General features: G+C 72.2%; 59 protein-coding genes, 1 tRNA gene and 1 pseudogene (1 of these 61 running past the window's edge). 40 read left to right on the top strand and 21 right to left on the bottom strand.

All coding sequences use genetic code 11. The features are described from left to right. From ABT369_RS42970 to ABT369_RS42960, 3 genes are all read right to left on the bottom strand, one after another. On the bottom strand, positions 1-43 hold the beginning of the coding sequence (locus ABT369_RS42970) for a hypothetical protein (RefSeq protein ID WP_350621641.1). The gene continues 416 nt to the left of window position 1, outside the view; 43 of the gene's 459 nt are visible here — the first part of the coding sequence; the start codon lies at positions 41-43; the stop codon falls past the left edge of the window. After that, on the bottom strand, positions 40-1368 hold the full coding sequence (locus tag ABT369_RS42965; protein ID WP_350621638.1) for an ankyrin repeat domain-containing protein: 1329 nt from the start codon (positions 1366-1368) through the stop codon (positions 40-42). Before ABT369_RS42965 ends, ABT369_RS42970 begins: the two co-directional genes overlap by 4 nt. 26 nt (positions 1369-1394) lie before the next feature. After that, a tRNA-Cys gene (locus ABT369_RS42960) sits at positions 1395-1468 on the bottom strand. Positions 1469-1711: 243 nt separating this feature from the next. Between ABT369_RS42960 and ABT369_RS42955 the strand changes: the two genes are divergently transcribed. Together ABT369_RS42955 and ABT369_RS42950 are read left to right on the top strand one after the other, a co-directional pair. Continuing rightward, positions 1712-2434, top strand: a complete 723-nt coding sequence (locus ABT369_RS42955) for an alpha/beta hydrolase (RefSeq protein WP_350621636.1) — start codon at positions 1712-1714, stop codon at positions 2432-2434. After that, the gene (locus ABT369_RS42950) at positions 2431-3363 is read left to right on the top strand and encodes an RNA polymerase subunit sigma-70 (protein WP_350621634.1); all 933 of its coding nucleotides are present in this window, start codon (positions 2431-2433) and stop codon (positions 3361-3363) included. The genes ABT369_RS42955 and ABT369_RS42950 overlap by 4 nt, the downstream gene beginning before the upstream one ends. Here the strand turns inward: ABT369_RS42950 and ABT369_RS42945 are convergent. After that, the gene (locus tag ABT369_RS42945; protein ID WP_350621633.1) at positions 3329-3817 is read right to left on the bottom strand and encodes an Lrp/AsnC family transcriptional regulator; all 489 of its coding nucleotides are present in this window, start codon (positions 3815-3817) and stop codon (positions 3329-3331) included. The two genes, ABT369_RS42950 and ABT369_RS42945, sit on opposite strands and share 35 nt — an antisense overlap. A 99-nt stretch (positions 3818-3916) precedes the next feature. On the opposite strand from ABT369_RS42945, the gene ABT369_RS42940 reads away from it, so the two are divergent. Next, positions 3917-4537 (top strand): YitT family protein, encoded by a 621-nt coding sequence (locus ABT369_RS42940; protein WP_350621632.1) that lies wholly within the window; start codon positions 3917-3919, stop codon positions 4535-4537. On the opposite strand, the gene ABT369_RS42935 is transcribed toward ABT369_RS42940, so the two are convergent. Next, positions 4522-5220, bottom strand: coding sequence for a hypothetical protein (locus ABT369_RS42935; RefSeq protein WP_350621630.1), 699 nt, complete (start codon positions 5218-5220; stop codon positions 4522-4524). The genes ABT369_RS42940 and ABT369_RS42935 overlap by 16 nt on opposite strands. Positions 5221-5286: 66 nt before the next feature. Here ABT369_RS42935 and ABT369_RS42930 point away from each other — a divergent pair, with 66 nt between their 5' ends. Further along, entirely contained in the window at positions 5287-5505 is a 219-nt protein-coding gene (locus ABT369_RS42930; RefSeq protein ID WP_350621628.1) for a hypothetical protein, read from the top strand. Positions 5506-5860: 355 nt separating this feature from the next. Here ABT369_RS42930 and ABT369_RS42925 read toward each other — a convergent pair whose 3' ends face one another. Together ABT369_RS42925 and ABT369_RS42920 are read right to left on the bottom strand one after the other, a co-directional pair. Continuing rightward, positions 5861-7606 carry a hypothetical protein gene (locus ABT369_RS42925; RefSeq protein WP_350621626.1) on the bottom strand — a complete coding sequence of 582 codons (1746 nt, stop codon included), beginning with the start codon at positions 7604-7606 and terminating at the stop codon, positions 5861-5863. A gap of 212 nt (positions 7607-7818) precedes the next feature. Continuing rightward, positions 7819-8223, bottom strand: coding sequence for a hypothetical protein (locus ABT369_RS42920; protein ID WP_350621624.1), 405 nt, complete (start codon positions 8221-8223; stop codon positions 7819-7821). 220 nt (positions 8224-8443) lie between these two features. Between ABT369_RS42920 and ABT369_RS42915 the strand changes: the two genes are divergently transcribed. Further along, complete coding sequence (locus tag ABT369_RS42915) at positions 8444-8794, top strand: PadR family transcriptional regulator (RefSeq protein ID WP_350621621.1); 351 nt, start codon at positions 8444-8446, stop codon at positions 8792-8794. Then, on the top strand, positions 8791-9861 hold the full coding sequence (locus ABT369_RS42910; RefSeq protein ID WP_350621618.1) for a hypothetical protein: 1071 nt from the start codon (positions 8791-8793) through the stop codon (positions 9859-9861). Before ABT369_RS42915 ends, ABT369_RS42910 begins: the two co-directional genes overlap by 4 nt. Positions 9862-9928: 67 nt before the next feature. Here the strand turns inward: ABT369_RS42910 and ABT369_RS42905 are convergent, their stop codons facing one another. The 6 genes from ABT369_RS42905 to ABT369_RS42880 all read right to left on the bottom strand — a co-directional run bounded on the left by ABT369_RS42905 (position 9929) and on the right by ABT369_RS42880 (position 15188). Then, positions 9929-10864 (bottom strand): NmrA/HSCARG family protein, encoded by a 936-nt coding sequence (locus ABT369_RS42905; RefSeq protein WP_350621616.1) that lies wholly within the window; start codon positions 10862-10864, stop codon positions 9929-9931. A gap of 23 nt (positions 10865-10887) precedes the next feature. After that, on the bottom strand, positions 10888-11823 hold the full coding sequence (locus tag ABT369_RS42900) for an NADP-dependent oxidoreductase (protein ID WP_350621614.1): 936 nt from the start codon (positions 11821-11823) through the stop codon (positions 10888-10890). A gap of 331 nt (positions 11824-12154) precedes the next feature. Continuing rightward, the gene (locus ABT369_RS42895; protein WP_350621612.1) at positions 12155-12667 is read right to left on the bottom strand and encodes a MarR family winged helix-turn-helix transcriptional regulator; all 513 of its coding nucleotides are present in this window, start codon (positions 12665-12667) and stop codon (positions 12155-12157) included. 164 nt (positions 12668-12831) lie between these two features. Further along, complete coding sequence (locus tag ABT369_RS42890) at positions 12832-13569, bottom strand: hypothetical protein (protein WP_350621610.1); 738 nt, start codon at positions 13567-13569, stop codon at positions 12832-12834. A gap of 36 nt (positions 13570-13605) precedes the next feature. Continuing rightward, positions 13606-14739 carry an FAD-dependent monooxygenase gene (locus ABT369_RS42885; protein ID WP_350621608.1) on the bottom strand — a complete coding sequence of 378 codons (1134 nt, stop codon included), beginning with the start codon at positions 14737-14739 and terminating at the stop codon, positions 13606-13608. Next, a complete protein-coding gene (locus ABT369_RS42880; RefSeq protein WP_350621606.1) occupies positions 14736-15188 on the bottom strand; it encodes a GbsR/MarR family transcriptional regulator in 453 nt (150 codons plus the stop codon). The genes ABT369_RS42885 and ABT369_RS42880 overlap by 4 nt, the downstream gene beginning before the upstream one ends. Before the next feature lie 55 nt (positions 15189-15243). Between ABT369_RS42880 and ABT369_RS42875 the strand changes: the two genes are divergently transcribed. The 12 genes from ABT369_RS42875 (at position 15244) to ABT369_RS42820 (ending at position 27965) form a co-directional block, all read left to right on the top strand. Next, positions 15244-16506 (top strand): alpha/beta hydrolase, encoded by a 1263-nt coding sequence (locus ABT369_RS42875; protein ID WP_350621604.1) that lies wholly within the window; start codon positions 15244-15246, stop codon positions 16504-16506. A gap of 19 nt (positions 16507-16525) precedes the next feature. Further along, entirely contained in the window at positions 16526-17170 is a 645-nt protein-coding gene (locus ABT369_RS42870) for a TetR/AcrR family transcriptional regulator (protein WP_350621693.1), read from the top strand. 221 nt (positions 17171-17391) lie between these two features. Further along, positions 17392-19335 (top strand): methyl-accepting chemotaxis protein, encoded by a 1944-nt coding sequence (locus ABT369_RS42865; RefSeq protein ID WP_350621601.1) that lies wholly within the window; start codon positions 17392-17394, stop codon positions 19333-19335. Positions 19336-19346: 11 nt separating this feature from the next. Continuing rightward, a complete protein-coding gene (locus tag ABT369_RS42860) occupies positions 19347-20918 on the top strand; it encodes a chemotaxis protein CheW (protein WP_350621599.1) in 1572 nt (523 codons plus the stop codon). Positions 20919-20928: 10 nt separating this feature from the next. Next, the gene (gene cheB / locus ABT369_RS42855) at positions 20929-21996 is read left to right on the top strand and encodes a chemotaxis-specific protein-glutamate methyltransferase CheB (protein ID WP_350621597.1); all 1068 of its coding nucleotides are present in this window, start codon (positions 20929-20931) and stop codon (positions 21994-21996) included. Positions 21997-22017: 21 nt separating this feature from the next. After that, positions 22018-22629: a HEAT repeat domain-containing protein gene (locus ABT369_RS42850; protein WP_350621595.1), complete on the top strand. Its 612-nt coding sequence runs from the start codon at positions 22018-22020 to the stop codon at positions 22627-22629. Beyond that, the gene (locus ABT369_RS42845) at positions 22626-23501 is read left to right on the top strand and encodes a CheR family methyltransferase (protein WP_350621593.1); all 876 of its coding nucleotides are present in this window, start codon (positions 22626-22628) and stop codon (positions 23499-23501) included. The genes ABT369_RS42850 and ABT369_RS42845 overlap by 4 nt, the downstream gene beginning before the upstream one ends. After that, complete coding sequence (locus tag ABT369_RS42840; protein WP_350621591.1) at positions 23498-23899, top strand: response regulator; 402 nt, start codon at positions 23498-23500, stop codon at positions 23897-23899. The genes ABT369_RS42845 and ABT369_RS42840 overlap by 4 nt, the downstream gene beginning before the upstream one ends. Continuing rightward, a complete protein-coding gene (locus tag ABT369_RS42835; RefSeq protein ID WP_350621589.1) occupies positions 23896-26244 on the top strand; it encodes a chemotaxis protein CheA in 2349 nt (782 codons plus the stop codon). The genes ABT369_RS42840 and ABT369_RS42835 overlap by 4 nt, the downstream gene beginning before the upstream one ends. Next, the gene (locus ABT369_RS42830) at positions 26225-26515 is read left to right on the top strand and encodes a hypothetical protein (RefSeq protein ID WP_502891892.1); all 291 of its coding nucleotides are present in this window, start codon (positions 26225-26227) and stop codon (positions 26513-26515) included. Before ABT369_RS42835 ends, ABT369_RS42830 begins: the two co-directional genes overlap by 20 nt. Then, entirely contained in the window at positions 26493-26864 is a 372-nt protein-coding gene (locus ABT369_RS42825) for a response regulator (RefSeq protein ID WP_350621587.1), read from the top strand. Before ABT369_RS42830 ends, ABT369_RS42825 begins: the two co-directional genes overlap by 23 nt. A gap of 36 nt (positions 26865-26900) precedes the next feature. Next, positions 26901-27965: a methyl-accepting chemotaxis protein gene (locus ABT369_RS42820; protein WP_350621585.1), complete on the top strand. Its 1065-nt coding sequence runs from the start codon at positions 26901-26903 to the stop codon at positions 27963-27965. Positions 27966-27972: 7 nt separating this feature from the next. On the opposite strand, the gene ABT369_RS42815 is transcribed toward ABT369_RS42820, so the two are convergent. The 3 genes from ABT369_RS42815 to ABT369_RS42805 are packed head-to-tail and all read right to left on the bottom strand — an operon-like array spanning position 27973 to position 29034. Continuing rightward, complete coding sequence (locus tag ABT369_RS42815; RefSeq protein ID WP_350621582.1) at positions 27973-28245, bottom strand: YciI family protein; 273 nt, start codon at positions 28243-28245, stop codon at positions 27973-27975. Continuing rightward, positions 28242-28715: an SRPBCC family protein gene (locus tag ABT369_RS42810; RefSeq protein WP_350621579.1), complete on the bottom strand. Its 474-nt coding sequence runs from the start codon at positions 28713-28715 to the stop codon at positions 28242-28244. The genes ABT369_RS42815 and ABT369_RS42810 overlap by 4 nt, the downstream gene beginning before the upstream one ends. Before the next feature lies 1 nt (position 28716). Continuing rightward, entirely contained in the window at positions 28717-29034 is a 318-nt protein-coding gene (locus ABT369_RS42805; protein WP_350621576.1) for an ArsR/SmtB family transcription factor, read from the bottom strand. Positions 29035-29348: 314 nt separating this feature from the next. Between ABT369_RS42805 and ABT369_RS42800 the strand changes: the two genes are divergently transcribed. Both ABT369_RS42800 and ABT369_RS42795 read left to right on the top strand, forming a co-directional pair. Further along, entirely contained in the window at positions 29349-30158 is an 810-nt protein-coding gene (locus ABT369_RS42800) for a hypothetical protein (RefSeq protein ID WP_350621574.1), read from the top strand. A gap of 39 nt (positions 30159-30197) precedes the next feature. Then, positions 30198-31568: a hypothetical protein gene (locus ABT369_RS42795; RefSeq protein WP_350621572.1), complete on the top strand. Its 1371-nt coding sequence runs from the start codon at positions 30198-30200 to the stop codon at positions 31566-31568. A gap of 59 nt (positions 31569-31627) precedes the next feature. Here the strand turns inward: ABT369_RS42795 and ABT369_RS42790 are convergent, their stop codons facing one another. After that, on the bottom strand, positions 31628-32002 hold the full coding sequence (locus tag ABT369_RS42790; protein WP_350621570.1) for a hypothetical protein: 375 nt from the start codon (positions 32000-32002) through the stop codon (positions 31628-31630). Positions 32003-32118: 116 nt separating this feature from the next. Between ABT369_RS42790 and ABT369_RS42785 the strand changes: the two genes are divergently transcribed. Together ABT369_RS42785 and ABT369_RS42780 are read left to right on the top strand one after the other, a co-directional pair. Continuing rightward, on the top strand, positions 32119-32880 hold the full coding sequence (locus tag ABT369_RS42785) for a polysaccharide deacetylase family protein (RefSeq protein ID WP_350621568.1): 762 nt from the start codon (positions 32119-32121) through the stop codon (positions 32878-32880). Further along, positions 32877-34109: a YncE family protein gene (locus tag ABT369_RS42780; RefSeq protein ID WP_350621565.1), complete on the top strand. Its 1233-nt coding sequence runs from the start codon at positions 32877-32879 to the stop codon at positions 34107-34109. Before ABT369_RS42785 ends, ABT369_RS42780 begins: the two co-directional genes overlap by 4 nt. Positions 34110-34136: 27 nt before the next feature. On the opposite strand, the gene ABT369_RS42775 is transcribed toward ABT369_RS42780, so the two are convergent. Further along, positions 34137-34985 (bottom strand): MmyB family transcriptional regulator, encoded by an 849-nt coding sequence (locus tag ABT369_RS42775; RefSeq protein WP_350621563.1) that lies wholly within the window; start codon positions 34983-34985, stop codon positions 34137-34139. A 101-nt stretch (positions 34986-35086) separates the two neighbouring features. Between ABT369_RS42775 and ABT369_RS42770 the strand changes: the two genes are divergently transcribed. Then, positions 35087-35830 (top strand): SDR family oxidoreductase, encoded by a 744-nt coding sequence (locus ABT369_RS42770; protein WP_350621562.1) that lies wholly within the window; start codon positions 35087-35089, stop codon positions 35828-35830. Between the two features lie 18 nt (positions 35831-35848). Next, positions 35849-36061, top strand: coding sequence for a tautomerase family protein (locus ABT369_RS42765; protein WP_350621560.1), 213 nt, complete (start codon positions 35849-35851; stop codon positions 36059-36061). A 200-nt stretch (positions 36062-36261) separates the two neighbouring features. On the opposite strand, the gene ABT369_RS42760 is transcribed toward ABT369_RS42765, so the two are convergent. Next, positions 36262-37089: a DeoR/GlpR family DNA-binding transcription regulator gene (locus ABT369_RS42760; protein ID WP_350621558.1), complete on the bottom strand. Its 828-nt coding sequence runs from the start codon at positions 37087-37089 to the stop codon at positions 36262-36264. Positions 37090-37385: 296 nt separating this feature from the next. Between ABT369_RS42760 and ABT369_RS42755 the strand changes: the two genes are divergently transcribed. The 12 genes from ABT369_RS42755 (at position 37386) to ABT369_RS42700 (ending at position 49950) form a co-directional block, all read left to right on the top strand. After that, positions 37386-38675, top strand: coding sequence for an ABC transporter substrate-binding protein (locus ABT369_RS42755; protein ID WP_350621555.1), 1290 nt, complete (start codon positions 37386-37388; stop codon positions 38673-38675). Positions 38676-38739: 64 nt separating this feature from the next. Further along, entirely contained in the window at positions 38740-39672 is a 933-nt protein-coding gene (locus ABT369_RS42750; RefSeq protein WP_350621554.1) for a carbohydrate ABC transporter permease, read from the top strand. Positions 39673-39677: 5 nt separating this feature from the next. Beyond that, positions 39678-40523 carry a carbohydrate ABC transporter permease gene (locus tag ABT369_RS42745; protein WP_350621552.1) on the top strand — a complete coding sequence of 282 codons (846 nt, stop codon included), beginning with the start codon at positions 39678-39680 and terminating at the stop codon, positions 40521-40523. Between the two features lie 33 nt (positions 40524-40556). Further along, positions 40557-41420 carry a ketose-bisphosphate aldolase gene (locus tag ABT369_RS42740; protein WP_350621550.1) on the top strand — a complete coding sequence of 288 codons (864 nt, stop codon included), beginning with the start codon at positions 40557-40559 and terminating at the stop codon, positions 41418-41420. A 1-nt stretch (position 41421) separates the two neighbouring features. Further along, positions 41422-42618 (top strand): ADP-dependent glucokinase/phosphofructokinase, encoded by a 1197-nt coding sequence (locus ABT369_RS42735; protein ID WP_350621548.1) that lies wholly within the window; start codon positions 41422-41424, stop codon positions 42616-42618. Continuing rightward, complete coding sequence (locus ABT369_RS42730; RefSeq protein WP_350621546.1) at positions 42615-43565, top strand: class I mannose-6-phosphate isomerase; 951 nt, start codon at positions 42615-42617, stop codon at positions 43563-43565. The genes ABT369_RS42735 and ABT369_RS42730 overlap by 4 nt, the downstream gene beginning before the upstream one ends. A 278-nt stretch (positions 43566-43843) precedes the next feature. After that, positions 43844-45022 (top strand): PQQ-binding-like beta-propeller repeat protein, encoded by a 1179-nt coding sequence (locus tag ABT369_RS42725; RefSeq protein ID WP_350621544.1) that lies wholly within the window; start codon positions 43844-43846, stop codon positions 45020-45022. Between the two features lie 131 nt (positions 45023-45153). Continuing rightward, entirely contained in the window at positions 45154-46326 is a 1173-nt protein-coding gene (gene nhaA / locus ABT369_RS42720; protein WP_350621542.1) for a Na+/H+ antiporter NhaA, read from the top strand. A gap of 131 nt (positions 46327-46457) precedes the next feature. Beyond that, entirely contained in the window at positions 46458-47330 is an 873-nt protein-coding gene (locus ABT369_RS42715) for a diacylglycerol/lipid kinase family protein (protein WP_350621540.1), read from the top strand. Further along, positions 47327-48130 (top strand): metallophosphoesterase family protein, encoded by an 804-nt coding sequence (locus ABT369_RS42710; protein WP_350621538.1) that lies wholly within the window; start codon positions 47327-47329, stop codon positions 48128-48130. Before ABT369_RS42715 ends, ABT369_RS42710 begins: the two co-directional genes overlap by 4 nt. A 78-nt stretch (positions 48131-48208) precedes the next feature. Next, positions 48209-48655 (top strand): CBS domain-containing protein, encoded by a 447-nt coding sequence (locus ABT369_RS42705; RefSeq protein ID WP_350621536.1) that lies wholly within the window; start codon positions 48209-48211, stop codon positions 48653-48655. Further along, positions 48652-49950 (top strand): ArsB/NhaD family transporter, encoded by a 1299-nt coding sequence (locus ABT369_RS42700; RefSeq protein WP_350621534.1) that lies wholly within the window; start codon positions 48652-48654, stop codon positions 49948-49950. The genes ABT369_RS42705 and ABT369_RS42700 overlap by 4 nt, the downstream gene beginning before the upstream one ends. On the opposite strand, the gene ABT369_RS42695 is transcribed toward ABT369_RS42700, so the two are convergent. Further along, positions 49932-50882 carry an alpha/beta fold hydrolase gene (locus ABT369_RS42695; RefSeq protein ID WP_350621531.1) on the bottom strand — a complete coding sequence of 317 codons (951 nt, stop codon included), beginning with the start codon at positions 50880-50882 and terminating at the stop codon, positions 49932-49934. The two genes, ABT369_RS42700 and ABT369_RS42695, sit on opposite strands and share 19 nt — an antisense overlap. 199 nt (positions 50883-51081) lie before the next feature. On the opposite strand from ABT369_RS42695, the gene ABT369_RS42690 reads away from it, so the two are divergent. After that, positions 51082-52317 carry a cation:proton antiporter gene (locus ABT369_RS42690; protein ID WP_350621529.1) on the top strand — a complete coding sequence of 412 codons (1236 nt, stop codon included), beginning with the start codon at positions 51082-51084 and terminating at the stop codon, positions 52315-52317. On the opposite strand, the gene ABT369_RS42685 is transcribed toward ABT369_RS42690, so the two are convergent. After that, entirely contained in the window at positions 52301-52675 is a 375-nt protein-coding gene (locus ABT369_RS42685; protein ID WP_350621527.1) for a VOC family protein, read from the bottom strand. The two genes, ABT369_RS42690 and ABT369_RS42685, sit on opposite strands and share 17 nt — an antisense overlap. A 118-nt stretch (positions 52676-52793) precedes the next feature. On the opposite strand from ABT369_RS42685, the gene ABT369_RS42680 reads away from it, so the two are divergent. The 3 genes and pseudogenes from ABT369_RS42680 (at position 52794) to ABT369_RS42670 (ending at position 53782) form a co-directional block, all read left to right on the top strand. After that, the gene (locus ABT369_RS42680; RefSeq protein ID WP_350621524.1) at positions 52794-53282 is read left to right on the top strand and encodes a DivIVA domain-containing protein; all 489 of its coding nucleotides are present in this window, start codon (positions 52794-52796) and stop codon (positions 53280-53282) included. 12 nt (positions 53283-53294) lie between these two features. Continuing rightward, positions 53295-53639: pseudogene (locus ABT369_RS42675) on the top strand (ADP-ribosylglycohydrolase family protein); the annotation flags it as partial. Then, positions 53606-53782, top strand: coding sequence for an ADP-ribosylglycohydrolase family protein (locus tag ABT369_RS42670; protein ID WP_350621522.1), 177 nt, complete (start codon positions 53606-53608; stop codon positions 53780-53782). The pseudogene ABT369_RS42675 and the gene ABT369_RS42670, both read left to right, overlap by 34 nt. The last annotated feature ends 192 nt before the right edge of the window (positions 53783-53974 follow it).

Here is a 53974-nt window from a genome sequence, read left to right as displayed (position 1 = left end):
CCACGGCCTCGCCGATGCGCACGAGCACCGGGTCGGTGATCATGGGGCACCTCCATCTGCGAGCCGGGGTATCGCGCCGGCCTCGTTCAGGGCCAGCACGAGGTCGTACGGCGCCTCGTGGGCCAGCACCTCGCACATCGGGGTGTAGCCGCCCCGGTTCACGGCGTTGACGTCGAGGCCCGCGGCGAGCAGGCGCGGAAGCAGCTCGGCGTGCTCGAACTGGTGAATGCGGTGCAGCAGGGTCCGGCCGTGCTCGTCGCGCAGGTGCGGGTCCAGGCCGGCGTCGAGCAGCGCGAGCACCACCCGGCTGCCGCCGTGCTCCATGCGCCGCCACAGGTCGCGCCGGTACTCCCGCAGCCGCCGCGGCAGCCCCGCCCCACCGCCGAGCCAGGCGGACTCGGCCCGGAAGCAGTCACGCATCTCGCCGCCGAAGGCCCGCAGCGCGTGCTCCCGCCGCCGCTCGTCGTCGGTGTGATCGAGCAGCTCCAGCCGCCCGCCCCGCACGGCGATCCGGTGCCAGTCCGCCCCGCACCGCACCCGGACGTGCTCGTCCGCGGCGAACCCGTCGGGCACCACGGACGCGAGCGGGACGAGATCGTCGACGGGCGGGCGCAACAGCGGCGGATGCAGGCAGAACCCCGTCGGGTCAGGGCCCTGCCGGCCCCAGGTGACCCGGGGCCCGCCGTCGGCCAGCTCGAGCCGCAGGTGCCACTCCGGGATGGCGGAGTCGCGGCCGCCCAGGTCGCGCCACAGCGGCCACGACCGGTGCCCGAACTGCCCGGCGACGCGCCGCAGCTCCCGCGCCGCGAGCCCCGGATCGATGCGCAGCAGCAGGTCCAGCCCGGACCGCGACCAGTAGGACTCCTCCACCCTGTCCAGCGCCCACCCGGCCGCGGCCCACGCCTCCAGCGTCCAGACGCCGTCGTCCGCCGCAGCCGTGACGGCCCGCAGCTCCTCGGCCCGGCGGGCGTCCCACAGGTACGGCGGCAGCGGCACGACCCGCCCCTCGCCCAGCGCCCCGGCGCGCACCGCGTCCAGGGCGAGCCGCTGGGAGCCCGTCGTCCACGGCGAGGTCCGCAGCTCGAGCACCATCGTGTCGGCGGTGACCGGCCCGTCGGGCGCGAGGACGTACCGCGCCCCGCCGATCAGCGCCCCCGACCCGGCCCGCGACCGCGGCAGGTGCCGGCGCAGCAGGTCGGGCGCGAACCCGGCGAGCAGATCGGCGACCGGCCCGGCGTCCGCGAACCCGACCGTGACCCGCGCCGCCGCGCAGGCGGCCCGCCAGTCGCCGCGCTCCCGTGCCGCCGTGCACTCGGCGATCATCCACGCGGGCACGGTGTACTGCCGGACTCGGCGCGAGTCGCCCACAGCACCCCCATGCGGCTCAAAGGCGGCGAAGCCGACCGGATTCGAACCGGCGTCCTCCTGATGTGCTGTCACAGCGCGACGACCTCTGCGCTACGGCTCCGCCGGGCCGGATCTTACGGCAGACCGATTCCTTTCGCGGCCCAGCCGGTCAGTACCGGCATGGACGACATCTACTCGCTCAACGCCTTCTACCGCCGCAGCAACGCCCTCTCCCAGGCCGACCCGCCGCTGACCGTCGAGCAGCACCGGGTCGTCGACTCGCACTGGGGGGACGTCACGGCCGAGCCCGGCGGCGTCGACTACCTCGAGCGCGAGCTCGGCGGCGTGCCCGTGCTCTGGGCCGGTGCCGAAGGACAGCGCCGACCGGGTGCTGCTGTGCCTGCACGGCGGCGGATACGTCGGCGGCTCCGTGCACACGCACCGCAAGCTCTACGCCCACCTGGCCAAGGCGGCCGGCGCCCGGGCCGTGCTGCCGTCCTACTCGCACACGCCGGAGCGTCAGTACCCGACCCAGCTCGACGAGGTCACCGCCGTCTACCGGGCGCTGCTGGCGCAGACGCGGCCGGAGCACCTCGCGGTCACCGGGGACTCGGCCGGCGGCGGGCTGACGGTCTCGCTCATGCTGCGGGCCCGGGCCGAGGGGTTGCCGCTCGCCGCCGCGCTCGTGCCGATCTCGCCGTGGACGGACCTGACCCAGAGCGGCGCCTCCGTCGTCGCGAACCGGGGCACGGACCTGCTCTTCGGCGACCCGTACCCGATGTCGATCGACGGGCTCGTGGCGATGCTCCTGCCCGAGGGGGTCGACCCCGCCGATCCGCTCGTCAGCCCGCTCTTCGCGGACCTGACCGGGCTGCCGCCGATGTACGTGCAGGCCGGGGGCGCCGAGATGCTGCTCGACGACGCCGTACGACTGCAGGCGGCGGCTCGCCGGCACGGGGTCGAGGCCGCGCTCGACGTGACGCCCGGCGAGCAGCACACGTTCCAGATGGGGGCGGGGCACGCCGCGGCGGCGGATGCGGCGATCGCTCGCGCGGCCGCGTGGCTGCGGGAGAAGCTGGCACGGTGACGGACGAGCGGGAGGAGTTCGCGGCGCGGGCCGAGCCGCTGCGTCGCGAGCTGCTCGCACACTGTTACCGGCTCGTCGGCTCGCCGGACGAGGCCGAGGATCTCGTGCAGGAGACGATGCTGCGCGCCTGGCGGGCGTACCCGCGGTTCGAGGAACGGGCGTCGATGCGCGTGTGGCTGTACCGCATCGCCACCAACGTCTGCCTGAACGCCCTGGAGCACCGCGGCCGCCGCCCGCTGCCCTCCGGCCTCGGGGCGCCCGCGGACGACCCGCACGCGCCGCCCGGCGGGGCCGACCTCGAGGTGCCGTGGCTGCGCCCGATCGCCGACGCGCTCGTCACGCCCGAGTCGGCGGACCCGGCCGAGGTCGCCGCGACCCGGGACAGCCTGCGGCTCGCGCTCATCGCCGGGCTGCAGTACCTGCCGCCGCGGCAGCGGGCCGTGCTCATCCTGCGCGAGGTGCTCGGGTTCCCGGCGGCCGAGGTCGCGCAGATGCTCGGCTCGTCCGTCGCCGGGGTCAAGAGCCTGCTGCAGCGGGCCCGGGCCCGGCTCGAGGACGTCGCGCCCTCGCCGGACGGCGGCGATCTCGCCGAGCCGGGCGAGCCGGCGGCGCGGGCGCTGCTGGAGCAGTACATCGCCGCCTTCGAACGCAGCGACGTGACGATCCTGGAGCGGGCGCTGCGCACGGACGCGTCGCTGGAGCTCGTGCCGTCGCGAACCTGGTTTGCGGGCAAGGCGACCTGCGTGCCCTACCTGCGGCTGGTCATGGGCTCGGCGGGGGAGTGGCGGATGGCGCCGGTGTGGATGAACGGGCAGCCGGGGGTGCACGTGTGGTACCGCGGCGAGCCGTTCGGCGCCGCGGTGCTGACCGTGACCGCGACCGGCATCCGGCGGATCACCGTGTTCGGCTTCCCGGATCTGATCCCGTGACCGCGTGCTCCTCCAGCAGGGCCCGCATGCGCAGCGGCATCTCCTCGTTGAGCGAGATGACGGTGCTCGTGCGCACGATGTCGGGCACGGCGAACAGCGCGTCCACGATCCGGTGCAGGTCCTGGGTGTCGCGCGCCACGATCTTCAGCAGCAGGTCGGCGTCGCCGGTGGTGGCGTGGGCCTCGATGACCTCCGGCAGGTCGAGCAGGGCGTCGATGGCGCGGCGCCCCTGGGGCTGGCTGAGCGAGACGGACACGAACGCGGTCAGGCCGCGGCCGAGCGCCGCCGGGTCGACGCGCCGGCTGAAGTCGCGCAGGGCGCCGCCCGCCCGCATCCGCTGGAGCCGCGCGTGCAGTGTGTTGCGGGCGATGCCGAGCCGCTGCGCGAGGGCGAGGCTGGTGGCGTCGGGGTCGTCGTCGAGCGCGAGCAGGATCTGGGCATCGAGACTGTCCACTTGCGCATTATGGCACTGCATTTGACGGTACTGATGCAATCTGCGCAGTCCGAATGACCTCTGTTGCGCAGAGCGGCAGCGTCGAGTCAACCTGGCCGCATGAGCACCATCGCCGCGGCCCCCGCCGCCGTCCGCCACACCCTCGTCGACGACGTCGCGGGCATCGTCACCGGCGCGTTCCTGGCGTCAGTCGGCCTGTTCCTGCTCGACGCGGGCGGCGCCGTCACCGGCGGCACGGCCGGCCTCGCACTCCTGGCCGGGCGGCTCACCGGCTGGTCGTTCGCGATCCTGTACGTCGCCGCGACCGCCCCGTTCGTCGTCCTCGCCGTCGCGCGCAAGGGCTGGTGGTTCGCGGTGCGCTCGGCGATCGCGGTCGGGCTGCTCGCGGTGTTCTCGCTGGCGCACCCGCACGTACTGACGGTCGCGCGCATCGACCCGGTGTACGCGGTGCTCGCCGGCAACCTGGCCGTGGGCGTCGGCCTGCTGGTGCTGTTCCGCCACCACGCGAGCCTGGGCGGCTTCAACGTCGTTGCGCTGGTGTGCCAGGATCGCCTGGGCTGGCGGGCCGGCTACGTGCAGCTGGTCCTCGACGCCGCGACGATCCTGCTCGGCCTCCTGGTCGCCCCGGCGCACACGGTCCTGCTGTCCGCGGCCGGCGCCGTGGTGCTCAACCTCGTGATCGCCCTGAACCACCGCCCGGGCCGCTACACGGGCGCCTGAATCCAGTCCCCGGGCAGCTTGTCGCGCACCTCGTCCAGCGCCTCCGGCGTCCGCGCGCGGACCCACAGCCAGGCCGCGTCGTCGACGCGGAGCAGCGTATCCTGCGTGGCGTACCAGCGGGTCGGCGCCCCGTCCGGCTCTGCCCACAATGGATAGTCGGGCAGCGGCAGGCGCCGGAACCACCGATCCAGCGGCTCATCCTCGAGCTGCCGATTGTCGGCGATGTCCCCGTCGAGGATCCACTCCGACATCGCCATCTCGACGGCGGCGAGCGAGACCCGGTCGAGGTAGTTCCGCCAGCCCCCGCCCGGCACTTTGAGCACGACGGGCGGGTCGGGCTCGGCCAGCGCGCCCTTCTCGATGCCCCACCGCGTCACGTGCTGGTTCTCGACACGGAACTCGAGGACCTGGCCGGTGGGGTCGAACTGCAGCTGCCACGGTGCGAGGAGCCGGTCCTGGACGTCGGTGAGGTCGCGGCGCCGGCCGAACAGCGTGTAGAGATCGCACAGCGCCTTCGGCAACGACAACCCGAGCCGCTGCTCGGCCGCCCGCAGATCGTCCTCGGCGAAGCCGTCACCGGCGCCGATCGGCTCCGCGTAGCCCTCGGCGAACCGGCGGATGAACCGCCAGGCACCGTCGGCGTCGCGCACCCCGGCCGCGAGGTCCGCATGCAGGTCCAGCACGTCAACACCCTAGCCGAGCGGCGTGCGCGCACCCGCCGTCCGGCTTCGGTGGCGTACCATCCGACCATGGCCCGGCGACCGTTGCTCACCGCAGTGGCATACGTCGCCGCGACCATGGTTGTGTTGTTGCTCGGTCTGGCATTGGTGAGCGTCCAGCACTCCACGCTCTTGCAGGGCGAGGGAAAGTCCGTGGCGCTCCTCGCCGGCGCGGCACTGCTGCTACTCGGAGCGGGACGGCTGATCTTCAGAGCTTTCCGGGGCCTGACCCGACACCGCGGCCGCTGACGACGACGTATCGACAACGCGGCCGGGCTGGACAATCCGCCGCCACCAGGGGCGCTCATCCGATGCGCGGAGTTGTGCGCCGCCCGAGTCCAGGCCAGGGGCTGGGATGTCCTTCCATCCCGCGATCTGGCACGCCTCGCCACCGGGCAGGGTCGCCCATACCTCGGTGTCGGCGGGGCGCCAAATGACGACCTCGCCGGGGCCGTGGATCAATTCGGCTCGCATGGAGTCGAGGCCACGAAAGGACAGGACGACCTGACTGGTTGTGGGCAGTTCGTAAAGGGTTGGCGGTCGCCGGACGACGACACACCACGAGCTGGAATTGCATCAGTGCAGTGTGCACCGGTCGTGGGCCTCATCCGGCGATTCGTTCCCGGGCCGTGATGGTCGCGGCGAGCAACATCTCGTCCGCGCGCATCTCGGTGTCCTCGTCGCCGATGTTGAACCCCGCACGGCGCCGCGCGGCGATGAACCGGTCCAGCCGGTCGAGTACCGGCCGCGCATGCGACCCCATCGCGGCGAACACCTGGAGCACCTTGGGCCCGTGCAGGTCGTCGGACAGGTAGGTCGGCAGGACCGCCAGCAGTTCGTCGGCGACCGCGGGACCTTCGTGCAGCCACAGCGCGCCCGCCGACTCGACCTGCTCGAATCCGGGAACCCTGAACAGGCTCCGCAGTTGCCGGTGCTGCCGGACGGTGAGCCCGCCGTGCTCCGCGAGCCAGGTCAGCAGCTGCGATGCGAGCCGGTCGCGGCGGAGTTCCTCCGGCCGCTCGGCGAGGTACCGCTCGGCCTCGGCCCGGTGCGGCGCGATCCTGAACAGGGCGGACATCGCGCCCCGGGTCCGGTACTCCCGCAGCTGCGGGACCGCGGCCGCGGCGGCCGGGCCGATCTGTCCCAGGACGCAGAACGCCAGGTCCGGCGTGTCGTTCTCGGCCCCTTCCAGCCTGGCGATGAGTTCGGGCACGGCCGCAGCCGCAGCCGGCCCGAACGCGGCCAGCACCCGCATCGGCAGCTCAGGCGCGCACGAATCCGGAACCGCGGCCAGCATCTGGCGAGCGGCGGCCACCGGCGCCTCCGGGTCGGCGGCCGCCCGAGCAACCGCCCGGAACGCCTCCACCAGCCGGGGCTCGTGGCTGTCCGCGAGCATCAGCCGTACCAGGTGCGGCACCGCACGGTGGTCGCCGACGCAGCCGAGCGCGGCGGCGGCCATCGCGCCGGCCTCGGGGTCGTCCATCATCGCCGCGAGGCCGTCGGCGCCGAGCCGGGACGCGGTGAGCGAGGACGCTACCGCGCGTAGGGCTGCCGACCGTACCTCGGAAGGCTCTTCCCCGAGGAGGCCGGTCAGCATCGACGCCAACCGGCTCGGCGCCGCGCGCCACGCACGCATCGCCGCGACCGCCATCTGCACGCCATCGAGTCTTCGCGGCTGACGTTCGGCCGGGTCCGTCAGCCGCTCCGCCCAGCCGCAGCAGTCCTGCTCCCGGTCCACGCCGGTCAGCGCGCGGGCCCAGAGCTCACCCGCATCGGCGGAGGCTTCCAGGTCGGCGAGGATCGCGGCGTCCAGTGCCGGCCAGGCCGACGGGTCGTCGCTGCTGTACGTGGCGATGCCCGCGAGCAGCCGGATGGCGGGCTCCGGGTCGGACCGCAGGCGATCGAGCATCGCCCGGTGGTCCGGGGCCGGGCGCCAGGATATGGCGTGCATGAGGGCGATCCGGACGACCGGATCGGACGAGGCGGTCAACGCCGCCACGGCTCGATCGGTGCTGCCGGTGCGGACCAGCAACGCCGCTGCGGTACGGCGTAACGGCAGGTCTTCGTCGCGCAGAGCCGACTCGGCGGCATCTGCCATCAGGGGCCAGCCGCCCGGATGCAGCCAATACAGCTCGGCCAGCAACTCGAACACCGTCCGGCGTACCGGTACGCGACCGTCGTTCGCCAAGGCCAGCAGCCGATGGGTCGTCGGCCCGTCCCGGTCGGCCTTGATCGTGTCGAAGACCCAGGACCGCGCGTGGTCACCCGGGACCAGGAGCTCGCCCGAGACGATGCCCGCTTTCAACCATCCCCAGTCGTCCAGCGACGCCGCTGGGACGAGGCGGCTCACGCTGCGAGGCGCTGGGCGCCCTTTCCGTACGTCATGCGCTTGATCCTGCCACATGTCTGAGCGTGCACACCGCTTGCCTGCGGCGGTGCTGGGGCGGGTTCAGGTGCGCAATGCCAGGCCAGCCGCACGACCTTCACAAGCCTGCGACCGATCAGCGCGTCCATCCGCGACCCTTCCTGTCGAGGGGCACCGCATCGGCCAGTTTCGGGCCGTCAGCAGATCCGCAGCAGAAGGACGCGGTCGCCGTTGAGGCGCTCGATATGGTCGTGGAGGAGCTGCAACGACTCCAGGCCGGCTTGACTCGTCCAGCCGGCGGTCTCCTCGTCGTCGACCCCGTCGTCGAGTTCCTCCATCAGGCACGCGGCGAGGTCGTCGATGTTGTGCCGGGCTGGATCAACCGCCGGGCGGTCCTCGGGTGTCAGCAAGGTGTACTCGCCGACGGTGCCAAAGGTGATGCCCTGTTCCTCCAGGTACATGAGTGTGAAGAACATGCAGTAGCCGGACCAGTCGTAGTCGTCACCGACCCGGAGCGCGTGCTCAGCAATGACGTTGTCGCCGGTCTCAAGGTCCGGAAGGTGTCGCCGATCGATCGTGTACAGCAGCAAGATCGCGGACATGCCGAGACGCTACTCCTTCCGGGGCCCCGTCAAGAACCTGGTCACTCGTTGTCGCGGAGGATGCGTGCATGGATGAAAGCGGTACCGAACCGTCTCCGGTGTGGTTCAGTGCGACGCTGCTCCCGCGGGTAGGAGGGGGAAACGGGTAGGAGGGGGAAATCGGTGCACGCCGGCGGTGGGGATGTTTCGCCATACCTTCGCAGCCGATATATTGGTCGGCGTGGAAACCCCACTGCGTGAACCCACGTTCCTGATCCTCACCGCCCTCGCCGGCGAGCCGATGCACGGCTACGGCCTGATCGCCAAGGTGGCCCAGCTCTCCGAGGGACGTATCTCGCTGCGGCCCGGCACGCTGTACGGCGCGCTGGACCGGCTGGTCGACGCGGGCCTGGTCGGCGCCGATCACGAGGAGATCGTCGACGGCCGGCTGCGCCGCTACTACCGGCTCACCGAGCCGGGCGGTGAGCTGCTGGCCGCCGAGACCGAACGCATGCGCCGCAACGTCAAGGCGGCAACCATCCGGCTACGCGCCGCCAAGGCCGCGCCCCGCCCGAGCCGAGGATTCGCATGAGCCTGCCGGAAAGCCAGCCGGACCGCCCGGAAGGGCATGACCAGGGACGCCCGGCGATGACCGATCTCGAACGGCGCTATGCGCGCTGGACGGCGCTGTTCTATCCGGCCGACTATCGGCGGACGCGTGGCTCGGAGCTGGTGGACACGTACCTGTCCCTGGCCGCGCCCGACCGTAGGCGACCCTCGCCGGCGGACATCGCGGACCTCGCGGCCGGTGGGCTGCGCCAGCGCCTGCGGACCGCGCCCGGCCTCGGGCCCGGCTTCCGGCTCGCCGGCCTGCTCGCACTGACGACCACGAGCGCGCTCGCGAGCGGGTGGGCGATCTTCGAGGCGCTGGCACCCACAGTGTTCCGGTCTCGGTATGCCGGGCCTTTCATGTCCCTCGGGGTAGCGGCGTGGGCGGTCTGGTTGCTGACGGCCGTCGTGTACGTCGTCGCTCCCGGCCGGTGGTTTCGTCGCCTGGCGGTCCTCGCCGTGCTGGTCACCGCCGGTGTCGTGCCGGCCGCGATGCTGACCGGAATACCCCGCCCACCGCTGATCGTGCTATTGCCCCAGCTCGTCCTCGGTATCGTCGCGGTGGGCGCCGCCACACGGCACCGCCGGCGGGTTCGGCTGACACCGCTCGCCGCCGCAGCATTGACCATGCCGGTCACCGTTGCCGCGGAACTGCGCCTGAACTTCTACGGCGACTACTATCTGCCCGCCGCTACAGCATTGCCGGCCGCCGGGGCGACGCTGCTGATCGGCGCGACGCTGCTCGCGCTCGGCCTGGCCGCCCGGCACGACTCCCGCGGCCTCTGGGCGCTGCTGATCCTGCTCACGCCGATCGGCATGCTCGCACTGAACCCGCTCGGTGCGATGTTCGACGACGCCGGCCCCGGGCGGCCCCTGATCCCGGAGTGGTCAGCCGTGGCTGCCGCCGCGGTCCTGGTCGCCGCGGCGGGACCGGCACTGCTGACCCTGGCCATCGCCGCAACGGGTCGACGCTCGGCAAGTGGCCGATCGCTGCCCGCCGCGGGGGCTCATTGCCCAACCTGCGGCGCCCCGTCAAACTCCGCCGTTTGACCTCGACAGCCACAACGCGGGCGCGCACCGCCCGGACGAGCTTCGGGCGGTGCGCGGCGGGAGCCCGTCAGGCCGCGAGTTCCGCGCGGTGTGCGGTCAGGAAGTCGGTCAGGCTGAGCGGGTCCGGGTTGAACGCGCGCGCGGCCTCCAGGTCGCGGCGGCCGAGGTAGGACTCGGGGAACTCGGTGTAGTACTGGAACATGTTGCCCAGCTCGTCCGCCCCCGGGAAGCCGAAGTTCCGGAACTGCTCGTGCGTGGGCGGGCGGTAGGCCACCGGCTCGCCGAGCACCGTGCTCAGCGCCGCGGCCATCTGCTCGCCGGTCAGGTACTCGCCGACCACCGGTACCGTGGCGCCGATCGTCGCTGACGGCTGTTGCAGCACCCGGCGGGCCACGCGGCCGATGTCCTCCGAGGCGACGCCCGCGATGGGTGTGTCGCCGAGCGGCAGGTGCAGGGCCAGCGTGCCGTCAGGGTCGCGTTGTGGCTGCGCGAGCAGGTTGTCCCAGTAGAAGGACATCAGCAGATACGTGGTGGGGAGGCCGGACTTGGCGAACAGGGCGTCCGCGGCTCCGCCCTTCACGTCGAAGTGGGGCACCCGGTAGCCGTCGCCGAGGTACGGCATCCGGTTGTCGTCGGCCGCGATCGCCTCCCGCGTGTCCTCGAGCGTCGACCACAGGACGTGCCGCAGGCCGGCGGCCTGGGCCGCGCTGATGAGGGTCTCCACTTCGGTGAGTTCCCGGGCGGGGGAGCGGTGCTCCCAGAACGGCGTGACCATGAACGCGCCGTAGGCTCCGTCGAAGGCCTGGCGCAGGCTGCCCTCGTCGGTGAGGGTCGCCTCGACCACCTGGGCGCCGAGCCCGGTCAGCGCCTGGGCCTTGGCCGACGCGGCGTTGCGGGTCACGGCCCGTACGCCGAATTCGCCGCCGGCCAGCAGCGCCCGCGCGACCGCGCCGCCCTGCGTGCCGGTCGCGCCGAGCACGGTGATCACCTTGTCGTGAGACATGTCGGATGCTCCTGTCGTGGGGTTCAGGCGGTGGCGAGGATGACGGTCTTGCCGGGCAGCGCGCCCGTGGCGGCCTGGGCGTGCACGGCCGGCAGGTCGGCCAGCGGGACCCGCTGGGCGACGTCGATGCGCAGCTCGCCGGAGTCGACCAGTGCGACGAGCCGCGACAGCTGGGCGGCGTCGCTGCGGACGAACAGGTCGATGCCGCGCACACCGCGCTGCTCGTCGGTGGGCGCGGGCATCCACACCGTGGTGTTGACCAGCACGCCGCCCGCGCGGATCAGGTTGAGCAGGGCGGCCAGCTGCGCCGGCTCGATGGGGGCCAGGTTGAGTGCCACGTCGACCGCGGGCGTCGCGGCCGGCGCCGCGGTGGTGTAGTCGATGACCTCGTCGGCGCCGGCCGCCTTGACCCGGTTGACGGCGCTCGGGCCGGCGATGGCGATCACGTAGGCACCGGCGTTCTTGGCCAGCTGCACGGCGTAGCCGCCGACCGCCCCGCCCGCGCCGTTGATCAGCACGCGCTGGCCCGCGGTGAGCTTCGCGTGGTCGAACAGCGCCTGCCACGCGGTGAGGCCCACGGTCGGCAGCGCCGCGGCGTCGGCCAGCGGAGCGCTCGTGGGGGCCGGCGCGAGAATCTCGGCCGGGGCCACGACGTACTCCGCGGCCGCGCCGTCGGCCGCCATCGGCAGGAAGCCGACGACCCGGTCACCGACCTGGACGGCGTCGACGCCCTCGCCCAGCGCGGCGACCGTGCCGGACACGTCGATGCCCGGCGTGTGCGGCAGCGTCACCGGGATCGGCCCCTGCATGAAACCGCCGCGAATGTTGCCGTCGACGCCGTTGAACGACGTCGCGGCGACCCGGATCAGCACCTGGCCGGCGCCGGGCTCGGGCCGCTCGACGTCCTCGTACCGCAGGACGCCGGGGTCGCCGTACTCGTGGAAACGCACTGCCTTCATCGCAGGTCCTCGCTTCTTCCGTACCCTTGTGCTTCGTATTCGAAGCACTTTTTGACCCTAACACGCTTCAGATTCGAAGCAACTAGCTCAAGGTGTGAGCCGGCCGACAGCCGTCACAGGTCGTCCACGGCCGCGAAGATGAGGATCATCCGCTGCCCCTCGGGGTCCACCAGAAGCTCGTCAACCCGGGCGAACTGGGGGAGGTCGCCGAACAGGGCCAGTCGCCGGACGTGACTGCCACAGCACTTCGCCGTACCGGGAAACAGGATCGCGGGACAGTCCGATAGGCAGAAAGTCGGCCAGCAGCGCGCGGTCCAACGCGCGCTCCGCCTCAGCCGTTCCGGTTGCGGCCGGCTCGCGGCTTGGCGGACCGCGGCGGGGTCGCGCGCATGTGGTCGCGGACGCGGCCGAGCACGGCACTGAGCGCGGCCAGGTCGTCGCCCGTCATCGGCTCGAACAGCAGTTGGTGGACCCGCTCGACGTGCCCCGGCAGCACGCGGGCGATCAGGTCCCGGCCGGCGTCGGTGACGGTCGCGATGACACTGCGCTCGTCGTCCGGCGAGGGCGCCCGGGTGAGCAGGCCGCGCTTGTCCAGCAGCCCGGCCTGATAGGTGAGACCGCTGCGGCTGTACACGACACCGTCGGCCAGGTCCGTCATCCGCAGCTTGCCCTCGGGCGCGTCCACCAGGCGGGCCAGGATCTGGAACTGCACGTAGCTGAGGTCCCCGTCGGCGCGCAGGTGCTCGTCCACCGCATACTGCAGCAGGCTGCTGACCTCCATCAGCGCGAAGTACGCACCGAGCTGCTCCGAGTTCAGGCCGGGCGCCGGGGTCGGGTCACTCACGCCATGATCCTACTTGCTTTGAATTCAAAGTGTGCTCATGGTCTCCGTGTGGGCGGCTCGCTGACATCCGTGAAGCAGGTGGGGGGCGGTGGCCGTGGCGTTCGCGTCCAAGGTGCCCGTATCGCCCTTGCCGTAGGGGCCGGCCACCCGCGCATCGGCATCGCTCAGGCGACCACGGCCACCCCCGACTGAGACTCCCCGAACTCCCAGCCCGCCACCAGCTTGCGCCGGCCGTCGAGGGCCTCGGTGCCCGCCGGCCACTCGTCCGCGCCGAGGTAGCGGGCGCCCGCGGCCCGCGCCGAGGACGGCTCCAGACAGTGCAGGCGCAGGTGGTCGCGCAGCTGGGGCGGCTCGACCGCGGCCAGCGCCGTCTCCCAGCCCTCCTCGACCCGGCGCGAGCCGCCCGAGCCGAACGAGGCCAGCGCCGGCAGGCGGTGCGTGAACGTCGCCATGCGCATGGCGTCGTGCAGGGTGCCGTCCGTGGCCAGGCGCAGCAGTGCCGAGATGCGATAGTTCAGCCGCTTCGCCGACGGGTCCGTCAGGTCGAGGTCGTGGCGGGCGAGCAGCGCGCCCAGGTCGGCGCCGCGCACGAGCATGTCGGCATCGGCCGCCCGCACGTCGGCGAGGAACGCCGCCGGCAGCACGTCGTCGGCCCACTCGACCGCGAACAGCGAATCGGCCAGGTCGAACTCCCAGGCGAGGTCCTGATGGTCCTCGTCGAGGAAGCAGCCGTCGACGTCCGGTAACGCGACCGGGGCGGACGACGCGAGGGCGGCCGGGGTGAGCCAGGGCGCCGGGAGCAGGAACTCGTCGAGGGTGTCACCGCCGTAGTACGCGTCGTAGGAGCCGGCGGGGAAGTCGGACCGCCCGAGCAGGGCGGCGAACGCAAACGTCAGGTCCACACGATGCAGTCTGCACCAGGGGTACGACAAAAACGCTCACCGCGTCAGGCGGGGCGGCCGCCAGCGCCAGGTCTTGTTGGCGTCGGGGGCGATGCTCCTGCTCCACAGTCCGGCGGGAGTCAGCCGGATCATCGCCGTGAGCGGGCCGTGGAAGCGGCGCGAGGTGTTGACCCGGCCGTCGACGGCGGCGCTGCGCGCGGTCGCCTGGCTGCGGGGCCGGCGCTCGGTGTCGTAGCGGCGCAGGGCGGCCTCGACGGTCGGCTCCTGCGCGAGCGCCGCGGCGAGCACGACGGCATCCTCGATGCTCTGCCCGGCCCCCTGGCCGCGGTCGGGGCTCATCGCGTGCGCGGCGTCGCCGAGCAGGGCCACGCGGCCGTTGACGAAGGCCGGCAGCGGGGCGAGCTCGCGGATGTCGATGTGGATGACGGCGTCCGGTGGCGTCGCCGCGATGAGCGCCGGGATCGGGTCGTGCCACTGCCGCACCCGCCGGGCCACCTCGGCGTGCTCGTTCTCGAAGCGGATGCCCGGGGCGTCGGAGGTGGTCACGTACGCCCAGTACGCGCGCCCGCGCGAGAGCGGGTGGATCAGGAAGTACCCCCCATTGCCGAGCGTCACGCTGCCCGGCTGATCGGCCACGGGCGCCACGCCCAGCCACGCGGTGCGCCCGAGGAACCGTGGCGCGGGCGCGTCCGGCCACAACAGCCGCCTCGTCGCGCTGCCGATGCCGTCCGCCGCGACGACCAGGTCGGCCCGCAGTTCCCCGCCGGCGAACGTCACCGTCCCGTCCGCGCGCACGCCGGTGACCTCGGCGCCGGTGTGCACCCAGTCCGGCGGCACCGCGTCGAGCAGCACGCGGTGCAGGTCGGCCCGGTGGAACGCGAGCAGCGCGGGCGCGTCCCCGGCCCGGGCGCGCTGCAGGAAACGGCCGTCGGGGGTGCGCAGGTTGCCGGTCGCCCGGGACGGTACGCCGGCCTCGCGGGCCCGTTCGCCGACGCCGAGCTCGTCCAGGGCGGCCAGCGCGTTCGGCGCCTGGGACATCCCGGCCCCGATCTCGCCGAGCTCGCCCGCGCGCTCCAGCACCGTGGCGTGCCAGCCGATCCGGTGCAGCGCGACGGCGGCGGCGAGCCCGCCGATGCCGGCCCCGATGACCACCGCGTGTCCAGTACTCATGGCTTCTCCTCGAGGGGCGGAGCGTTCTCGAATACGTGCGCCATCCAGTCGAAGGTGGCGTGGGCCTGCCGAATCCGGCCCGCGCGGTCGCCGTCGGGGCCGACGAGGTCGAGCCCCTGGCGCGTGATGTCGAGGAAGGTCGCGATCCCGGCGACCTGCCGGCGCACGACGGTCTGCCAGGCGTCGTCGGCCATGCGGTAGTACATGGTCCGATCGCCGGGCCGGGTGCGCCAGCTGAGGAAGCCCATGCCGGTGAGCAGCCGCAGGTTCATGGTCAGGGAGGCGCGGCTGGCCCCGATGGCCTCGCTGATCTGCGCGGCCGACTGCTCCGGCGGGTCGCAGATCATGAGCCATCCGAGCATCCGCCCGGCGATCGGCGAGACCCCGTCGCGCGCGAGGTACATCGCGATCTGATCCACCCAGGCGAGCGCCCGCTCGTCGTCGTTCACAAATTTCAGTATAAGCTGAAACTGGTGTACCGCAGTCCCGCGATAGGCTCGCCTCGTGTCGATTGCCCAGCGGCTGCTGGAACTGCTTCAGGCCGGCCGCTACGCCGAGATCCGCGACCTGTTCGCCCCGAATCTGCGCCCGATGGTGACCGAGGATTCGCTCCGCGCCGCCTGGGAGGCCGAGCTCGACCGCCACGGCCCGCTGACCGGCGCCGGCGAGCCCCTCACCGAGGCGGCCCTCGTCAAGCTGCCGGTCCTCTTCGCCCACGGTGCGGCGACGGTACTGCTCTCAGTCACCGAATCCGGCTGGCTCACCGGCCTGCAGATCGCCGCGGCGGAGGCCGCCCAGCCGACGCTGCCCTGGCAGCCGCCCGCCTACGCCGACCCGGACGCGCTCGCCGAGCACGACGTGACCGTGGGCTCCGGCCCGCTGGCCGTGCCCGGCACTCTGACGCTGCCGGCCGGGCCGGGCCCGCACCCCGCGATCGTCATGCTCGCCGGCTCCGGCCCCAACGACCGCGACGAGACCATCGGGCGCAACAAGCCCTTCAAGGACCTCGCGTGGGGCCTGGCCGCGCGGGGCATTGCGACCCTGCGTTTCGACAAGGTCACCCACGCCCACGGCGCGAGCGTGAAGGGCCTCGCGGACTTCACCGTCGACGACGAGTACAAGCCGCATGCCCTGGCCGCCGTCGGGCTGCTCCGGCAGCATCCCGCGGTCGACGCCGGCCGGGTCTTCGTCCTCGGCCACAGCCTCGGCGGCACGATCGCCCCGCGGATCGCCGCGGCGGAGCCGGCCGTGGCCGGGCTCGTCCTGCTGGCCGGCGGGGCGCAGCCGCTGCACTGGTCCGCGGTCCGCCAGTTCCGCCATCTGGCGTCGCTGAACCCGGCGACGAGCGCGTCGTACGACCAGATCATCGAGGCCGTGACCCGCCAGGCGCACGCGGTGGACAGCCCGGACCTGTCGGCGGCAACGCCCATCGAGGACCTGCCGTTCGGCGTCCCCGCGGCGTACTGGCTCGACCTGCGCGCCTACGACCCGGCAACGGCCGCGGCCGGCGTCGACCGGCCGATCCTGATCCTGCAGGGCGCTCGCGACTACCAGGTCACCGTGGCCGACGACCTCGCCCGCTGGCAGGCCGCCCTGGCCGGGCGCCCCGATGTCACCGTGCACGTCTACGACGCCGACAACCATTTCTTCTTCCCGGGCGAGGGCCCGTCGACCCCGGCCGAGTACGAGCCGGTCCAGCACCTCGACCCCGCCGTCGTGGCCGACATCGCCGCCTGGGTGCTCGACGGGCGGGGTGCCACGAACTAAGTTCGTTGCCGTGAGCCGCATGTCCCAGGACCCGGAGGGGCGCCGGGCCGCGCGCAAGGCGCCCATCACGCTGGACCGGATCGTCGACGCGGCGCTGCACGTCGTCGCGCACGACGGCTACGACGCGCTGACCGTGCGCAGCATCTCCGCGGTGCTCGGGACCGGGCCCGCCTCGCTGTACGCCCACGTCGTGAACAAGGCCGACATCGACGAGCTGATCATCGGCCGGCTCTGCTCCGAGATCGTCCTGCCCGAGCCCGACCCGGCGGCCTGGCGCGAGCAGATCGCCGGCGTGTGCGCGCAGATCCGCGACCAGTACCTGCGCTACCCCGGCATCTCCCGCGCCGCGCTCGCGATGGGCCCCACCAACGTCGAGACGCTCCGGGTCAACGAGGGCATGCTGGCCATCCTGCTCGCCGGCGGCGTCGAGCCCCGCGCGGCGGCCTGGGCCATCGACGCCCTGTCCCTCTACGTGAGCGCCTACGGCCTCGAGAGGTCCCAGCGCCGCGGGTCCGGCGGCGACGAGCTCGCGCACCGGCTCACCGAGCTGCCCGCCGACGCCTTTCCGCGGATCCGGCACCACGCGGAGGAGTTCACCGCGGACACCGGCCACGAGCGCTTCGACTTCGCGCTCGCCCTGATGCTGGACAACCTCGGCGGCTGAGGATCGCGCCGCGCCGCCGGCGACCGGTCCGGTGACGTTGGCTCAAGCGACCGCGACCGGCGGCGACGAGCGCGTCGGGCATCCGTGTTGTCCGATAAACGCACAAGCATGATCACCCACCGTGCGAAGCTGATCACGGAGCCGCCCGAACACCGGTGACGCGGCCCGAATCACGTGATGTCGGCGTCCCGCCGGACGCCGTGGGGGATCGAGGACCGACCATGCCGTTGACCACCAGCGCGCCGAACGGTCGCGCTACCGACGTCACCCGCCGCCCGAACGTCATGAAGGGCGGCCAGAGCACACGAGGCGGGCAGCGCCCCGCCGACAACGAGGCCAGCCGCCGCCAGGCACGATCCGTGGCCAAGCAGCAGCAGGCGGCCGAGCGCATCGCCTCGGCCACCGCCGAGATCTCGGCCCAGAACGCCGAGGCGTCCGAGGCCTCGCGCCAGCTGAGCGACGCCATGCAGCAGATCTCCGCGGGTGCCGAGCAGGCCTCGGGCGCCACCCAGGAGAGCCTGGCCGTCATGACGCAGGTCGAGGAGCGCGTCGGCCAGCAGCAGACCGTCACCCGGCGCATCGCCGACCTCAGCCAGGCGCTGCAGAACCTGCTGGTCGAGACCCGGATGGGGATCAGCGGCCTGCTGAGCAACGTGGACCGTGCCTCGTCGCGGCAGACGGCCTCGGTGGCGACCATCTCCGAACTGGAGAAGCAGGCCGACGAGATCGGCGAGATCGTCAAGACCGTCGCGCACATCGCCGACCAGACCAACCTGCTGGCCCTCAACGCGGCGATCGAGGCCGCCCGGGCCCGTCAGCACGGCAAGGGCTTCGCGGTCGTCGCCGACGAGGTCCGCACGCTCGCCGAGACCAGCGAGCGCAGCGCGCGGCAGATCCGCGACCTCATCGACGAGGTTCGCACGAGCGTGACCAGCATCGCCTCGGGTGTGCAGCAGTCCGCCGAGACGGCTCGCAGCGAGGTGGAGAAGGGCAAGGAGATCACGCAGCAGCTCGAGACCATCCGCGACGGCATGGTCTCGATCATGACCGGGGCGACGGAGATGGCCGCCGCGGCGGTGCAGGCCCAGCGCGCCACGCTCGAGGCCAAGACCCGCTCGGAGGAGATCGCCGCCGCGGCCGAACAGCAGTCCGCGGCCTGCGAGGAGTCGCTGCAGACCGTGGCCCAGCAGAGCCAGGCGCTCCAGCAGAGCGAGCAGGCGGCCGAGGTGCTCGCCGAGGTCGCCGAGGGGCTGCGGACCAGCACCGACATCAGCAAGAGCGCCGAGGAGGTCGCCTCCGCCGCCGAGGAGCTCTCCGCCGCGGTCGAGGAGATCAACCGCGCCGCCGGGCAGATCAGCACCGCGATCAACGAGATCAACACGGGCGCCCGGACCGCCGCCGAGAAGGGTTCGCAGACCGCCGAGGCGATCACCCAGATCGAGGTGGGCGCCCAGCTGTCGGCGACGCGGGGCGCCGCCGCGGTGGAGAAGGCCGAGACCATGCTCACCCAGCTGGCCGACAACAAGGTGTCGGTCGACTCGATGATCGAGGCGATCGAGCAGGCGGCCCGGGGCGGGATGGAGAACGTGCGCAAGGTCGGCGAGCTCGAGCAGATCTCCCGGCGCATCGACAAGATCGTCGACGCGATCGCGAACGTCTCGATCCAGACCAACATGCTCGCGGTGAACGGCTCGGTCGAGTCGGCGCGGGCCGGCGAGTTCGGCAAGGGCTTCGCGGTCGTGTCCACCGACATCCGCAACCTGGCCCGCGACTCGGCCGAGAACGCCGACCGGATCAAGGATCTCGTGAAGGCGGTGCAGGACCGCATCGTGGAGGTACGAGCCGATCTGGACGAAACCAGCCGGCAGGCGCTGGCCGAGGTGGAGGCGGCCCGGGCCACCACCGCCCGGCTGGTGGAGATCGAGCGGGACATGAACGAGGTGCGGGCCGGCAACGCCGACGTGCGTGACTCGGCCGAGCAGATCTCCACGGCGCTCGGCCAGGTCAAGACCGGGCTCGACCAGATCTCCTCGGCCGCCAACCAGGCCGAGCAGCTGGCGACGCAGGCCTCCACCGCCGCCCGCGAACAGGCCCAGGGCGCCGAAGAGCTCGCGGCCGCGGTGGAGGAGATCGCCGCGCTCGCCGACGAGCTGCAGAACGCCTGAGCCGGTGTGCCGTGGACGACACGACGCTCATGCGTGAACAGGATCCGGCCGACGCGGCCGTGGACGGCGACAGTGCGGACTTCGTCACCTTCGACATGTCCGGGGAGCGCTACGCGTTCCCGATGAGCCGGGTACAGGAGATCATCCGGATGCCCGGGGTGGTCAAGGTGCCGCTCGGCCCGCCCAGCCTGGAGGGGCTGGCCAACCTGCGCGGCCGGGTGCTGCCGGTGGTCAGCCTGCGGCGCTGCTGCGAGCTGGAACAGACCGAGCACGACGAGACCACCCGCGTGGTCGTCGTCGACAGCGGCGTGCCGCTGGGCTTCGTCGTGGACCGCGTCGCTAGCGTGATCAGCGTCGACCCGGACGCGGTCGAGCCGGCCGAGTCGGTGCAGGCGACGGTCAGCTCCGAGGTGCTCGTCGGCGTCATCAAGGGCGACGACGGCACGATGACCTCGATCCTCGACGTGGACGAGCTCATCCGGGCGCAGTTCTCCCGGATCGTCACCGCGGGCGGCGGGGTCGACGCGATGGCCGCCGCCGGGCCGGCGGGCGGCGAGACCGTCGCCGAGGACGACGCCGACGACACCCTCGAGCTCGTCAGCTTCGCGGTCGAGGGGCAGGAGTACGCGCTGCCGATCGACCAGGTACAGGAGATCGTGCAGGCGCCCGAGGCCGTCAGCCACGTGCCCAACGCGGCCTCCCGCGTGCTGGGTGTCATGGATCTGCGCGGGCGGCTGCTGCCGGTGGTCAGCATGCGCCGGGTCTTCGGCCTGCCCGTCGCCGACCTGCAGCCGCAGAACCGCATCGTCGTGGTGTCGCTGGACGGCGGCGTCGTCGGCGTCGTGATGGACACCGTGCGGCAGGTGCTGCGCGTGCCCTACGAGCTCGTCGCGCCGCTGCCCCCGGTCGTCGCCGCGCGCGGCCGGGCCACCGAGGTCGAGTCGGTCTGCCGGCTGGAGGGCGGCAAGCGGCTGGTGTCGGTGCTGAGCGTCGAGCGGATGTTCGACTCGCCGGAGATTCGCCGGGAGCTGCGCGAACAGCTCGACGGCGAGCCGGCCGCGGAGGAGACCGAGGAGCGGGAGATGGCCGATGACGGACGCGGCGACGAGGAGCTGTTCGTCGTCTTCCGGCTCGACGAGGAGGAGTACGCCGTCGACGTCGACGCGGTGCAGGAGATCATCCGTGTACCGGAGACGCTGATCCGGGTACCGAAGACCTTCAGCTTCGTCGAAGGACTGGTGAACCTGCGCGGCACGGTGCTGCCGGTGGTGGACCTGCGCACCCGGCTCGGCGTGCCGAAGGCGCCCCGCGACGAGCGGCAGCGCATCATCGTGCTGATCCTCGGCGGCGTGCGCACGGGCTTCATCGTCGACTCGGTCGCCGAGGTGGCCCGCGTCAGCCGGGCCGCCCTGGAGCCGGCGCCCGAGCTCTCCGACGAGCAGGCCAAGGTCGTCTCGCGGGTGGCGAACCTGCACCAGCAGCAGCGGATGCTGCTGCTCGTCCAGGTCGACCAGCTGCTCGGGGCGCAGGACCGGGCGGCGCTCGGCGATGTCATCGCCGAGCGGGACCTGGCCGCCGTCTGAGGACCGTACCGTGGCCGCCAAGACCGTGCTGGTCGTCGACGACTCGGCACTGATGCGCAAGATGCTCAAGCAGATGCTCCTCGACGCCGGCGGCTTCGAGGTGCACACTGCCCGCAACGGGGTCGACGCGCTCGAACAGATCGAGCGCGTCGAGCCCGACGTGGTGACGCTCGACATCAACATGCCGGAGATGGACGGGCTCACCTGCCTGTCCGAGATCATGCGCCATCGGCCCTGCCCGGTGGTCATGGTGTCGTCGCTGACCGAGCACAACGCGCTGGTCACGCTCGAGGCGCTGGAGCTCGGCGCGGTGGATTACGTGCCCAAGCCGGGCGGCACCGTCTCGCTCAACCTCGGCGACGTGCAGCAGGAGCTCGTCGGCAAGATCACGGCGGCGGCGAGCGCGCGGCCCAGCCGGGCGCACCAGCTCGGCCGGCGACTGCAGGCCCAGCGGGAGCGCACCGCCACCGCCACCGCGCCACCGCCACCGGGGGCGCGGACGGCGCGGGCCGAGCTCATCGTCATCGGCTCGTCGACGGGCGGCCCGGCGCTGCTGTCGGAGTTGCTGCCACAGCTGCCCGCGACCCTCCCGGCCGCCGTCGTCGTCGCCCAGCACATTCCGGCGAGCTTCACCGCGCCGCTGGCCCGCCGCCTCGACGAGGTCTGCCAGTTGCGCGTGCACGAGGTCGACCGGATCATCCCGGTCCGGCCCGGCAACATCTACATCGGCCGCGGCAACGCCGACGTGCTGGTGGCCCGGCGCACCGACGGCCTCGTGGTGAAGTCGGTGCCCGAGAGCTCCGACTACCGCTGGCATCCCAGCGTCGACCGGCTGGTCGCCTCCGCCCGGCGCAGCTGCGACCCGGCCCGCCTGATCTGTGCCCTGCTCACCGGCATGGGCGACGACGGCGCGGCCGAGATGGCCGCCGTCAAGCAGGCCGGCGGCCGAACCATCGCCGAGGCCGAGGACACGGCCGTCGTCTGGGGCATGCCGGGCGAGCTGGCGCACCGGGGCGGGGCCACCGAGACCCTGCCTGCGCACGCCATCGTCGAGCGCATCGTCGCCTGGGCCGGCTGAACACCCGGAGGGGGACCAACCATGGGACTGGTACGACGCCAGGCCGCCGACGCACCGCCTCCGGCCGAGGAGGGCACGGCGCGGCAGCGCCTCGAGGACGCCGATCCGGAGCGCCGCCGCCGCGCCGCGCTCGACCTGGAGGGCGACGCCGAGGCGGTGCCGGCGCTGCTGGCCCGGGTCCCGGCCGAGCCCGACCCCGCGGTCCGCGACGCCGTGCTGACAACCCTCGCCGCGCTCGACCACGCCGACGTCGCGGCCGGGCTGGCCCCGCACCTGCGCAGCGACGACGCGGCCCTGCGCACCGCGGTCGCCGGCGCGCTGGCCGCGATGCCGGCCTCGGTGCCGGCGCTGCTGCCCACGCTGCTGGCCGACCCGGATCACGACGTGCGCATCATGACCGCGATGATCCTGGCCGACCTGCCGCACCCGGGCGCCGCCGAGTGGCTCGCCGAGATTGTCGCGGCCGACCGCCACCCCAACGTCGTGGCCGCCGCGATCGACGCCCTGCTGCCGATGGCCGGCCCCGAGCACGCCGACGTGCTGCGCGCGGCCCGGGACCGGTTCCCGGACGATCCGTTCCTACGCTTCACCGTCGACGCCGCGCTGCCCGACCTGCAAGAGGCCGGCACATGACCAGCACGGCCACGGAGCCGTTCCGGCTCAGCGACGCCGAGTTCGAGCGCTTCCGGGAGTACTTCTACAAGCGCACCGGCATCCAGTTCACGCCGGGCAAGCGGTACTTCGTGGACAAGCGGATCGAGGCCTGCGTGCGCGCCTCCGGCCACGGCACCTTCGGCGCCTGGTTCGGCGCGCTGCGCGTGGGCGACCGGCCGCAGCTGCTGCAGGAGCTGACCAATCAGCTCACCGTCAACGAGACCTACTTCCTGCGCGAGGACTACCAGTTCGACGCGCTGCTCGACCCGGTGCTGCCGCGGGTGCTGGCCGAGCACACCCGGGCGGGCCGGCCGAGCGGTCCGGTGAAGATCCTGTCGCTGCCGTGCTCGACCGGCGAGGAGCCGTACTCCATCGCCATCCGCCTGCTGGAGGAGTGGCCGCAGATCGACCGTGTCGACGTGGAGATCCACGCCGCGGACATCGACAGCGACGTGCTCGACCGCGCCCGGCACGGCAGCTACGGCGCCCGATCGCTGCAGCGGGTGCCCAAGCCCTGGCTCGAGCGGCACTTCCACGCCGCCGGGGCCGGGCGCTACCAGATCGACGAGGGAATCCGCGGCGCGGTGACGTTCCACCGGGTGAACGTGTGCGAGACCCCGGCGATGCGCAAGTTCATGGACTTCGACGTGGTGTTCTGCCGCAACGTGCTCATCTACTTCGACGAGCTGTCCAGCCGCCGGGCGGCCGAGAACCTCTTCGGGGTGATGCGCCCGGGCGGGTACCTCTTCCTGGGCCACGCGGAGTCGATGAGCCGCATCTCGCCGATCTTCGTCCCCGAGCGACTGCCGCAGGGCATCGCCTACCAGCGACCGACTGGAGCCCGCCCATGACCGAGACCGAGGGGGCCCGCGTGCTGGTGGTCGACGACGCCGCCACGGTCCGGATGTACCACAGCCGGCTTTTGCTCGATGCCGGCTTCCGCGTCGAGCAGGCCGCCAACGGGCTCGAGGCCGTGGAGGCAGCGCTGGTCGACCCGTTCGACCTGTTCTTCGTCGACGTCAACATGCCCCGGATGGACGGCTACGCCTGCGTCGAGGCGCTGCGGGGCGGCACCGTCACCACCTCCGCGCCGATCGTCATGATCAGCACCGAGGACCGGCCCGGCGACGCCGAGCGCGCCTACCGCGCCGGGGCGAACCTCTACCTGGTCAAGCCGGTCGACGCCGAACGGCTGGTGCGGGTCGCCACCATGCTCGCCGGTGCGCCGGCCGAGGCGGGCGAGCGATGAACCCACTGCTCGCCCAGTTCCTCGCCGAGGCCGACGACCTGCTCAACCAGGTCGGTGAGGGCCTGCTGCAGCTGGAGCTGGACCCGGGCGACGCCCAGCGCATCAACGAGGTGTTCCGGGCCGCCCACACCCTCAAGGGCTCCTCCGGCCTGTTCGAGTTCCCCGAGCTGACCGCCCTCACGCACGCCGCCGAGGACCTGCTCGACGCGGTCCGCGCCGGCCGCGTGGCGCTGGACTCCGCGCTGACCGACGACCTGCTCGCCGCGTTCGACCTGATCCGCGGCTGGCTGACCCACGTCACCGTCGCCGAGCAACTGCCCGGCACCGCCCGCGACGACGCCGCGGTGCTCATCGTGCGGCTGCGCGCGCCGATCGGCGGCCCCGCCGGGCCCGCCGCCGGGCCGGCCCGGGCCGCCACGGTCGCCGCCCACGCGCCCGAGTGGGTGGCCGAGCTCGGGGCGCCGGTCGTCGCGGAGCTCACCGAGTGGCTGCAGACCACGTCCGCGGCCCTGCGCTTCGTGCGCTACGAGCCCGACGAGGGCTGCTTCTTCCGCGGCGAGGACCCGCTGCTGTTCGTGCGGCAGATCCCGGCCCTGGCCCACATGGCGGTGGTACGCCCCGACGCCTGGCCGGTCCCGGACGAGTACGACGAGTACGCGTGCCGGCTCGGCTTCGTCCTGGCCACCCGCGCCTCGGTCGCCGAGCTCGAGTACGTGCTGCACTACGTCGCCGAGCAGGTCGAGATCGTCGAGCTGGACGCGGCGGCGCTGCGCACGCCGGCCCCACCGCCGGGGGAGCCCGCGACCGCCGGGCCGGCCGGACCGCTCGCCGGCGAGCACCCCGAGACCGCCGCCGACGCCCTGGGCGTGCTCGAGGCCGCGCTGACCGCCCTCGTGCCCGCCGACGGCCCCTCGCCGGCCGGCGCCCACCTGCGGTCGATCGCCCGGGTGGTCGCCGGTGCGGCCCAGGCCCTCGGCGCCGCCGTCGACCTCGACGACGCCGGCGCCCCCGAGCTCGCCGCCATCGTGCGCGGGCTCGTCGACCGGCTCCGGCCGACGGCCGCGCCGGGCGGTGGCGACGAGCGCCCCGTCCCGGCCGAGCGGCGCGTGGGGGAGCCGGACCGGCGCGCGGCCGAGCAAGAGGCCGGCCCCGTCGGCTCCCGGGTGCTCAAAGTCGACCAGGCGAAGGTCGACCGGCTCATGGAGCTCGTCGGCGAGCTCAACGTGGCCAAGAACGGTCTGACGTACCTCGCCGAGTCGGCCGAGGAGGAGTTCGGCAGCCGGGCTCTCGGCCGGCGGATCAAGGACCAGTACGCCGGACTGCACCGCATCGCCGAGGAGCTGCAGGCGGCCGTCATGGACGTCCGGATGCTCCCGTTGTCGGTGTCCTTCTCCCGGTTCCCGCGGCTCGTGCGCGACCTCGGCCGGCGCCTCGGCAAGCGCATCGAGCTCGTCACCGAGGGCGAGGACACGATGGCCGACAAGGACGTCATCGAGGCCCTGGGCGACCCGTTGGTACACCTGGTGCGCAACAGCCTCGACCACGGCATCGAGCCGCCCGACGAGCGCACGCTCGCGGGCAAGCCGCCCCAGGCCTGCATCACGCTGTCCGCCGTCGCCGACGGAGACGCCGTCGTGGTGGAGGTCGCCGACGACGGCCGCGGCATCGACCCCGCGCGCATCCGGCAGAAGGCGTACGAGCGCGGGCTCATCGGCGAGGAGCAGCTGGACGTCATGCCGGACGGCGACGCCGTGAACCTGATCTTCCAGCCGGGCTTCTCCACCGCCGACGAGGTCTCCGACCTGTCCGGCCGCGGGGTCGGGATGGACGCTGTGCGCGCCAGCGTCGAGCGGCTCGGCGGGACGGTGACGATGCGCTCGCAGCCGGGGTCGGGCACCGTCACCCGGCTGCGGCTGCCCCTGTCGATGGCCGTCACCCAGGTCATGGTGATCAGCGTCGCCGGGCAGCGCTTCGGGGTGCCGGTCGACCTCGTCGTGGAGACCGTCCGGGTGCCGGCCGCCGACGTCGGCCGGGTGCTGCACCAGGACGTGGTCGTACTGCGCGACGAGGTCGTGCCGGTCGTGGACCTCGCCGACGCCCTCGGCCTGCCCTGGGAGCACGAGCCCGAGGGCGACCGGGGGGTGCTCGTCGTCAACGTCGGCGGCGACAGGGCCGGCCTGCTCGTCGAGCGCTTCCACCGCGAGGTCGACGTCATCCTCAAGCCGATGGAGGGGCTGCTCGGCGGCGCCGCGCACTTCGTCGGGACCGCGCTGCTCGGCGACGGGCTGGTGCTGCTGGTACTGAACCTCAAGGAGGTGCTCAGCCTTGGTGCTCGAGTTGCATGAGCGCACCGCCGTGCTCAGCGCGGCGGTGACGGTCGAGGAGGTGGAGGAGTTCGTCTCCTGGCTGCGGCGCACGCCCCGGGCCCGGGTCAACCTGCGCAACTGCAACCATCTGCATACCGCGGCTTTTCAGGCGATCCTCGCGTTCCGGCCGAAGATAAGCGCGACACCGGTGGACACGTTCCTCGCTACCCAGCTCCTGCCGGTGCTGAGCCCGCACAAATCCTTCGCCGCCACCGAGGAGACCCACGATGACGACCGTGATGCTGGTTGACGACTCCGCCACCATGCTGATGAGCCTCAAGACCATCCTGACCAAGGCCGGCTACCAGGTCGAGACCGCCGGCCACGGCCGCGAGGCGCTGGACAAGCTCAACACCGGCCTGCGCCCCAACCTCATCATCAGCGATGTCAACATGCCGCACATGGACGGCATCTCCTTCACCCGTGAGGCGCGCAAGGCGGCCGGCCTGCGCTTCACGCCGATCCTCATGCTCACCACCGAGTCGGAGCAGGCCAAGCGGGCCGAGGCGAAGACCGCCGGGGCCACCGGCTGGCTGGTCAAGCCGGTCGCCCCGGACCAGCTGCTCGGGGTCATCAAGCAGGTCGTGCCCGGCTCATGACCGGGCCGGAATGACGTCCGCCAAGGGAGTGCTCACGTGACATCGCTGCGGGACCGGCTCATCGCCAGGCGCCCCGCCGACGACCGCGCCGGCGACCACGAAGTCCGGCACGTCGCCGGCACCGCGCTGGCGCCGCTGTCGGCGTACTGCGACGTGATCAACGCCCACCTCGACGACGTCGTCGGCCACACCGCCGAGGCCGCCGAGTCGATCGTCGCGCAGCTGGTGCGCGTCGACGATCTGGCCGAGCAGACGGCCGGCAAGGTCGGCGGCCTGGCCGAGGCGCTGGAACTGACCCGGCGCCAGGTCGGCGAGGCCGGTGAGGCCAACGCCCGGCTGGTCGACCGGCTCGTGCGGTACTTCATCGAGCGCGACCGCCAGGTGCGCCAGCTCGTCGAGCAGATGCGCGACCTGCGCAGCCACGTCGTGGCCATCGAGGAGGTCGCGCGGGCCACGAACATCCTCGCCCTCAACGCCATGATCGAGGCGGTGCGCGCCGGCGAGGCCGGTCAGGGCTTCGCCGTCGTCGCCGACGAGGTCCGCAAGCTGGCCGAGCGCTCCGCGGGGGCGGCCGGCGGCATCGGGGTGAGCCTCTCCGACCTCACCGCCCGGCTCGACGCGGTGCTGGAGGACGACAGCGGCTTCGACCGGGTCGCCGACGCGCCGGCCGAGAACACCGGAGCGACGAGCGCCATCGCCCGCCGCCTGGCCGAGATCGCCGCGGCGCAGCGGGGCGTCGCCGCCATGATGGAGCAGGCCCTCAACGACACCGTGCAGGCCGCCGACCAGGTCCGCTACAGCTCCGACGCGCTGACCGCCGAGACCACCGGCGCCGTGGGCCACGTGCAGTTCCAGGACATCAGCCGCCAGATGATCGAGCACGTGGTCGGGGCCGTGGCCGACGTGCGGCGGGCCGCCGACGACGTGCACCGGTACCTCAACGACGAACTGCCCGCGCAGGAGGTGCTCGGCCACGTCGTCGACGTCGACGACCTGCGGCACCGGCACGTCATGGCCCAGCAGCGCTCGACGCACGGCGCCGCGGTGGGCGGCGTCGCACACGACGCGGCGGCGGCACCCGCCGCGATCGAGCTGTTCTGAGCCGCCGTTACGGCGTCAGGATCTCGTGCCAGTCGCGGATCTCGTAGGCGGCGACCACACCGTGCACCACGAACGGGTCGCCGGCCACGAACTCCTCGGCGCTCTCGCGCGTGCGGAAGACGGCCATCGAGCCCTGGGCCTGCGGGTCGCCGAACGTGCCGACCATGAGCAGGTCGCCGCGCGCGTGGAAGGCGTCGAGGCGCTGCTTGTGCGCCGGGAAGTGCGCGGGCGCCGTGGCGGCCACGTCCGGCGCCGAGGTGTAGAGCACGACGTACTTCACGCCGCCACCCCCAGCCGCGCCGCGTAGGCATCCAGCGTGCCGGTCCAGGCGCCCGGCTCCTCGAACGTCGCGCGCATCGCGGCCGCGTCGGCGCCGTAGGCCTCGAGGCCGCGGTGCTCGAGCCGGACCCGGGTCTGCCGTTCGGCCTCGGCCACGAACAAGACCTCGATCGTCGTCACGAGGTCGTCGTGGTACTTCCAGTCGGCCCCGATCTGCCAGGTCACCTCGAACCGGCCGGGCGGCTCCCACGCCGTGACGACGCCGGTCGACGTCTGCGAGCCGTCCTGGTGTCTCGTGTACCAGCGGCCGCCGACCCGCGGCTCGATGACGACCTCCTCGATCGGCGCCGACCCGATGTGGTGCCGGGCCGGCCACCAGGAGGTCATGTCCGCCGTGAACACCTCGAACGCCCGCTGGGCGCTGACGCCGACGACGATCTCGCGCCGGATGGGCTGGACGGTCCGCAGCATGTCAGTGCTCCTCCTCCTCCTCGATGGCGAGCCGGTCGCCGAACGCCTGCAGGGCCCGCACCCACACGCCGTCCAGATGCGCCCGCAGCAGCGCGAGGCCCTCGGGGTCGGCCTGGTACAGCCGTCGCGTGCCCTCCTGCCGGTCGAGCACGAGCCCGACGTCCTTGAGCACCCTGAGGTGCTGGGACACCGCGGGGCGGCTGATCGGCAGCGCGTCCGCGAGCTGCCCGACCGGCATCGGCCCGTGCGAGAGCCGGTCGAGGATCGACTGGCGCATCGGGTCGCCGAGCGCGGTGAGCATCGCCGTTATGTTCGTCATGGCGAACGGTAAGCTACCACTTACCAAGTCGGCCCGTCAAACCCCGTTGCGTCCGGGCGCCCGGCCGGGGCACGATGTGCCTGCACACCCGGTGCGCAGGCAACCGTTACTTCCGCTGCTAACGGGGAGACGCGGGCTCGAATCCCGCCACCGCCCTCGGGCGGCGTCGACCAGCGGCCCAGGTCACCTAGGCCGAAAGGCCAGTCACGGCTGCCGCTTCGACCTCGGGGGTGCACCCGGCGGTGCGGTGTAGCGTGACACCGTTACCCTCGCCGGGGGGCGACAGGGAGCCGCCCGCCTGGAGGAATACGAACATGAATGCCAGCCGTCGGGTGCTGCTCGCGGTTCTCGTGTCCAGCTCGCTCGCGTTCACCGCGGCCTGCAGCGACGACAAGGCCGACAAGAGCGACAAGGGCGGCACTCCCGCGGCGAGCGCCAACGCGGCGGCCGAGAACGCGAAGGACCCGCGCACCGCGCTGACCGACGCGTTCAACAAGCTCGCGGGCGGCCCGGCTGGCTACACGACGTCGATCCAGACCCCCGGCAACGCGGGCAGCAAGCTGACCGGCTCGACCGACCCGTCGAAGAAGTCCCACACCGCGAAGATGACGGTGACGTCGGCCGAGCTGCAGACCAACGCCGAGGTCATCATCGTCGGCACCGACGTCTACGTGAAGATCAGCCGCCAGGTGCCGAACGTCGACCCGAAGAAGTGGATGCACGTCGACGGGGCGAAGACCTCGCTGGCCAAGCTCGGCCTGGGCAACCCGGAGGACCCGGCCAACGTGAAGGGCTTCGCCGACGCGATCGTGTCGGCCGAGCGGACCGGGACGGACGCGTACAAGGGCACGTTCGACCTGACCAAGCACCCGCTCCCGACGCTGACGAGCGAGATGGTCAAGCAGATGGGCGACGCCGCGAAGTCCGTGCCCTTCGAGGCGACCGTCAAGGACGGCTACCTGGCCACGCTGTCGTTCAAGACCCCGGCCGTGGGCCGCCAGGTGCCGCCCGTGACGTCGTCGACGACCTTCAGCGACTTCGGCAAGGCCGTGAAGATCGCCAAGCCGGCCGCGAACGAGACCCAGGCCGCCCCGGCGTCGTTCCTGTCGCAGTTCGCCGGATAGCGGGCGCACGCCCCGCCGCGCTGCGGTTGACTGGCAACCGTGGCGACGTTGCGCACGGTCGAGTTCTGGCCGCAGACGGGTTTCGTGGACGCGCCGTGGACCGAGGACCCTGACGAGGACGCCTTCGTGCGCAGCGCCCGCACGATCGGCGAGCTCTACAGCGAGGGCATCCGACCGGGCGGGGTCCGGGCGCGCCACCCGCAGCTGCGGCTGCACTGCTTCCCGCACGAACCCGGCCGTGGCGAGGTGCTGGTGACCGTGTTCACCGAGCCGATGGACGGTTTCGAGATGGCCGGCGTGACCCTGCCCGACGGGGTGGCGGCGTTGTCGAGCACGGCCCGGGCCGCCCTCGTGCTCGACGTCATGCACGCGGCGGCGCTGCGCATGGCGGAGGCACGCGGCTGGGACCCGGCGGCGTTCGCGGCCGCCCGGGCGCACGTCGTGGCGCACGACCTGCGATTCCGGTGGACCGGGACGGCGAAGACCGCTCCCGGGCGCCGGTACACCGCCCGGCCCGTCGGCACCATTACCGACGACGGGCTCGGCCGGGTCGTCGTGGAGATCCGGCGAGTCCCGGACGGCACCCTGGTCGGCACCTCCGCCGAGATCGTGACGCCCGGATCGGAGCGCACCTTCCGGCAGGTCGCGCGCACCCTGCGCTGGCGGGACGGCGGCACCGTCGAGATCAACCCCGGCGAGCGGTGGCACTCGACCACGGTCGAGGAGCCGCCCGCGCTGACCGTCCGCGCCGAGGGCGCCAACTCGCCGGAGTCGGTGCCGCGGATCAGCGTCATCGGCGGGTACTCCGACGATGCCGTACCCGAGACGTACTCGACGGCCCTGTACCTGCTCACCGACGAGCTGCGCGGGCCGCAGTGGACGGCGTGGTGGTCCGCCGCGCCGGACGATGTCCTCGAGATCTCCTACGACCTGATCGCGCAAGGCGCCGCCGGTGTGACCGCCCGCCGCGGCGGCAACAAGCTCCGGATCCGCCTCGACCGGCCGCTCGCGGACATCCTGGCCGCCACCGACCGGGTCGCCCTGGCCCGCGCCGACGTCGAGGCGGTCCTCGCCACGGCCCGGCGCCGCGCCGGACTCGGCCCCTACCCGGAGCTGCCCGACCCGGCCCGGGTGGCCGCCGGGACGACGGAGCGGATCGAGGCCCGCGACGCCCTGATCCGGCGGATGCACGACCTGCTGGACCGCCTGGCCGACCGGCTACCGGCCGCGCTGCTCGCGAGCCTGCGCTCCGAGCTCGACGACGGCCGGACCGGGGACGTGATGTCCGGGCTGCGGAGCTGGCTGGCGCATCTCGGCGTGCCTGTCACCGAGGCGGAACGAGCGGAGTTCGAGGCCCTCGCGGCCACCCGGCAACAGCCGATCGACATGACGTACACGGGAACCACGTGAGATGTATCGGGTCTAGCTTCGCCACCAGCGAAGGCTCGGCGGCTGACCGCCGGGCCGGCTCACCGAGTCGGCGACCCGGTGCGGCCGGCGTCGAGCGCGATGCCGTAGTTCTGGCCCTTCTTGCGCACGATCCAGGTGCCGGAGACCTCGCCGAGCCGCACCGTCACCAGCGGCAGCATCGCCGTGAGATCGGAGATGAACATCGGGTAGTGGTGCCCGTGCTCGTCCCGCCAGATCAGGTACTTCGCGGACCGCCCGGTCCGCATCGAGTCCACGGTCAGCGTCGCGCGGAACGGGTCGTTCGGGCGCATGGTGTACGGCACGCTGTACTCGCCGTCGAGGTATGAGTAGCCGAACCGCTCGTCGACGTAGAACAGGAGGTTCCCGCGCTCGTCGTACGGCACCTCGGTGATGGAGCTCTTGCTTGCCGGCACGGCGGGGAAGCCTACCCGGGCCCCGCCGCCGGGCATTCGGCTGGTTCTCAGGTTCCGCCGGGCACCATGTGGCCGGTCGTCCGAAGACGACGTCACGTGGCGAAAGGACCATCCGCATGGATCGGCGGACCCTCCTGCTCGCGGCCGGCGCCGCGGCCCTGAGCGGCTGCGGCGGCCCCGACCCCGGCCCGGCGGCGGCGCCGGCCCCGGGGCCCAGCGGCCGGGGGAGCGCGAGCGGCCCGGCCCCGAGCGCCGCCGGCCGCCCGTCGCCGAAGGCCCTGCCCGCCGAGGTCGGCAGCGGGCCCCGGGACGTGCCCGCGGTCGCGCTGACGTTTCACGGGCAGGGGGAGCCGGGGGTGGTCGGCGGGCTGCTCGACGCGCTGGCCGCCGAGCACGTCAAGGTCACCGTCCTGGCCGTCGGGGCCTGGGTGCACCAGCAGCCCGCGCTGGCCCGCCGGGTGCTCGCCGACGGCCACGAGCTCGGCAACCACACCCTGAACCACGCGGACATCAAGGCGATGAGCGACGACCGGGCGTACGCCGAAATCTCCGGCTGCGCGGAGGCCCTGCGCGAGGTCAGCGGCTCGATCGGGCGCTGGTTCCGGCCCTCGCAGACGCAGCACAGCACCCCGCGGATCCAGGCCCAGGCCGAGCGGGCGGGATACGCCACCTGCCTGTCGTACGACGTCGACTCCCTCGACTACACGGACCCCGGCGCGGACAAGGTCGTGCGGGCCACCCTCGACAACGTGCGCAACGGCTCGATCGTCAGCCTGCACTTCGGGCACGCGGGCACGGTCACCGCGATCCCGAAGCTCCTTGCCGGCCTGCGCGAACGCGGCCTGCGCCCGGTCACGGCCACGGAGCTGCTCGCATGACCGCCCGTCTCGTCACCGGTCGCATCATCGCCGTTTCGGTACTGCTCGGAGCCCTCGTCGCCGCCTGCTCCTCGACCAACAGCCAGGACGAGCACCCGGCCGGCCCGGGCGACGACAACGCCCCCGCCAACATGGCCGGCATGCCGGGCATGAGCGGCGGCCCGCAGCCCAGCGGCAGCGCCGCCACCAGCCCGGGCCCCGGCCTGCCGGGCATGCCGCCGCTGCTCGACCCGCACGACGTCTACGCCGCCGACCGCCCCAACGCGTTCGCCGAGCGGGTCCGCAACGACCCAGCCCGCATCTACGTGCCCAACCTCGGCAGCAACACCGTGTCGATCATCGACCCGGCGACGTTCAAGGTCACCCAGACCGTCAAGGTCGGCGGCGGCCCGCAGCACGTGGTCCCGTCGTGGGACCTGCGCACCCTGTGGGTCAACGACAACACCGGCAACTCGCTCGTGCCGATCGACCCGGCGACGGGCACGTTCGGCAAGGCGATCCCGGTCGACGACCCGTACAACCTGTACTTCACCCCGGACGGCAAGTACGCGATGGTCATGTCCGAGGCGCGGCACAAGATCGTGTTCCGCGACCCGCACACGATGGCGATCGTGCGCGAGCTGACCGTGAACTGCTCGGGCGTGAACCACGCCGACTTCTCGCCGGACGGCCGCTACTTCATCGCCACGTGCGAGTTCTCCGGCGACCTGATCAAGGTCGACGTCGCCAAGCAGGAGGTCATCGGCCAGCTGCACCTGCCCGGCGACCACGCCATGCCGCAGGACGTCAAGATCTCGCCGGACGGCGGCACCTGGTATGTCGCCGACATGCACACCTCCGGCGTGTGGGTCCTCGACGGCGACCAGTTCAAGGTGCGCACCTTCCTGGCCACCGGGGCCGGCGCGCACGGGCTGTACGTGAGCCGCGACTCGAAGTACCTCTACATCGCCAACCGCGGCGAGGGCTCCGTCTCGCTGCTGGACTTCGCGACCGGCACGCTGGCCGCGAAGTGGAAGATCCCGGGCGGGGGCAGCCCCGACATGGGCGGCGTGTCGGCCGACGGCACCGTGCTGTGGCTGTCGGGCCGGTACAACGGCGAGGTCTACGCGATGTCCACCACCGACGGCCACCTGCTGGCGCGGATCAAGGTCGGCACCCAGCCGCACGGCCTGTGCATCTGGCCCCAGCCCGGCCGCTACTCCCTGGGCCACACCGGCATCCTGCGCTGAACCCGTCCGTCCGGCGGACCGCTGAGGTCAGACGTGCGGGAGCAGGTCCTGGTGGCCGACGACGCCGAGGAGCTCGAGCTGCTCGGCGGCGTCGGTGCCGACCGCCGGGGCGAACCACAGCAGGCGCTGGCGGCCGTCCTCGGAGAACAGGTTCAGGCAGTTGACCTCGATGGTGCCGAGCGTGGCGTGGACGATCCGCTTGCGCTCGTCGCGGCGCACCGCGACCTCCCGCTGCTGCCACCGGTCGGCGAACTCGGGCGAGCGGTCCAGCAGCGCGGCCACCAGGTCCTGGGCCTCCCGGTCGCGGCTGTCCCGCCGGGCCACGGCCGCGCGCAGGTCGGCGGTGAACGAGCGGGACTGGTAGTCGTGGTCCTGCTGCGGGTACAACTCCCGGGAAACCGGATCCGTGAACCACCGGAACACGAAGCTGCGGCTCGGGCCCTCGAAGTGCAGCTGATCGCCCAGCAGCGCCGTCGCGAGGCGGTTCTGCACGAGGGTGACGTGCAGGTCCGTGATGACCTGCGCGGGCGTGGTGGTGAGCCGGTCGAGCAGGTCGAGCATGCCCGGGTGCACGTGGGAGGCGGGGCCGCCCGGCACCGGGATCGGGCGCCCGGCGAGGTGGTACAGGTGGTCGCGCTCGTCGATCGTCAGCCGCAGCGCCCGCGCCAGGGCGGCGAGCATCTGCTCCGAGGGCTGGGCGCCGGCGCCGCGTTCGAGCTCGATGTAGTACTCCACCGAGGCCCCGGCCAGCAGCGCCACCTCGTCGCGGCGCAGCCCGGGCACCCGCCGCCGCGGCCCGGCCGGCAGCCCGACGTCGGCGGGGCGGATGCGATCACGGCGCGACCTGAGGAACGCGCCCAGCTCAGCCAGGTCCATGATTCCAGTGTCTCCCGCGGACCGGCCGCGAGACAGGGGATGGCGTCCCCCCGGTAGATGCCGTCTGTATCCCGGCCCGCCCGGCGCCCACAGTGGTGCCCATGACCACTACGACAACCGGCCGCGTCGCCGTCGTCACCGGCGGCTCCCGCGGCATCGGCCGGGCGGCGGCCGTCCGCCTCGCCGCCGACGGGCTGAAGATCGTCGTCGCCTACGCCGGCAACCACGCCGAGGCCGCGACGACCGTCAAGGAGATCGAGGCGGCCGGCGGCGAGGCGATCGCCGTGCAGGCCGACGTCGCCGACGAGACCGCCGTGGCCGCGCTGTTCGACCGGGCCGAGGCGGACTTCGGCGGCGTGGACGTCGTCGTGCACGCCGCCGGCCGCATGCACCTGCAGACCATCGCCGAGCTCGACCTCGCCGAGTTCGACCGGCTGCACCGCACCAACGTCCGCGGCACCGTGGTCGTCGACCAGCAGGCCGCGCGCCGCGTCCGCCCCGGCGGCGCGATCATCCAGTTCTCGACGTCCATCATCGGGCTGCAGTTTCCGTCGTACGGCCCATACGCCGCGACCAAGGGCGCCGTCGAGGCGATGACGCTGATCCTGGCCCGGGAGCTGCGCGGCCGCGACGTCACCGTGAACACCGTCGCGCCCGGCCCGACCGCGACCGCCCTGTTCCTCGACGGCAAGGACGAGGCCACGATCCAGCGCCTCGCCCAGCAGCCGCCGCTGGAGCGCCTCGGCACGCCCGAGGACATCGCCGCCGTCGTGGCGTTCCTGGCCTCGCCGGCCGGCCACTGGGTCAACGGCCAGACCATCCGCGCCAACGGCGGCATCGTCTAGCTCTGAAGGGAATTCGTCATGCCATTCGCGAACTTCAAGGTGCCGGCGGGCACGTTGTCCGACGAGCAGAAGCAGCACATCGTGAACACCGCGACGGACCTGTACGTCCAGCTGTACGGCGAGATCGCCCGCCCGAACACCCTGATCCTCGTCGACGAGGTGCCCGACGGCGGCTGGGGCATCGGCGGCCGCGTCCTGACCGCGGCAATGATCAACGGCGACGCGTCCTGATCCAATCGCGCTCGCCGACGGCGTCCGGCCGCTGGTGACGGCCGCGGCCCCCGAAGCTCTGCGACAGTGCGTGATCGTGATTCGGTCCACCGCCGACCCGCCACCGGTGACGCAAACGCCCGGTCATGATCGCCGCGGACCTGGCCCTGTGGAACGACCTGACGATGCCCGCCGCGCAGTACTGGCAGGAGCGCTCGCGCCTACCTTGGAGCTAGGGCCTTGGCCGGGGTCAGCACCTCCACGCCGTTCGCCTTGAGGGCGTCCCGCAGGTCGGACGGCGGCGCGGTGTCGGTGATCAGGTAATCGGCGGCCGCGAGCTCCGACACCTGGGCGAACAGGCGGCGGCCGAACTTGGAGGAGTCGGCGAGAATCGCCACGCGGGCCGCGCGGGAGATCATCTCCTGCATCATCGCGGCCTCGGCGAGGTTGCTTGTCGTGTAGCCGGCGTCGGCGGCGACCGCGCCGACGCCGATCAGCGCCAGATCGCAGCTGATGTCCAGCTCGGCGCCGGCGGTCGCGCGGAAGCTGACGGGGCCGATCGTGGCGAGGGTGAGCGCGCGCACCGCGCCGCCGAAGACGTAGATGTCGCGGATCGCCGTGGACGGGAGCGCACCCGGCACCAGCAGGTTGTTCGTCGCCACCGTCAGGTCGCGGTGCTGGACGAGGTTGCGGGCGAGCGCGAGCGTCGTCGTCCCGCCGTTGATCATGATGGTCGAGCCGTCCTGGACCAGCGCCGCGGCCAGCGCCGCGATCTTCTCCTTCTCCTGCTCCTGCACGGTGAGCCGCTGGTCGACGGTGCGGTCGACGCGCGAGACCGTGGACAGGCTGACGGCGCCGCCGTACGTGCGCACGAGGATCCCGTCGGCAGACAGCTGGTCGAGATCGCGCCGCACGGTGTCAATGGAGACGCCGAAGCGCTCGGCCAGCTCGCCCACCGTGACCTGACCCGCGTCGGCGACGTACGCGGCCAGCTGAGCCTTGCGCCCCGCAGGTAGATGACGCTGCCGCTCGTCCTTGCCAACGCTCACAGTTCCCCCCTCGTCAGTGCGGGAGTATGCCACATCTGCGGGTCTACTGAGGACATCCGCGCACGGACCCGCGAAGACGTGCAAGGACGGGCAGATCCGGCCAAACCCTGGTGGTGGCTGGGGAAAGTGCAGCCAGGAGCGCGGTTGCCGAGTGCCAGATTCTGCCTCATGGCGCAATAGTCTGCCATAGTTCGCAGCTTCCTGCGGTTCTTCTCTTGTCCTGATCTGTAACACGCTGCTAACGTGACGCCAACGCGGCATAGAACAGAAGGAACTCGATATAGGAGGAGCGCGCCATGGTGTTACGCACATCCCGGCTGAAGCGGGCGTTAGGAGCGGTGACGGCGGCCGCGCTGGTGGCGTTCGTGGGGGCGTGTGGCTCGAGCAACTCGAGCGACACCGCCTCGGGTGGCAACGTGACGCTGGAGTTCGCCCAGTGGTGGGGGGCCGAGCTTCCGTCCGGTGAGTTCGACAAGATCATCAATGACTTCACGGCGCAGAACCCGAACATCCACATCAAGCTGCTGAGCGCTCCGTACGCCTCGACGAAGCAGCAGCTGATCACCGGCGCCGCGTCCAAGACCCTCCCCGACGTCGTGGGCCTGGACGGCGCCTGGGTCAACGACTTCGCCAAGCAGGGCGCGATCGCCGACATGTCGAAGCTGATGTCGGACTCGAGCTACGACGCCAGTCAGCTCGCCAGCCAGGTGCAGGTCAAGGGCAAGACCTACATGATCCCGGTGGTCAACTTCGTCTACCCGCTCTTCGTCAACAAGGACTTGCTGGCCAAGGCCGGCGTCGCCACCGTGCCCGCCACGCGCACCGAGTTCCTCGACGCCGCGAAGAAGATCAGCGCGACCGGCGGCGACGTGAAGGGCTGGGCGCTCCCGCTCGACACGGCCGTGCCCAACGGCATCCAGAACGACGTCATGTCCTGGCTCTGGGCCTCCGGCGGCAGCATGCTCAAGGACGGGAAGCCCGATCTGACCAGCGCGCAGGTCAAGAGCACGGTCAACTACGTGAAGAGCCTGAACGACGCGGGCGTCATCGCCCCGGGCTCGCTCACCATGAAAGAGCAGGACAAGGTCGAGAAGTTCACCAACGGCCAGGTCGGCATGATGATCGACTCGCTCGCGCACATCAACCTGATCAAGAAGAACAAGCCGGACCTGAAGTTCGAGGTTGCGGCCCTGCCGGCCGAGGACGGCTACACCGGCAAGCGCGGCATCCCGTACGCCTCGTGGGGCATCGGCATCTCCAACTCCACCAAGCACAAGGCCGAGGCGTTCAAGTTCGTCTCGTACCTGATGAGCAAGGAGACCAACGCGAAGCTGAGCACGATCGCGAACGGTTTCCCGGGCAACAAGAACGCCACGCCCGACTTCAGCAACAGTGACCCGATGTTCAAGACGGCCTTCGACATCTACCAGCAGGGCTACCCGGCCAACGAGTTCGTCGGCCTGCCCAAGTCCGAAGACCTGATGCGCACCTTCGACGAGCAGCTCCAGCTCGTGCTGACCGGCAAGTCGACGGTCGACGAGGCGCTGAACAAGTCGCAGCAGTCCTGGTCCTCGGTGATCGAGTAGCCCGCCCGGGCGCCGCGCCGGTCCGCCGGCGCGGCGCCTGTTCTAGGAGACAGCGATGACATCCATGACGGCACCGAAAACTGCGGCGCCCAGCAAGGGGCAGGTCTCGCCCGGCCGGAAGCGCTCCGCGATGGCCCGGCGCCTGATCCCGTACGGCTATCTGACTCCCACGGCGCTGTTGATCGTGGTTTTGATGGTGGTCCCCATCGTCATGGTGATCAGTTACTCGTTCCGGGACAACGTGATCATTCAGGACGACTCGGTGCTCACCGGGTTCGCCAACTACACCAAGGTGCTCACCGACCCGGACTTCCTGACGGCGCTGAAGAACACCGCCATCTTCATCACCGTCAGCGCCGTGGCCCACCTGGTCCTCGGCCTGGGCTTCGCGATGATGCTCAACACCCAGCTGCTGGGCGGCGTCACCAAGGCCATCTTCCGGATCGTCTACATCCTGCCCTGGCTGTTCACGATCGCGGTGATCGCCGTCATCTGGCGGCTGCTGCTCGACCCGTCCGGCGTGATCAACTACGTGCTGCACACGCTGGGCGTCATCCAGCACGGCGTGGACTGGCTCGGCAGCCCGACCAAGGCGCTCTGGGCGGTCACCTTCGTCAACGTCTGGTCCGGCTACCCGTTCTTCATGATCAGCCTGCTCGCCGGGCTGCAGGGCATCCCCGGCGAGCTCTACGAGGCGGCCGCCGTGGACGGGACCAACTGGTGGCAGCGCTTCGTGCACGTGACGCTGCCGCAGCTGCGGCCGGTGATCATCAGCATGGCGGTGCTCGACCTGATCTGGACGTCCCAGCAGTTCGCGCTGATCTGGATGATGACCGGCGGCGGGCCGCTGCACGCCACCGAGATGCTCAGCACCTACACCTACAAGCAGGCCTTCAGCGAGTACGAGTTCTCGACCGCGTCCGCCGCCGCCGTGATCGTGCTGTTGCTGACGATGGTCCTGGCCTTCTTTTATGTGCGCCAGCAAAGGGAGCGGTGAGACGCATGGCCATGAACGTCAAGACCCGTCGCACCCTCGCCAAGGCCGGCGTCATCGTCGGGCTCGTCCTCGGCGGGCTGTTCGCCGGTCTGCCGGTCCTGTGGATGCTCTCGACCTCGTTCAAGAGCAACGGTGAGGTGTTCCAGAATCCGCCGCAGCTGATCACCAAGAGCTTCTCGCTCGACGCCTACCGGGAGATTCTGGGCAACGGCGCTCAGCTGCGCTTCTTCCTCAACAGCTACATCGTCGCCTTCGCGGTGACCATCCTGACGCTGCTGGTGGCCCTCCTGGCCGGGTTCGCGTTCAGCCGCTACTCGTTCCCGTTCCAGAAGACCATCAACGCCGTGATCGTGAGCGTCCAGGCCGTGCCGCCGATCACGCTCGTCATTCCGTACTTCGGGCTCGTCGTCGGGCTCGGCCTGTACAACACGTATCCCGGCCTGATCCTCACGCACATGGTGTTCACGCTGCCGTACGCGATCATCATGATCACGGCGTATTTCAACACGATGCCCCGGGCGCTGGACGAGTCCGTCAAGGTCGACGGCGGCACCAGCTGGACCGCGCTCTGGCGGATCCTGGTGCCGATCTCGGTGCCCGGCCTGATCGCGGTCGGCGTCTACACGTTCATGATCTCGTGGAACGAGTATCTGTTCGCGCTCACGCTGACCCGCACGGACAACATGCGCACCGTGCCGATCGGCATCCAGATGCTCATGGGCCAGCACTCGTACGAGTGGAACCAGATGATGGCGATGAGCATCCTCGGGTCGATTCCGGTGCTCGTCCTCTTCCTGCTGTTCCAGCGGCGGTTCATCGGCGGGCTCACCGCCGGCGCCGTCAAGGCCTGAAACACCGGCAACGCAAAAGGAGAAAGACAGAACATGCTGACCACCGGCAAGGCGATCCTGGACGTCGCCAACGAGCACAGCTTCGCCGTGCCCGCTTTCAATATCAGCGACTGGGCGATGTTCCGGGGCATCGTGGAGATCAGCGAGGAGACCAACGCCCCCCTTATCGTCGGGATCCACCCCGACGAGGTTCGGCACATCGGCCGCGAGATGATCGCGGGCATCATCGAGCGGTCGCACAACTCCAGCGTCCCGATCGCGATCCACTGGGACCACGGCGCCACCTACGAGCAGGTCCTGCAGGCGGTCCAGTACGGCTTCACGTCCGTGATGATCGACGCCTCGCTGAAGCCGTTCGAGGAGAACATCGCGATCACCAAGAAGGTGACCGACTCCGCGCACGTCATCGGCGTGTCTGTGGAGGGCGAGCTCGGCACGATCGGCGGGAACGACGCCTACGCCGAGGGCGGCGCCGCCGAGATCATCTACACCGACCCGGACGACGCGGTCACGTTCGTCGCGCAGACCGGCGTGGACAGCCTCGCCGTGGCGATCGGCACGTTCCACGGTATGTACCCGGCCCACCTCAAGCCGGAGCTGAAGCTCGACCTGCTCAAGGAGATCAAGAGCAAGGTCGGGATCCCGTTGGTGCTGCACGGCGGCTCGGGCAACCCGGACGACGAGATCCGCGAGGCCGCGCGGATCGGCATCAACAAGATCAACATCTCCACCGACATCAAGGTCGCCTACCACGACAAGATGCGCGAGGTGCTGGGCAGCGACAAGAAGGTGCGCGAGCCGAACGCCATCCAGCCCGCGTGCATCGACGCCATGAAGGTCGTCGCCGCCCAGAAGATCGAGCTGTTCGGCGCCGCCGGCAAGGCCTCGCTCTACTGACATGGCAGACGCGTCCCGTGTAGTCCTGGGCCTCGGCGGTTGCGTCGACTACGAGTTGAAGCTGACCGCCGGCGTCCTGGAAGAGCTAGTCGCCGAGTACGGCCTCGTCGCCGCGGAACTGACGTCGCCGGCCGCCGTGACCAGTGAGCGGGACCTCCTGGTGTCGATCCTCGGATACGTGGCCCGGGGCGCGGGCGGCGAGCACTTCGTCGCCTCCGCCCCGGCGCTGTCGGCCTTCGCGAACAGGTTTCCGCATCGGGAGACCCTGGGCGGCACCTCGGTGCGAGCCGGGATCCTGATGAGCCGGCTCGGTGTGCCGTCGACGCTGCACCTGGTCAGCGTCAACGACACCTTCCGCCGGCTGCTGCCGGCGGACAGCGAATACATCACCAGCGGCAGCGGAGACACCTTCTATCCGCACCTGATCGTGCAGTACGACAAGGGCCTGCGGGTCCGGGCGAACGACATCGACATCGTCGCGCCGTTCCCCAACCGCCTGATCTACGTCAACGACCCGGCGAACAGCACCATGCTGCTCACCGATGGTCTCGGCGACCGGCTGGGCCGGGCGGAGGTCTTCCTGATCTCCGGGTTCAACGCCATGCGCGACGAGGCGGAGCTCGACGAGCGGCTCGCCTCCCTCAAGGAGCACATGCGGCGGCTGCCGCCCGGTGCGGTGACGTACTTCGAGGACGCGGCATACCATGAGCCCGCCTTCAGCCGCCGGGTCCGGGAGGCGCTGCTGCCCGAGATCGACGTGTACGGCATGAACGAGGACGAGCTGCAGTCGTACCTCGGGCGCCAGGTCGACCTGCTTTCGGCCGAGGACGTCGCGGATGCGCTCACTGCGGTGCACAGGCTCATCTCGGTGCCTACGCTGGTACTGCACACGAAGTACTGGGCCCTGGCGCTCGGCCCCGGCGAGTACGCCGGCGCCCTCGACAACGGCACGCTCATGGCCGCCACCCGCTACTGCCACGGCGACGACTTCACCGACGAGGACGTCGAGCGCCTGCGCCGGCGGCCGCGGCGGCCCGAGTCCGTCGTCTTCGCGGCGGCGCTGCGCGCGCGGATGGGCGAGGTCGTCGACTGCGTTCCCGGCTTCGAGCTCGACGTCCAGAACCCCACCACCGTCGGACTCGGCGACACGTTCGTCGGCGGCTTCCTCGCCGAGCTGGCTCTGAAGGGACACCGATGACCGTCGAGACACTGCTCGCCAACCAGCCCGAGACGTTCTACCGCGGCGCCGGCCGCATCGCCGAGTTCCGCAACGTGCCGGCGCTGCCCGACCGCCCCGAGGACTGGGTGGGCTCGGTGACCAGCCGGTTCGGGCTCGCCCCGTCCGGGCTCTCCACCCTCGCCGACGGCCGCCTTCTGGCCGAGGCCATCGCCGCGGACCCGCGCTGGTGGCTCGGCCCGCAGCGCGCCGACACCGGCGTGCTGGTGAAGCTGCTCGACGCGGGCCAGCGGCTGCCGCTGCACGTGCACCCGGACCGCAGCTTCGCCAACGCGCACCTCGCCACGCCCTACGGCAAGACCGAGGCCTGGGTGATCGTCTCCGCGCGACCCGACGCCTACGTCCACCTGGGCTTCGCCCGCGACGTGGATGCCGCCGAGCTGGCCGGCTGGGTGCGGGGGCAGAAGACCGAGGAGATGCTCGCCGCCACCAACAAGGTCCCGGTCGCGACCGGCGACGCGATCCTCTGCCCGGCCGGCGTGCCGCACGCGATCGGCGACGGCATCCTGCTGGTCGAGGTCCAGGAGCCGACCGACTTCTCGGTCCTGCTGGAGTACGAGGGCTTCGGCACCGCCGACGGCCACCTCGGCCTCGGCTACGACCTGGCCCTGCAGTGCGTCGACCGCGGCGCCTGGACGCCGTCGCGCCTCGACGGGCTCCGCGGCACCGCGACCCGGCTCCTGCCCGAGGCCGCGGACGAGTTCTTCGCCGCCCGCCGCCTGCGCGGCGGCGACCGCGTGGCACAAGGCTTCAGCGTGCTGGTCGTGGTCTCCGGCGAGGGCAGGCTGACCGGCGAGCAGGACGACCTGCCGGTGCGGCGAGGAGACACGCTGCTGGTGCCCTACGCCGCCGGCCCACTCCTGCTGGAGGGCCCGGTCGAGGCCATCCGCCTCGCGGCGTCCGCCTGACGCCGCGCCTATCGTCGCTGCGCGACCACCGGGACCCCGGGCCCGGCCGCTATCGAGCCCGTGGACGGTCCTCGCCGACCCGGAAGGCAACGAGTTCTGCCTCCTCGCGCCAGGCTGACTGTTCGCCGATGCAACGACAGTCCTGGGGCGGGCGTTGCGGGGGCGCCGGTGCTGCCATGCGTGCGGGATCGGTCGATCGGTCAGGGTTGAGAAGTTACGGCATCGATCGATGGATTGTCCGGCGCGCCGGGTGAGGTGCGGCCGCTATGGTCGCCCGCATGCCTTTCGTCCGATTAGCCCGGAACGCGGTGTCGCGTTGGCGGCGAGTGTCGATCCTCGCCGGGGTGCTCGCCGTGTTGTGCGCGGTCCCCGCCGCCGCGGCGATGGTCTCCGGCACGGCGCTCCCGGCGCCCTCGTTTGACGGGCCCGTCTACGCCGTCGCCTACCGCGGCACGACCGTGTACGTCGGCGGCGCCTTCACCGCCGCGGTCGTCGACGGCCACCGCGTGCCCCGCCAGCGCCTGGCCGCGTTCGACGCCCGCACCGGAGCGCTGCTCGGCTGGGCGCCGGCCGCCGACGCCACGGTCCGGGCGCTCGCCGTGGCCGGCAGCACCGTCTACGTGGCGGGGGAGTTCGGCACCGTCGGCGGCGCGGCCCGCTCGCGGCTCGCCGGGCTCGATGCCGAGAACGGCACGGTCACCGCGTTCCAGCACCGCGTCGCCGGGCAGGTGGCGACGCTCGCGTCCGGGCACGACAGGCTGTACGTCGGCGGAAACTTCTCCACCGTCGACGGGGTCAAGCATGCGAACCTGGCGGCGTTCACGCTCGCCGACGGCGCCCTCGACGCCGGGTGGGCCGCGGGCAGCGACGACGCCGTCACCGGGATCGCCGTCACGAGCGGCCGGGTGTACGCCGGCGGCGGCTTCCACCGCGTCAACGGGCAGTCCGCGCTGCGCCTGGCCGCGCTCGATCCGGCCACCGGGAAGCTCGACCGCGGGTTCCGCCCCAACCCTCCGGCGATCGTGCTCGCCGTCGCCGCCAGCGACGGCACCGAGTCCGGCTCCACGGCGCTGGTCGCGGTCGCGATGGGCGGGCAGGGCGGCCGCGCCGCGGCGTACACGCTCGCCGGCGCCCAGCGCTGGCAGCGGGTCTTCGACGGCGACGCGCAGGCGGTCGCGGTCCTCGACGGGATCACGTACGTCGGCGGGCACTTCGACTCGGCCTGCACGACCACGCGCAACCAGGCGCGCGGCGTGTGCAGCGACCGCTCGGTGAAGCGGGTCAAGCTCGCCGCGATCAGCTCCTCCGGCCAGCTCACGAGCTGGGCGCCGCAGGCCAACGGCATCGTCGGGGTGCGCAGCCTGGCCGCCAGGCCGCTCACCGGCACCGTCACCGCGGGCGGGGAGTTCACGACCATCGGCGGCATTGTGCAGAAGCGGGTCGCCGTGTTCGGGTAGGCCGGGTTGTCACGGTTTCGTCATGGCTCCTCGGGCTGTTCGTCATAGCCGGCGGCGACGCTTGCCACCGGTGTGCCGGGAAGTCTGGTCGGCGATGTGCAGTCGACGACTCGAGGAGCTTCATGACCGGCATGACCATGCGTTGGGCGCCGTCGCGGCGCATCGCCGAGATTCTGCGCGCCGAGACCGTCGGCGGGGTGCTGCTGCTCGCCGCGGCCGTGGTGGCGCTCGGCTGGGCGAACTCACCCTGGTCGGCGGCGTACGAGCGCCTCGGCGCCCTGCGGATCGGACCGGCCGCCTGGCATCTCGACCTGACGCTCGCGGCCTGGGCGGCGGACGGGCTGCTGGCGCTGTTCTTCTTCGTGGCCGGGCTGGAGCTCAAGCGCGAGCTGGTGGCCGGTGAGCTGCGCGAGGTGCGGCGGGCCGTCCTGCCGGTGGCCGCGGCGGTCGGCGGGATGGTGGTGCCGGCGCTGCTGTACGTGCTGGTGAACACCGCGGGCCCCGGTGACGGGCGCGGCTGGGCGGTGCCGACGGCGACCGACATCGCGTTCGCCCTGGCCGTGCTCGCCGTGGCCGGGTCCCGGGCGCCGGCGGGACTGCGGACGTTCCTGCTGACGCTCGCCGTGGTCGACGACCTGCTCGCCATCGGTGTGATCGCCGTGTTCTACACGGCCCACCTCGCGGTGCTGCCGCTGCTGGCCGCGCTCGTCCCGCTCGCCGCGTTCGGCTGGGTCGCGCGCCGCGGCGGCCGGTGGGACGGGTGGCTGCTCGCGCCGCTCGCGCTCGCGGTCTGGCTGCTCGTGCACGCCTCGGGCGTGCACGCCACGGTCGCCGGGGTGCTGCTGGCCTTCCTGGTGCCGGTCCACCGCGGCGAGGCCCTGGAGCATCGGCTGCGGCCGGTGTCGGCCGGGTTCGCGGTGCCGGTCTTCGCGTTCTTCGCGGCGGGTGTATCGCTTTCCGGCGCCGCCTCGCTCGGTGCCGCGGTCCGCAGCCCGGTCGCGCTCGGGGTGCTGGCCGGGCTGGTGCTCGGCAAGCCGGTCGGGGTGCTGGCCGCGACCTGGCTGACCCGCCGGCTCACCGGGGCCGTCCCGCCGGGCGGCCTCGCCCGGCGGGATCTGGTCGCGGCCGGCTTGTTGTCCGGGATCGGGTTCACCGTGTCGCTGCTCATCGCCGAGCTGGCCTTCGGCGCTGGGACGCCCGCCGGTGAGCAGGCCCGGCTGGCGGTGCTGGCCGGCTCGTGCGTGTCGGCGGCCGTCGCCGTCGTGGTGCTGCGCCGCCGCCCGGCGATTCCGGACCGGGCCTGATGCAGACTGGGCCGTGGTCGTCGAGTGGCCCGCGCTCGGGATCGCGGAGACGACCGTCGGGCTCGGCGCCGCCGTCGTGCTCGGCGCCGCTCAGCGCGCGGAGACGCTGTTCGGCCCATAGACTCGGCTCTGTGGATCACGTCTGCGTGGTGTACAACGCGCGCTCGGGTGCGCAACTGGACCGGGACCGGCTCGCGCGGTTGTTCGAACGCCGGGGCGTGAAGGCGCAGTTCCGCGCGTTCGACCCGGACTCGCTCACCACCGACGTGCGCGAACTGCTCGCCGCCGGCCCCGACGCGCTGCTCGTCGCCGGCGGGGACGGGTCCGTGCGGGCGGTGGCCGAGCGCATGCTCGGCAGCGAGGTCCCGCTGGGCATCGTGCCGGGCGGGACGATGAACGTGCTGGCGCGCGATCTCGGCGTACCGAACGATCTCGACGAGGCCGTGGACGCCCTGCTGTCCGGTTCCGTCGCGTGGATCGACGTGGCGACCGTGAACGACCAGATCTTCCTGTGCAGCTCGATGCTGGCGCTCATGCCGCACATCGGCCGGCTGCGCGAACGTGCACGCAGCTCCGCGCGCGGGCGGCTCGGGCTGCTCCGCAACGGGCTGCGCATCCTGCGGCGGTACCCGCGCATGCGGCTCACCATCGTGGTCGACGGGCAGGAGCACCAGGCCCGCACGCGCGCGGTCGTCGTGTCGTGCAACCCCCTGGCCGCCGGGCCGGCGCCGCTGCCCGGCCGCGACCGGCTCGACGCCGGGACGCTCGCCGTCTACGTCACGCACGACCGCACCCGCTGGGACCTGCTCACGGTCGCCGCCCGGCTGTTCGACGGCAGCTGGCAGCGCGACGCGCGCATTCGCGCGTACGAGGGCACGAGCGTGCGGATCCGGACGTCGGCGCTGCGGTACCTGAGCGTCATGAGCGACGGCGAGATCGCGCAGCTCGGCGTGCCGCTGCGCTACGAGATCCGGCCGCGCGCGCTGGCGGTGCTCGCCCCGTGACCGTGCGCATCGCGCAGATCTCCGACCTGCACTTCGGCCGCGACGTGCCCGACGTCGTCGCCCGGCTGCTCGGCGAGCTGCGCGAGGTCGCACCGACGCTGGTGGCGGTCTGCGGCGACCTGACGCAGACGGCCCGGGCGGCCCAGTTCGAGGCGGCCCGCGCGTTCCTGGACGCGCTGCCGGCGCCGTCACTGGTGGTACCGGGAAATCATGACCTGCCCGGATGGCGGGTGTGGTCCCGGTTCACGCGGCCGTGGCGACGCTGGCGTTCGCACATCGGCACCGACCCGCACGGTGCCGTGACGCACACCGCGCCGGGTCTGGTCGCCGTCGGGGTGAACACCGCCCGCGCGTGGACCCCGCACACCGACTGGTCTCGCGGCCGGATCAACCGGGCCCAGGTGGCCGCGATCCTCGCCGCGTTCGACGCCGCCCCCGAGGACGCGCTGCGCGTCGTGCTCACGCACCACCCGTTCCTGCTGACCGGGCCGGGCCGGCGCCGCGGGCTCGTCGGGCGCTCGGCCCCGGCGTTGCGCCGCCTGCGCCGCCGTGCCGATCTGCTGCTCGGCGGCCACATCCACCTGGCGTACTCCGGGCTCGTCGACGGCCTGGTCGTGGCGCAATCGGGCACGGCGGTGTCCAACCGGCTCAAGGGCGAGCCGAACTCGTACAACCTGATCGAGTCGGACGGCGACCGCCTCACGGTGGCGAACCGCCGCTGGGACGGCCGCCGCTTCGCCACCCGCGAGAGCGCCACGTACGTCCGGGACGGCCGCGAATGGAGTGCCGCCGGCTCATGATCGGGTAAGGTCGTCGCGGGGTGCCGGGAAGTCTGGTCGGCGAGTGTGTTCACCGTGCCGACGAAAGGACCCCACATCATGAAGGCGCGCGAGCTCGCGGCGGAGTTTCCGGTCGTCCGGCTGGGCACCCCGGCGCTGGAGGCGGCCCGGTTGCTGGCCGGGCAGGACCTGCCCGGGCTGATCGTGCTCGACGAGCACGGCTATCCGTTCACGATCCTGGCCGGCACGCAGGTGCTGCGCATGGCGATCCCGCAGTACTGCCAGGACGATCCGGCCCTGGCCCGGGTGGTCGACGAGCCGGCCGCGGACCTGCTGCTGCGCGAGCTCGGCGACCGTACCGTCGCCCAGGCCCTGCCGCCCGACAAACGCGAGCTGGCCGTCGTCGCGCCGGACGCCACGGTGCTGGAGATCGCCGCCGTGATGGCCCGCACCCGCACCCCGCTCGTCGCGGTGGTGGACAAGCAGCGACACCTGCTCGGCGCGATCACGCTCGACGCGCTGCTCGACCGGATGCTCGGCGAGTGAGTATCACCGCCTGGATCGCCGTCGCGATCTTCGCCGCCGCTTACGTGCTCATCGCCACCGAGTGGGTCCACCGGGTGACCGCCGCGCTCGGCGGTGCGGTCCTCATGCTGGTCATCGGCGCCACCGACGCCGAGCACGCGTTCTTCTCGGCCGACGCCGGGATCGACTGGAACGTGGTGTTCCTGCTGCTGGGCATGATGCTCATCGTCGCCGTGCTCAAGCGGACCGGCGCGTTCGAGTACCTGGCGATCTGGGCGGTCAAACGCGCCCGGGGACGGCCGTTCCCGGTGATGGTCATCCTCGTGCTGGTCACCGCGGTCGCGTCGGCGATGCTCGACAACGTCACCACCGTGCTGCTCATCGCCCCGGTGACGTTCCTCGTCTGCCAGCGCCTCGCCGTGCCCGTCGCCCCGTACCTGATCGCCGAGGCCATGGCCAGCAACATCGGCGGCACCGCCACCCTCGTCGGCGATCCGCCCAACATCATCATCGCCAGCCGCGCCGGGCTGTCCTACAACGACTTCATCAACCATCTGGCCCCGCTCATCGCCGTCCTCGTCGTCGTGTTCGTGCTCCTGTGCCGGGTCATGTTCCGCTCCGCGTTCCGTACCGATCCCGAGCGGGCCGCCGCCGTGGTGCAACTGCGCGAACGCGACGCCATCCGCGACCCGCGGCTGCTCGTCGTCAGCCTCGCCGTCCTCGCGCTCGTCACCGCCGCGTTCGTCCTGCACTCGGTGGTCCACCTCGAGCCGTCCGTGGTGGCGATCGTCGGCGGCCTCGTGCTGCTGGCCGTGTCCCGGCTCGACGCCGCCGAGGTCGTTGCCGACGTGGAGTGGCCGACCCTCGCCTTCTTCGCCGGGCTGTTCGTCATGGTCGGCGCGCTCGTGCACACCGGAGCCGTCGGTGCCCTGTCGCGGACCATCGCCGACGCCGTCGCGGGCGACCCGCACCTGGCGGCGATGGGACTGCTGGGCGGATCGGCGGTCCTGTCGGCGATCGTGGACAACATCCCCTACGTGGCCACGATGAGCCCGATCGTCGCCGACCTCGCCGGCGCCGAGGGCAGCACCGGCGGGCCGCACGTGCTGTGGTGGGCCCTCGCGCTCGGCGCCGACCTCGGCGGCAACGCCACGGCCGTGGGCGCCTCGGCCAACGTGGTCATCCTCGGCCTGGCCGAACGGGCCGGGCAGCGGATCAGCTTCTGGCAGTTCACGAAGTACGGCCTCGTCGCCGCCGCGGTCACCGTCGCGATCTCGGCGGTGTACCTGTGGCTGCGCTACCTCGCCTTCGCCTGACCGGGCGCGGCCCCGGGCGGGGTGCGGACGAACGCGATGATCCGTTCGGCGATCCCCGGCCAGTCGGGCGAGCACCACACGAAGTGCCCGGCGGCACGGCTCTCGACCAGCTCCGCATGGGGCAGCGCCTCGGCGAGGGCCTCGGCGTGCGCGAACGGGACGCCGCCGTCGGCACGCGATGCCACCACCACCGCCGGCTGAGCCACCGACGCGCACAGGTCGGGGCCCGGGGCGAGGTCACGGACGAACCCGCGGCCCGACCGCATCGCCCCGAACAGCTCCAGCAGCATGGCCTCGTCAGCGCTCGAGATGCCGGCCCAGGCCGCCGCGCCGCGGGCGGACGACACCCCGCCGACCAGCCGCCGCAACGCGCGGCGGCCACCGACCCGCAGCGTCAGGCGGATACCGGTCCAGGTGGCCGCCTCCACGTCGGGCGCGAACACCACCCGCCCGCCGGCCCGGGTGCGAGCGTCCGGCCAGGGCCGCGGGCCGACCGCGCTGATCAGGACAAGCCGCTCGACGAGCCCGGGGTGGCGGGCGGCCATCGCGACCGCGGTCGGGCCGCCGCCCGAGATCCCGACGACCGCCGCCACCCGGCGGATGCCGAGCGCCCGGCACAGGCCGCCGGCGGCGTCGGTGAACGCTTCGGGCGTGGGGCCGGTGCGCACGGGGGTGCGGCCGTAGCCGGGCCGCGACGGTGTCAGGATCGTCAGCCCCGCCGCGGCGAACGCCTCCTCGCCGAGCGCGAGCCCGGCCCGCATGTGCCCGCCGTGCATGACGAGCAGAACGTCCTCGCCGCGCCGTTCGAGGCGGTACTCGACCGGGCCGGCCGCCGTCGCCGCGACCTGCGTCGGCCGCCGCACCCCGGCGCCGCCACGGTCCGCGGCCGCCGGTGAACCCGCTCGGCGCGGCCGGCCAGGGCTCTCGGACATGGGCGGCCTCCCGGGGCGATCGGCGGCAACACGCCGACCAGGCTTCCCGGCACACCCGACAGGAGCGTACGCGCGGGCCTGCCGGGCAGACAAGCAACCCGCGCCTTTCCGGCGGGGTGATGATCCGATAGGTTCGTCGCGGGGTGCCGGGAAGTCTGGTCGGCGTGTGTGTTCACCGTGCCGACCGATAGGACCCCGGATGACCCTGCTGCTGTGCTTCGCCGCGACCCTGCTGCTGGCGGTGCTGCTGTCCGCCCTCGCGCACCGCACGGTGCTGTCCACGGCCGTGGTGGTGCTGGTCGCCGGGTTCGTGCTCGGCGACGGTGTGACCGGCGTGATCCATGTGACCCCCGAGTCGCCGGTGGTGGCGTCGCTCGCGGAGCTGGCGCTGTTCGCGGTGCTGTTCACCGATGGCATGCGGGTCGGCTGGGCCGATCTGCGCAGCGCGTGGCGGCTGCCGGGCCGGGCGCTGGGCTGGGGCCTGCCGCTGACGCTGGTGATCACCGCGCTGGTCGCGCACTTCGTGGCCGGGCTGGGCTGGCCGGAGTCGCTGCTGATCGGGGCGATCCTGGCGCCGACGGACCCGGTGTTCGCGGCCGCCCTGGTCGGCAACGACAAGGTGCCGGCCCGGCTGCGGCACCTGCTCAACGTCGAGTCCGGCGTGAACGACGGGCTCGCCCTGCCGTTCGTCGTGGTCCTGCTCGCCGTCGCGGCGGGCTCTCACGAGCTGCACCTCGGCGAGATCGGCCTTGAGCTGGTCGGCGGGATCGCGATCGGGGTGGTGGTGCCGTGGGTGGCGATCCGGCTGGAGCGCACCCGGTTGTTCGCGGTCTCCGAGCAGTACCTGCCGCTGAACGCGGTCGCGATCGGGCTGCTGGTGCTGGCCCTGGGCAAGGTGACGCACGCGAACCTGTTCCTCGCGGCGTTCGCCGCCGGGATCACCGTGGCCACCATCGGCCACCGCGAGCGGGAGGCCTTCGAGCACTTCGGCGAGCTCGTCGCGGAGATCTTCAAGCTCGTGGCGCTGCTGGTCTTCGGGGCGCTGCTGACGCCGGGGCTGTTCGGCGCGATCGGCTGGGCCGGATGGGTGTTCGTCGTCCTGGCCCTCGTGCTCGCCCGGCCGCTGGCGTTGTGGGTGTCGTTCCTGCGCTCCGGGCTGAGCACCCGCGAACAGGCGGCCGCGATGTGGTTCGGGCCGAAGGGGTTCGCGTCGGTGGTGTACGGGCTGCTGGTCCTCGCGTCCGGCATCGCCGCCGCCGGGCAGGTCTTCGCCCTCGTCGCGGTCACGATCGTGCTGAGCATCGTGCTGCACTCCTCCACCGACATCATCGTCGCCCGCGGGTTCGAGCCGCAGCTCATGCCCGCCTGGCAGCAGCGGCTGACCACCAAGGGCCGGAAACTGCTGCGCCGCAGGCTCCCTATACGGAGGCCATGACCTCGTACAGGTTGCCGGAGGCGTCACGGAAGAACAGCCCCCGGGCGCACAGGGGATGATCGACCCGGCCGTTGTCAGGCGTGGCCGGATCGTTGCCGAACGGCACGCCACCTTCGACGAGACGGGCCAGGACGGCATCGAAGGTCGCCGCGTCCGCGTCGAACGCCAGGTGGTGGCCCTCCGCGCCGGGCGCGGTCATGAAGTCGAGGGTGAGTGTCTCGTTGACCCGCACCGGCCGGAAGTGCCCGGCGCGGCCGGCGGGCGGCAGCAGCTCAAAACCCATGATGCCGGCGAGGAAACGAGCCGCTTCGGCGTGGTCGCGGGCGGGCACGATGGTGTGGTTGAGGGTCACGGTCATCTCGCGGCACTCCTCGGTCGTGGTCGGGGCAACGCCAACGCTACGGAGTGAGTGCTCACTCCGTCAACGGCCCGTCCGTAGCTGGCAGTGGGTTTGACAGGGTCGCAACACTGAGCCGATGACCTCCTACGAGTTCTCCGTGGTGCTGCGCGGATACGACCCGCAAGCTGTGGATGCGCTCCTGGTATCGGCCGGCGCCGCCCTTTCGACCGCCGACGAGCGTGCGCGGGCAGACGCAGTCGCCGCATTGCGCCGCGCGAACCTGCCCGTCGTGCTGCGCGGGTTCGACCGGGCGCAGGTCGACGGCGCGATCGCGATGCTGACCGCTCAGCTTGGGGGTGCAACCGGGCCAGAGTCAGATCCAGACCTGTCGGATGGTTCGTCGGTGCACACGGCGGAGTTCGACGTGGTCCTGCGTGGCTATGACGTGGCCGCCGTGGACCGGCTGGTCGAGCAGGTCGGCCGAGCGCTGACATCCGGGAGCGCCACTGCCCGGGCCGAGGCTGCGGTCGCCGTGCGGCAAGCAGTCTTCGCGGTCAAGTTCCGCGGGTATTCGCGGCACCACGTCGATCGGTTCCTGCAACAGACAGCACGGGAACTCGCATAGGCCCACAGTGCTCTGAGATCACCGCGGCTGCGTGGCTTCACCGGACACGGTCCGACGGGCCTGTCCGCGGCGGTCACGCACGCGCACCCCGAGGCGGCTGCCGGAGCCGTCGCCGTCGCGGTCGCCGCCGCGCTGGCAGTACGGCAGGTACCAGCAGACGACCTGCTGCCGCAGGTGGCCCTCCGCACGCCGGACAGCGAGGTTGCCGCCCGGCTGCGTCTGCTCTGCCGCCGGCCGTTGACTCGCCAGCCGCGGCACATCGCCGGCGAGGTCGGTTGCGGCGCCCTGATCTCGGCCCCTGACACCGTGCCGTACGCGATCTGGTGCGCCGCCCGGCACCTGGACGACCTCGCCGAGGCGTTGTGGGCGACGCGGCCAGCGCCGGCGGCGACATGGACACCACCTGCGCCATGGTCGGCGGTATCGTTGCCGCCCGCACCGGCCTCGATGGAGTACCCGGCGAATGGGTCAACGCCCGCGAAGCACTCCCACCGCTGTAGCCGCACGCCCGTCCGCAAACGGGGAGGACAGGCGGCCGTTATCCCGCGGCTTGATCAGGTGCACGCTCGTGCCGCCGATGGTTAGCGCAAGATGGCGAATCCCGTCGCGCGGCGTGACGAGCATCGGGCGCCGTCCGGTGAGCGAACACGCCGATGAGCGCGCACGTGATCAAGGGCACGGTGCGCCCAGGC

The sequence above is a fragment of the Dactylosporangium sp. NPDC000244 genome, assembly GCF_040300725.1.
Classification (GTDB): domain Bacteria; phylum Actinomycetota; class Actinomycetes; order Mycobacteriales; family Micromonosporaceae; genus Dactylosporangium.
The sequence above is the reverse complement of the archived record's forward strand: the minus strand, read 5'-3'. Positions and strand labels throughout refer to the sequence as shown.

Excerpts from the sequence above, each read along its gene's own strand:
- ABT369_RS42685 (WP_350621527.1), bottom strand. The coding sequence starts at position 52,675 with ATGACCGTGACCCTCAACCACACCATCGTGCCCGCCCGCGACCACGCC.
- nhaA (WP_350621542.1), top strand. The coding sequence starts at position 45,154 with ATGACCATGCGTTGGGCGCCGTCGCGGCGCATCGCCGAGATTCTGCGC.
- ABT369_RS42725 (WP_350621544.1), top strand. The coding sequence starts at position 43,844 with ATGCCTTTCGTCCGATTAGCCCGGAACGCGGTGTCGCGTTGGCGGCGA.
- ABT369_RS42780 (WP_350621565.1), top strand. The coding sequence starts at position 32,877 with ATGACCGCCCGTCTCGTCACCGGTCGCATCATCGCCGTTTCGGTACTG.
- ABT369_RS42745 (WP_350621552.1), top strand. The coding sequence starts at position 39,678 with ATGGCCATGAACGTCAAGACCCGTCGCACCCTCGCCAAGGCCGGCGTC.
- ABT369_RS42870 (WP_350621693.1), top strand. The coding sequence starts at position 16,526 with ATGTCCCAGGACCCGGAGGGGCGCCGGGCCGCGCGCAAGGCGCCCATC.
- ABT369_RS42910 (WP_350621618.1), top strand. The coding sequence starts at position 8,791 with ATGAGCCTGCCGGAAAGCCAGCCGGACCGCCCGGAAGGGCATGACCAG.
- ABT369_RS42825 (WP_350621587.1), top strand. The coding sequence starts at position 26,493 with ATGACGACCGTGATGCTGGTTGACGACTCCGCCACCATGCTGATGAGC.
- ABT369_RS42845 (WP_350621593.1), top strand. The coding sequence starts at position 22,626 with ATGACCAGCACGGCCACGGAGCCGTTCCGGCTCAGCGACGCCGAGTTC.
- ABT369_RS42705 (WP_350621536.1), top strand. The coding sequence starts at position 48,209 with ATGAAGGCGCGCGAGCTCGCGGCGGAGTTTCCGGTCGTCCGGCTGGGC.
- ABT369_RS42940 (WP_350621632.1), top strand. The coding sequence starts at position 3,917 with ATGAGCACCATCGCCGCGGCCCCCGCCGCCGTCCGCCACACCCTCGTC.
- ABT369_RS42885 (WP_350621608.1), bottom strand. The coding sequence starts at position 14,739 with ATGAGTACTGGACACGCGGTGGTCATCGGGGCCGGCATCGGCGGGCTC.
- ABT369_RS42750 (WP_350621554.1), top strand. The coding sequence starts at position 38,740 with ATGACGGCACCGAAAACTGCGGCGCCCAGCAAGGGGCAGGTCTCGCCC.
- ABT369_RS42900 (WP_350621614.1), bottom strand. The coding sequence starts at position 11,823 with ATGAAGGCAGTGCGTTTCCACGAGTACGGCGACCCCGGCGTCCTGCGG.
- ABT369_RS42765 (WP_350621560.1), top strand. The coding sequence starts at position 35,849 with ATGCCATTCGCGAACTTCAAGGTGCCGGCGGGCACGTTGTCCGACGAG.
- ABT369_RS42785 (WP_350621568.1), top strand. The coding sequence starts at position 32,119 with ATGGATCGGCGGACCCTCCTGCTCGCGGCCGGCGCCGCGGCCCTGAGC.
- ABT369_RS42865 (WP_350621601.1), top strand. The coding sequence starts at position 17,392 with ATGCCGTTGACCACCAGCGCGCCGAACGGTCGCGCTACCGACGTCACC.
- ABT369_RS42735 (WP_350621548.1), top strand. The coding sequence starts at position 41,422 with ATGGCAGACGCGTCCCGTGTAGTCCTGGGCCTCGGCGGTTGCGTCGAC.
- ABT369_RS42810 (WP_350621579.1), bottom strand. The coding sequence starts at position 28,715 with ATGCTGCGGACCGTCCAGCCCATCCGGCGCGAGATCGTCGTCGGCGTC.
- ABT369_RS42690 (WP_350621529.1), top strand. The coding sequence starts at position 51,082 with ATGACCCTGCTGCTGTGCTTCGCCGCGACCCTGCTGCTGGCGGTGCTG.
- ABT369_RS42770 (WP_350621562.1), top strand. The coding sequence starts at position 35,087 with ATGACCACTACGACAACCGGCCGCGTCGCCGTCGTCACCGGCGGCTCC.
- ABT369_RS42905 (WP_350621616.1), bottom strand. The coding sequence starts at position 10,864 with ATGTCTCACGACAAGGTGATCACCGTGCTCGGCGCGACCGGCACGCAG.
- ABT369_RS42680 (WP_350621524.1), top strand. The coding sequence starts at position 52,794 with ATGACCTCCTACGAGTTCTCCGTGGTGCTGCGCGGATACGACCCGCAA.
- ABT369_RS42730 (WP_350621546.1), top strand. The coding sequence starts at position 42,615 with ATGACCGTCGAGACACTGCTCGCCAACCAGCCCGAGACGTTCTACCGC.
- ABT369_RS42740 (WP_350621550.1), top strand. The coding sequence starts at position 40,557 with ATGCTGACCACCGGCAAGGCGATCCTGGACGTCGCCAACGAGCACAGC.
- ABT369_RS42805 (WP_350621576.1), bottom strand. The coding sequence starts at position 29,034 with ATGACGAACATAACGGCGATGCTCACCGCGCTCGGCGACCCGATGCGC.
- ABT369_RS42930 (WP_350621628.1), top strand. The coding sequence starts at position 5,287 with ATGGCCCGGCGACCGTTGCTCACCGCAGTGGCATACGTCGCCGCGACC.
- ABT369_RS42850 (WP_350621595.1), top strand. The coding sequence starts at position 22,018 with ATGGGACTGGTACGACGCCAGGCCGCCGACGCACCGCCTCCGGCCGAG.
- ABT369_RS42755 (WP_350621555.1), top strand. The coding sequence starts at position 37,386 with ATGGTGTTACGCACATCCCGGCTGAAGCGGGCGTTAGGAGCGGTGACG.
- ABT369_RS42835 (WP_350621589.1), top strand. The coding sequence starts at position 23,896 with ATGAACCCACTGCTCGCCCAGTTCCTCGCCGAGGCCGACGACCTGCTC.
- ABT369_RS42775 (WP_350621563.1), bottom strand. The coding sequence starts at position 34,985 with ATGGACCTGGCTGAGCTGGGCGCGTTCCTCAGGTCGCGCCGTGATCGC.
- ABT369_RS42840 (WP_350621591.1), top strand. The coding sequence starts at position 23,498 with ATGACCGAGACCGAGGGGGCCCGCGTGCTGGTGGTCGACGACGCCGCC.
- ABT369_RS42920 (WP_350621624.1), bottom strand. The coding sequence starts at position 8,223 with ATGTCCGCGATCTTGCTGCTGTACACGATCGATCGGCGACACCTTCCG.
- ABT369_RS42800 (WP_350621574.1), top strand. The coding sequence starts at position 29,349 with ATGAATGCCAGCCGTCGGGTGCTGCTCGCGGTTCTCGTGTCCAGCTCG.
- ABT369_RS42695 (WP_350621531.1), bottom strand. The coding sequence starts at position 50,882 with ATGTCCGAGAGCCCTGGCCGGCCGCGCCGAGCGGGTTCACCGGCGGCC.